Source organism: Pseudomonas sp. CFBP 8771, assembly GCF_014841695.1.
GTDB lineage: Bacteria > Pseudomonadota > Gammaproteobacteria > Pseudomonadales > Pseudomonadaceae > Aquipseudomonas > Aquipseudomonas baltica.
The window spans coordinates 1-57671 of the sequence record NZ_JACYUJ010000010.1; the positions used below are offsets into that span (position 1 = coordinate 1).

Annotated in this window: 47 protein-coding genes, 1 tRNA gene and 2 pseudogenes (1 of these 50 running past the window's edge); 13 read left to right on the top strand and 37 right to left on the bottom strand. The window is 63.3% G+C overall.

What is annotated here, in order from left to right; genetic code table 11:
- The 6 genes and pseudogenes from IFT80_RS20315 to IFT80_RS20340 all read left to right on the top strand — a co-directional run.
- A pseudogene (locus IFT80_RS20315) lies at positions 1 to 1648 on the top strand (hypothetical protein); the annotation flags it as partial.
- A 328-nt stretch (positions 1649 to 1976) separates the two neighbouring features.
- On the top strand, positions 1977 to 3734 hold the full coding sequence (locus IFT80_RS20320; protein ID WP_192138190.1) for a carbamoyltransferase family protein: 1758 nt from the start codon (positions 1977 to 1979) through the stop codon (positions 3732 to 3734).
- On the top strand, positions 3718 to 4848 hold the full coding sequence (locus IFT80_RS20325; RefSeq protein WP_192138191.1) for a glycosyltransferase: 1131 nt from the start codon (positions 3718 to 3720) through the stop codon (positions 4846 to 4848). The genes IFT80_RS20320 and IFT80_RS20325 overlap by 17 nt, the downstream gene beginning before the upstream one ends.
- Positions 4848 to 5744 (top strand): antimicrobial resistance protein Mig-14, encoded by an 897-nt coding sequence (locus IFT80_RS20330; protein WP_192138252.1) that lies wholly within the window; start codon positions 4848 to 4850, stop codon positions 5742 to 5744. Before IFT80_RS20325 ends, IFT80_RS20330 begins: the two co-directional genes overlap by 1 nt.
- Positions 5741 to 7144: a PIG-L family deacetylase gene (locus IFT80_RS20335; protein WP_192138192.1), complete on the top strand. Its 1404-nt coding sequence runs from the start codon at positions 5741 to 5743 to the stop codon at positions 7142 to 7144. Before IFT80_RS20330 ends, IFT80_RS20335 begins: the two co-directional genes overlap by 4 nt.
- An 18-nt stretch (positions 7145 to 7162) precedes the next feature.
- Entirely contained in the window at positions 7163 to 8116 is a 954-nt protein-coding gene (locus IFT80_RS20340) for a glycosyltransferase (RefSeq protein ID WP_192138254.1), read from the top strand.
- Between the two features lie 379 nt (positions 8117 to 8495).
- Here the strand turns inward: IFT80_RS20340 and IFT80_RS20345 are convergent, their stop codons facing one another.
- Entirely contained in the window at positions 8496 to 9098 is a 603-nt protein-coding gene (locus IFT80_RS20345) for a lipopolysaccharide kinase InaA family protein (protein WP_185795362.1), read from the bottom strand.
- Between the two features lie 224 nt (positions 9099 to 9322).
- Between IFT80_RS20345 and msbA the strand changes: the two genes are divergently transcribed.
- Together msbA and hldE are read left to right on the top strand one after the other, a co-directional pair.
- Positions 9323 to 11131, top strand: a complete 1809-nt coding sequence (gene msbA / locus IFT80_RS20350; protein ID WP_122477070.1) for a lipid A export permease/ATP-binding protein MsbA — start codon at positions 9323 to 9325, stop codon at positions 11129 to 11131.
- A 302-nt stretch (positions 11132 to 11433) separates the two neighbouring features.
- Positions 11434 to 12855 carry a bifunctional D-glycero-beta-D-manno-heptose-7-phosphate kinase/D-glycero-beta-D-manno-heptose 1-phosphate adenylyltransferase HldE gene (hldE, locus tag IFT80_RS20355; protein WP_122477071.1) on the top strand — a complete coding sequence of 474 codons (1422 nt, stop codon included), beginning with the start codon at positions 11434 to 11436 and terminating at the stop codon, positions 12853 to 12855.
- A 682-nt stretch (positions 12856 to 13537) separates the two neighbouring features.
- On the opposite strand, the gene IFT80_RS20360 is transcribed toward hldE, so the two are convergent.
- The 4 genes from IFT80_RS20360 to IFT80_RS20375 are packed head-to-tail and all read right to left on the bottom strand — an operon-like array spanning position 13538 to position 16904.
- Complete coding sequence (locus IFT80_RS20360) at positions 13538 to 14503, bottom strand: metal ABC transporter ATPase (protein WP_185795359.1); 966 nt, start codon at positions 14501 to 14503, stop codon at positions 13538 to 13540.
- 41 nt (positions 14504 to 14544) lie between these two features.
- Positions 14545 to 15357 carry an aldo/keto reductase gene (locus tag IFT80_RS20365; protein ID WP_122477075.1) on the bottom strand — a complete coding sequence of 271 codons (813 nt, stop codon included), beginning with the start codon at positions 15355 to 15357 and terminating at the stop codon, positions 14545 to 14547.
- Positions 15354 to 16529, bottom strand: a complete 1176-nt coding sequence (locus IFT80_RS20370; protein WP_192138193.1) for an NAD(P)/FAD-dependent oxidoreductase — start codon at positions 16527 to 16529, stop codon at positions 15354 to 15356. The genes IFT80_RS20365 and IFT80_RS20370 overlap by 4 nt, the downstream gene beginning before the upstream one ends.
- Positions 16530 to 16571: 42 nt before the next feature.
- The gene (locus IFT80_RS20375) at positions 16572 to 16904 is read right to left on the bottom strand and encodes a DMT family transporter (protein WP_122477078.1); all 333 of its coding nucleotides are present in this window, start codon (positions 16902 to 16904) and stop codon (positions 16572 to 16574) included.
- A 145-nt stretch (positions 16905 to 17049) separates the two neighbouring features.
- Between IFT80_RS20375 and waaA the strand changes: the two genes are divergently transcribed.
- Together waaA and IFT80_RS20385 are read left to right on the top strand one after the other, a co-directional pair.
- Positions 17050 to 18321 carry a lipid IV(A) 3-deoxy-D-manno-octulosonic acid transferase gene (gene waaA, locus IFT80_RS20380; RefSeq protein ID WP_192138194.1) on the top strand — a complete coding sequence of 424 codons (1272 nt, stop codon included), beginning with the start codon at positions 17050 to 17052 and terminating at the stop codon, positions 18319 to 18321.
- A 79-nt stretch (positions 18322 to 18400) separates the two neighbouring features.
- The gene (locus IFT80_RS20385) at positions 18401 to 18562 is read left to right on the top strand and encodes a YqaE/Pmp3 family membrane protein (RefSeq protein ID WP_122477081.1); all 162 of its coding nucleotides are present in this window, start codon (positions 18401 to 18403) and stop codon (positions 18560 to 18562) included.
- A 48-nt stretch (positions 18563 to 18610) separates the two neighbouring features.
- Here IFT80_RS20385 and IFT80_RS20390 read toward each other — a convergent pair whose 3' ends face one another.
- The 27 genes from IFT80_RS20390 to IFT80_RS20520 form a co-directional block, all read right to left on the bottom strand.
- Positions 18611 to 20440 carry a S9 family peptidase gene (locus tag IFT80_RS20390; protein ID WP_192138195.1) on the bottom strand — a complete coding sequence of 610 codons (1830 nt, stop codon included), beginning with the start codon at positions 20438 to 20440 and terminating at the stop codon, positions 18611 to 18613.
- Positions 20406 to 21566 (bottom strand): pyrroloquinoline quinone biosynthesis protein PqqE, encoded by a 1161-nt coding sequence (gene pqqE, locus IFT80_RS20395; RefSeq protein ID WP_192056484.1) that lies wholly within the window; start codon positions 21564 to 21566, stop codon positions 20406 to 20408. The genes IFT80_RS20390 and pqqE overlap by 35 nt, the downstream gene beginning before the upstream one ends.
- Positions 21520 to 21813 (bottom strand): pyrroloquinoline quinone biosynthesis peptide chaperone PqqD, encoded by a 294-nt coding sequence (gene pqqD / locus IFT80_RS20400; protein WP_122477086.1) that lies wholly within the window; start codon positions 21811 to 21813, stop codon positions 21520 to 21522. Before pqqD ends, pqqE begins: the two co-directional genes overlap by 47 nt.
- Positions 21810 to 22562, bottom strand: a complete 753-nt coding sequence (pqqC, locus tag IFT80_RS20405; protein ID WP_192138196.1) for a pyrroloquinoline-quinone synthase PqqC — start codon at positions 22560 to 22562, stop codon at positions 21810 to 21812. Before pqqC ends, pqqD begins: the two co-directional genes overlap by 4 nt.
- A gap of 28 nt (positions 22563 to 22590) precedes the next feature.
- A complete protein-coding gene (gene pqqB, locus IFT80_RS20410) occupies positions 22591 to 23502 on the bottom strand; it encodes a pyrroloquinoline quinone biosynthesis protein PqqB (protein ID WP_122477090.1) in 912 nt (303 codons plus the stop codon).
- 79 nt (positions 23503 to 23581) lie between these two features.
- Positions 23582 to 23653: a pyrroloquinoline quinone precursor peptide PqqA gene (gene pqqA / locus IFT80_RS20415; protein WP_008365141.1), complete on the bottom strand. Its 72-nt coding sequence runs from the start codon at positions 23651 to 23653 to the stop codon at positions 23582 to 23584.
- A gap of 130 nt (positions 23654 to 23783) precedes the next feature.
- Complete coding sequence (gene pqqF / locus IFT80_RS20420) at positions 23784 to 26237, bottom strand: pyrroloquinoline quinone biosynthesis protein PqqF (RefSeq protein WP_185795353.1); 2454 nt, start codon at positions 26235 to 26237, stop codon at positions 23784 to 23786.
- 207 nt (positions 26238 to 26444) lie between these two features.
- Positions 26445 to 26609: a hypothetical protein gene (locus tag IFT80_RS20425; RefSeq protein WP_122477093.1), complete on the bottom strand. Its 165-nt coding sequence runs from the start codon at positions 26607 to 26609 to the stop codon at positions 26445 to 26447.
- A gap of 124 nt (positions 26610 to 26733) precedes the next feature.
- Positions 26734 to 27816 carry a polysaccharide biosynthesis/export family protein gene (locus IFT80_RS20430; RefSeq protein ID WP_192138197.1) on the bottom strand — a complete coding sequence of 361 codons (1083 nt, stop codon included), beginning with the start codon at positions 27814 to 27816 and terminating at the stop codon, positions 26734 to 26736.
- 89 nt (positions 27817 to 27905) lie between these two features.
- The gene (locus IFT80_RS20435) at positions 27906 to 29105 is read right to left on the bottom strand and encodes a glycosyltransferase family 4 protein (protein WP_122477096.1); all 1200 of its coding nucleotides are present in this window, start codon (positions 29103 to 29105) and stop codon (positions 27906 to 27908) included.
- A complete protein-coding gene (locus IFT80_RS20440) occupies positions 29083 to 30156 on the bottom strand; it encodes an acyltransferase family protein (protein WP_122477098.1) in 1074 nt (357 codons plus the stop codon). The genes IFT80_RS20435 and IFT80_RS20440 overlap by 23 nt, the downstream gene beginning before the upstream one ends.
- Complete coding sequence (locus IFT80_RS20445) at positions 30153 to 31265, bottom strand: glycosyltransferase family 4 protein (RefSeq protein WP_192138198.1); 1113 nt, start codon at positions 31263 to 31265, stop codon at positions 30153 to 30155. Before IFT80_RS20445 ends, IFT80_RS20440 begins: the two co-directional genes overlap by 4 nt.
- 115 nt (positions 31266 to 31380) lie before the next feature.
- Positions 31381 to 32682 (bottom strand): hypothetical protein, encoded by a 1302-nt coding sequence (locus IFT80_RS20450; RefSeq protein WP_192138199.1) that lies wholly within the window; start codon positions 32680 to 32682, stop codon positions 31381 to 31383.
- A gap of 8 nt (positions 32683 to 32690) precedes the next feature.
- A complete protein-coding gene (locus IFT80_RS20455) occupies positions 32691 to 34016 on the bottom strand; it encodes a hypothetical protein (protein WP_192138200.1) in 1326 nt (441 codons plus the stop codon).
- Entirely contained in the window at positions 33985 to 35223 is a 1239-nt protein-coding gene (locus IFT80_RS20460; RefSeq protein ID WP_192138201.1) for a glycosyltransferase family 4 protein, read from the bottom strand. Before IFT80_RS20460 ends, IFT80_RS20455 begins: the two co-directional genes overlap by 32 nt.
- Entirely contained in the window at positions 35220 to 36224 is a 1005-nt protein-coding gene (locus tag IFT80_RS20465) for a glycosyltransferase (protein WP_192138202.1), read from the bottom strand. Before IFT80_RS20465 ends, IFT80_RS20460 begins: the two co-directional genes overlap by 4 nt.
- Before the next feature lie 39 nt (positions 36225 to 36263).
- Positions 36264 to 36776, bottom strand: a complete 513-nt coding sequence (gene rfaH, locus IFT80_RS20470) for a transcription/translation regulatory transformer protein RfaH (RefSeq protein ID WP_122714912.1) — start codon at positions 36774 to 36776, stop codon at positions 36264 to 36266.
- Positions 36773 to 37558, bottom strand: a complete 786-nt coding sequence (locus IFT80_RS20475; protein ID WP_192138203.1) for a WbqC family protein — start codon at positions 37556 to 37558, stop codon at positions 36773 to 36775. Before IFT80_RS20475 ends, rfaH begins: the two co-directional genes overlap by 4 nt.
- Positions 37559 to 37584: 26 nt before the next feature.
- Positions 37585 to 39801, bottom strand: a complete 2217-nt coding sequence (locus tag IFT80_RS20480) for a polysaccharide biosynthesis tyrosine autokinase (RefSeq protein WP_122477111.1) — start codon at positions 39799 to 39801, stop codon at positions 37585 to 37587.
- A complete protein-coding gene (locus IFT80_RS20485) occupies positions 39798 to 40247 on the bottom strand; it encodes a low molecular weight protein-tyrosine-phosphatase (RefSeq protein ID WP_185795345.1) in 450 nt (149 codons plus the stop codon). The genes IFT80_RS20480 and IFT80_RS20485 overlap by 4 nt, the downstream gene beginning before the upstream one ends.
- A 7-nt stretch (positions 40248 to 40254) precedes the next feature.
- Complete coding sequence (locus IFT80_RS20490; protein ID WP_192138204.1) at positions 40255 to 41181, bottom strand: glycosyltransferase family 2 protein; 927 nt, start codon at positions 41179 to 41181, stop codon at positions 40255 to 40257.
- Complete coding sequence (locus tag IFT80_RS20495) at positions 41178 to 42710, bottom strand: lipopolysaccharide biosynthesis protein (protein ID WP_192060074.1); 1533 nt, start codon at positions 42708 to 42710, stop codon at positions 41178 to 41180. The genes IFT80_RS20490 and IFT80_RS20495 overlap by 4 nt, the downstream gene beginning before the upstream one ends.
- Before the next feature lie 46 nt (positions 42711 to 42756).
- Entirely contained in the window at positions 42757 to 43872 is a 1116-nt protein-coding gene (locus tag IFT80_RS20500; RefSeq protein ID WP_192138205.1) for a DegT/DnrJ/EryC1/StrS family aminotransferase, read from the bottom strand.
- 56 nt (positions 43873 to 43928) lie between these two features.
- Positions 43929 to 44699, bottom strand: coding sequence for a hypothetical protein (locus IFT80_RS20505; RefSeq protein ID WP_122477118.1), 771 nt, complete (start codon positions 44697 to 44699; stop codon positions 43929 to 43931).
- Positions 44700 to 45457: 758 nt separating this feature from the next.
- Complete coding sequence (locus IFT80_RS20510; protein ID WP_192138206.1) at positions 45458 to 46240, bottom strand: carbon-nitrogen hydrolase family protein; 783 nt, start codon at positions 46238 to 46240, stop codon at positions 45458 to 45460.
- Positions 46241 to 46295: 55 nt separating this feature from the next.
- A complete protein-coding gene (locus tag IFT80_RS20515) occupies positions 46296 to 47978 on the bottom strand; it encodes a flavin monoamine oxidase family protein (protein WP_122800782.1) in 1683 nt (560 codons plus the stop codon).
- Between the two features lie 145 nt (positions 47979 to 48123).
- Positions 48124 to 48591: an Lrp/AsnC family transcriptional regulator gene (locus IFT80_RS20520; protein ID WP_185795339.1), complete on the bottom strand. Its 468-nt coding sequence runs from the start codon at positions 48589 to 48591 to the stop codon at positions 48124 to 48126.
- Between the two features lie 346 nt (positions 48592 to 48937).
- Here IFT80_RS20520 and IFT80_RS20525 point away from each other — a divergent pair, with 346 nt between their 5' ends.
- From IFT80_RS20525 to IFT80_RS20535, 3 genes are all read left to right on the top strand, one after another.
- Entirely contained in the window at positions 48938 to 50374 is a 1437-nt protein-coding gene (locus IFT80_RS20525) for a DUF2723 domain-containing protein (protein ID WP_192138207.1), read from the top strand.
- Between the two features lie 109 nt (positions 50375 to 50483).
- Positions 50484 to 50735: a helix-turn-helix transcriptional regulator gene (locus IFT80_RS20530; RefSeq protein WP_192104480.1), complete on the top strand. Its 252-nt coding sequence runs from the start codon at positions 50484 to 50486 to the stop codon at positions 50733 to 50735.
- Positions 50735 to 51931: a type II toxin-antitoxin system HipA family toxin gene (locus IFT80_RS20535; protein ID WP_192138208.1), complete on the top strand. Its 1197-nt coding sequence runs from the start codon at positions 50735 to 50737 to the stop codon at positions 51929 to 51931. Before IFT80_RS20530 ends, IFT80_RS20535 begins: the two co-directional genes overlap by 1 nt.
- Before the next feature lie 37 nt (positions 51932 to 51968).
- Here the strand turns inward: IFT80_RS20535 and IFT80_RS20540 are convergent, their stop codons facing one another.
- From IFT80_RS20540 to rpoD, 5 genes and pseudogenes are all read right to left on the bottom strand, one after another.
- Positions 51969 to 52739, bottom strand: coding sequence for a nuclease-related domain-containing protein (locus IFT80_RS20540; RefSeq protein WP_192138209.1), 771 nt, complete (start codon positions 52737 to 52739; stop codon positions 51969 to 51971).
- A gap of 41 nt (positions 52740 to 52780) precedes the next feature.
- The gene (locus tag IFT80_RS20545; RefSeq protein ID WP_342214351.1) at positions 52781 to 53074 is read right to left on the bottom strand and encodes a formate/nitrite transporter family protein; all 294 of its coding nucleotides are present in this window, start codon (positions 53072 to 53074) and stop codon (positions 52781 to 52783) included.
- A tRNA-Ile gene (locus IFT80_RS20550) sits at positions 53063 to 53139 on the bottom strand. Before IFT80_RS20550 ends, IFT80_RS20545 begins: the two co-directional genes overlap by 12 nt.
- A gap of 14 nt (positions 53140 to 53153) precedes the next feature.
- Positions 53154 to 56102, bottom strand: a pseudogene (locus IFT80_RS20555) (sensor domain-containing protein); the annotation flags it as partial.
- Positions 56103 to 56476: 374 nt separating this feature from the next.
- Positions 56477 to 57671, bottom strand: the 3' portion of a protein-coding gene (gene rpoD / locus IFT80_RS20560; RefSeq protein WP_122477129.1) for an RNA polymerase sigma factor RpoD. The gene runs 650 nt beyond the window's last position; only the last 1195 of its 1845 coding nucleotides appear in the window; its start codon lies off the right edge, out of view — the gene reads right to left on this strand; it ends in the stop codon at positions 56477 to 56479.

Here is a 57671-nt window from a genome sequence, read left to right on the forward strand (position 1 = left end):
CTGGGTGGACAAGACCCGCTACGTGAACCCCAACCTCAATGGCTCGGTCAACGTGTGGTACGAGCTGATTCCCAGCGCGGGAGCCACGGGGGTTTCCGACAGCGTGCTGATCTCGGTGCAGGATGCCGCGAGCCAGACCTGGCCGGCGCCGCAGATCCACGATCATACCGGTGGGCCGGTCACGTCCTGGAGCCCTGTCAAACCGGGCACCACACAAGCCAACACCGCGAACTTCGTGCTGCGCGATACGCGCCTGCGCATAGGCGATAGCGTCATGCCGTTCTGGCGTGTGGCGGGGAATGCCGACCAGGCGATCCCGCCCATCACCGTCAGCGTTGCGGGTGAAGCACAGGGGGCCATTCCTGCGCCGATTCTGGCGGCTTCGCTGGGCAAGACGGCGGAGGTGTTCTACGCGGTCAATCAAAGCGGGGCGGTGAGGCCGGTGTCGGAGGTGTTGAGTTTGCAGGTGCTGGCGTTCACTTCAGAACAACTGGTAGCGCCAAGCGTTGCCCAGGCCAGCGGTTCACCGGCAGTGCTGGATCTCAACACATTCGCGGGAGATGCCACGGTAGTGGCGGTGCCGTGGCCGTTGATGACCACAGGCCAAACTTACTGGCTGCGCGCGCGAGGGACCCTGGATGACGGCACGACGCGCAGCGAAGAGCTGGCGATGGGAGCCGCAGTGACGGCTGCGCAAGTGAACTCAGGGCTGCAAGTCAACCTGCCTCGCAGTTTCCTGTTGCGACTGGAGAATACCTTGCCACTGACCCTGGAACTGAAAGTGGGTATGGGCAAGAGCGTGAGTGAAAGTGAAGCGGTTATATTTCCTGAAGGAGTGCTGAACATGACTCAGTTGACTTTGGTGCTGCCTGCACCAACTGTGGAAAACGAAACCAACGGGCATTTGGACCCTGCGGCCATTCCCAATACGGGTGTGAAGATCACGACACCGGTGTATGGGGGGGTCGAAGCGGGCCAATGGGTAGGGTTGGAATGGACGGCGGTGGATGACGCAGGGTCCATCACCTTGCCTGCGCGCGAGGTGCTGGCGCAGGACTCACTGGAATTCGTGGTTCCAAAAGCGACAGCTTTGTTGAGTGCGGGTAAAGCGGTCAGTGTTGCGTACACCGCGAGGCGAGTGAGCGGCGGCCTTGTTCAAACCTCTACACCAAGGGCTTTCGAGGTGTCTGCTGGTGACCCAGGCACAGGGCCTATTTCGGAAGGTTTCGAGGGGTTTGCTCATGGGCCAATTTCACTTCCGATCCCGCTAGCTTCATCTTGCGTGATACATGCCTCTAACAACAACTATCGCGCGGTTATTGGCAGTGATCCCGATGGGGCTCCCTATGTGACGGGGAAGTATTTAGAAGTTTCTAGCTTAGCAAATAACGCGTTCTACATTCATTTTGACCCCCCGGTCAACTACTTTAAATTTGGGCTGTATCAGAAGGGTTCCGGAGCCCGAGATGGAAGATTTTCTGTATATGAGGGGAAGGCTCTGGTGACACAGTCAAAATTAATAGATGAGTATTACTGGCTGACTTATCAGGCAGGCTCCGGCCTGAATAAAATAACTCAAGCATTCCTCGAGATTCCGATTGGTAATAACCCCGTGCGCCTTGATAATCTCACTATCAAGCGCGTGTAGTGTTGATGCTTTCTATCCCATATACGATCCAGTGCAGACTTTCAGCAACAATCGTAGGTGGCTAAAAAGCTCGATGTGGCCCTGCCGGTGCAGAGTCATCGGCGGTGCTCACTCCGAAAGGCGACAAGCGACCCATGCATCACCTTCTGTCGTCGGAGTTGCATTTCCTGAGGCCAGCCTGCTTGCTAGCGACTCTGCCTCCCACAATCTTGCGTGATGTGGGGGGTGTGTCTGGCGGGCCGCTTATTACGCTATAATCCCCGCCTTTCGCCGCCCGCCGTGCCCGATCACCGCGCGCGCACCCATTCCGCTCAAAGAGGCTAGACCCTTGGCATTGACGATTCTTGGCCTGTCCGGCGCCCTTAGCCATGACCCTTCCGCGGCGCTGTACATCGACGGCAAGCTGGTTGCCGCCGCAGAAGAAGAGCGCTTCGTGCGCGACAAACATGCAAAGAACCGCATGCCCTACGAATCGGCCAAGTTCTGCCTGGAACAAGCCGGCATCAAGCCGTCGGACGTTGACGTGGTGGCGATTCCGTTCGCCCCCATCAGCCTGTTCGGCAAAGCCCGTTGGCACTACGCCAAGCGCTACTGGTACGCCCCGGACCGCGCCCTCGACGCATTGCTGATGGGCAACCGCCGCTACAAGCGCTACCGCAACAAGATCGTTTTCTGCCTCGAGCAACTGGGCTTCGATGCGAAGAAAATCAAGATCGAGCCGGTCGAGCACCATCTGGCGCACGCCTCCAGTGCCTACCACTGCTCGGGCTTCCAGGAAAAAACCGCGATCCTCGGCATCGACGGCAAGGGTGAGTACGCCACTACGTTTTTCGGCTACGGCGATAACGGCAAGATCCACAAGATCAAGGAGTTCTTCGACCCGGATTCGCTGGGCGGCCTGTATGGCGCGATCACCGAATTCCTCGGCTTCGAGATGCTCGACGGCGAGTTCAAGGTCATGGGCATGGCGCCCTATGGCGACGCCAGCAAGTACGATTTTTCGCGCCTGGCTTCGTTCGAGAACGGCGAGCTGGTGATCAACACCGACTACGCCAACGTCATCGGCCTGCGCCGCTATAAAGAGAAGGGCAAGGGTTACTACTTCTCGCCCAAGCTGATCGAATGGTTGGGCCCCAAGCGCGAAGGCGACATCGCCGACGAGCCGTACATCCACTACGCGGCCAGCATGCAGGCGTTGTTCGAAAAACTCGCCCTGCAGATGATCGACCACTACCTGGGCGACGTGCTCAAGCAGACCGGCAAGCTGGCCTTCGCCGGTGGCTGCGCGCTGAACGTCAAGCTGAACCAGAAGATCATCGCCCGCCCGGACGTGAAGGAGCTGTTCGTGCAGCCGGCTTCCGGCGACGCCGGTACGGCGGTGGGGGCGGCGGCCTACGTGTCCCATGCCCGCGGCGTGCCGGTGGAGAAGATGGAGCACGTGTACCTGGGCCCGTCCTACACCAACGAAGACGTGATCGCTGCCTGCGCGCGTCATCCGAACAAGCCCAAGGGGCGCATGCTGGGTAACATGCCCAAGCAGATCGCGCAGATCATGGTCGACGGCAACCCGGTGGCCTGGTTCCAGGGGCGCATGGAGTTCGGCCCGCGGGCGCTGGGTGGTCGTTCGATCATCGGTTGCCCGAGCGTGCCGGGCGTGGCCGACCGCATCAACCACCAGATCAAGTTCCGCGAGCGCTGGAGGCCTTTCTGCCCATCGATGCTCGACACCGTCGCGCCGCAGATGATCAAAATCGACCATCCGGCGCCGTTCATGACGTTCACCTTCGAGGTGGCCGAGGAATGGAAAACCCGCGTGCCGGAAGTGGTCCACGAAGACGGCACCTCGCGCGCCCAGGTGCTCAAGCGCGAGTACAACCCGCGCTACTACGACATGATGAAGGCCCTCGAAGAGCTGACCGGCAATGGCGTGTCGCTGAACACCTCGCTCAACCGCCGTGGCGAGCCGATGATCTGCTCGCCCACCGATGCGTTGAACATGTTCTACGGCTCGGACCTCGAGTACCTGGTCATGGAAGACATTCTGGTGGTCAAAGAGGGTGCTCAAGCCTATGACGCGCTCGACTGAGCGTCATGTGCTGCAGTTCTGCCACGGCTATGACGGGCCGTTCCTCGACTGTGCCCGTCAGTACGCCAGCCTGTTCGTGGGCCGTGGCTACCGGGTGACCACCGTGTTCCTGACCGGCGCGGCCGATGCCCAGGTGGCCGCTGGCTGCGAGAGCGACGAAGTGCTGTTCATGGAGTTCAGTTCCAAGGACATCCGTGGCTTGAAGCTGGGTGCCATTCGCGAGCTGCGCAAGATCACTGCTGCGCGCACATTCGCCTTCTGCATCGCGCACCGGTTCAAGCCTATCTATGTTGCCCTGCTCGGCACTTCGCTGCCGGTGATCGGCGTGCACCATGCGTTCGGCGACTATCAGCGTCGTTCGCGCCGTGTGTTTGCGCAGTTGTTCCGCAAACGCTTGAGCCTGCTGGGCGTGTCCGATGCGGTGCGCGACGACATGCGCCGCTGCCTGCCCGGTTGGGCGCCCGAGCGCATCGCCACGCTGTACAACCGTTTGAACACCTTTACCTTGCAGCAACAATTGCTGCCTGCGGCCGAAGCCCGCCAGGCGCTGGGCCTGGCGCCCGATGCCTGGATCGTCGGCAACGTCGGTCGCCTGCACCCGGATAAGGACCAGGCGACCTTGCTGCGCGGCTTTGCTTTGGCCTGGGCAAAACTGCCTCAGGAAGCGCTGCTGGTGATCATCGGTTCTGGGCGCCTGGAACAGAATCTCAAGGACCTGGCCGTGGAGCTGGGCATTGCCGAGCGCGTGCGGTTTCTTGGCCAGGTGGCCCAGGCGCGGCTGTATTTCAAGGCGTTCGACGTGTTCGCCCTGAGCTCCGACCACGAGCCGTTCGGCATGGTCCTGCTTGAAGCGATGGCGGCCAATGTGCGGCTGCTGGCCACGGCCTGCGGTGGCGCACCGGAGATCGTCGAGGGCGTCGGTATCCTGTTTCCGCTGGGTGACGCCGAGCGCCTGGCACAGGGCCTGGAACACATGGCCGGGATGGATCGCTACCAGCGCGCGCAGTGCGAAGCGCACATGGCCGAACGCCTCGAGACGCGCTTCTGCGACCGCGCGGTGCGCAAGGCTTTCTGGCAACTGCCGATGGTCACCGCACTGACGGCGGCCACATGATGCTCAACCGATTGCAGAGCGTGCGCGAACGGGGCTGGCAAACTGTGGACGCGGCCACCTATGCCCAGGCCTGGACGCAGTTCGGCGGCAGTGTGGCGACGCACCCGCTGGTGGTCGAGCGGTTGGCTGCGCTGGCCGGCATTCCGGTGCGCTACCTGGGGTGGGAGCAGGCGGGCGAACTGGTCGCAGCGATACCCACCTGGGGGCGCTACCTGGCGCTGTCCAAGGACGTGCTCAAGCAGGCCGGCAAGAAGGGCCTGTACGATCTGGGCAACGCCGAGTTGATTTTGCCGGCGGCTGCCGATGCCCAGGCACCGCTGCGCCACCATGGGCGTTATCTGTCGGAGCTGAACCAGGGGCGTTTCAGCGGCTTGAAGGCGCAGGCCGAGAGCCTGGCCATGGCCCGCACGCCCGAAGACCTGTCGAAGAAATTTCGCTACAACCAGCGCCGCGAACTGCGTCTGCTGGAAGAAGCCGGCGGCGTGGCCAAGCCCGTCAGTGAATTCACCAGCGCCGAGCTGGCAGCGATCTACTGTGACCTGTTCCAGCGCCGCTGGGGCTTTGCCGCGACCGGCGCCGAGCGGATGGCCGAGGTCATCGACCTGCTGCGCGAGCTGATGATCGGCTCGGTGCTGCTGCTGGGCGATGCGCCTGTTGCCATTCAACTGGTGTACCGCGTCGAGGCCCCAGACTGGGTCAGCGTTGAGTACGTCAATGGCGGGGTGGATCCGGAGAACCGCGCGTTCAGCCCTGGCAGCGTGCTCAGTTTCCTCAATACCCAGAGCGCCTGGGAGCAGGCCCGCGCGGTGAACAAGCCACTGCGTTTCTCGTTCGGCCGGGCCGACCGAGAGTACAAGGACCGCTGGTGCAACCCCGTTCCGGTGTTTCAGGCATGAGCCGCAAACAGGCGTTGCTCGCCCGGCACCGGCGCAACAAGCGTCGCGTGCTGCTGGCCGGGCTGGTGGTGATGCTGCTGGCCGGCGTGCTGGTTGCCTGGTGGCTGCCGCTGCCCCTGTTGTTGCTGGCCTGGGTGGCCCATGAGGCGTGGTTTGCCGACCATTTGTTCTATTCGCCGGGCGACGATTACGCCTACAGCTTCGACAGCGAGGCGGAGCTGGCCAAAGTCAGCCTGAACGGCGAGGTGCTGCAGGTTGCAGAGCACGTCGAGGCGGCGGATACCTTGATCCTGGCGCTGGATGTGAAGGCGTCCTGGCTGGGGCGTCTGTTCGATCCGTATGTGCAGTTGCTCGGGAGTGAGCTGAACGACCGGCAGACGTTCGAGCGCGGCGTCGATGGCCTGCGCTACCTGAATCTGAGCGGCTTTGCCGATGAGCTCAATCACGGGCGCCTGCGCTTGCGCGGGCGGTTCTGCCGCATCGTTGGCGAGCCGCGTTTGTGGCGCTTTCAGCATCCGGATTTCACCCGGCACACGGTCATGGTCATTGCGCCCCATGCCGACGATGCCGAGCTGGCGGCCTATGGTTTGTACAGCCGCGCGGCGAGCAGTTGGATCGTGACCTTGACGGCAGGCGAGATCGAAGCCGAGCACTATCAGGCGATGGGCCTGGCGCCGGCCGACGCCGCTCGCTTGAAGGGGCGCCTGCGCGCCTGGGACAGCCTGGCCGTGCCGCGCTGGGCCGGGGTGCCGGCCGAGCAGTGCGTGCAGTTGGGGTATTTCTGCCTGCAACTGCCAGCGATGCAGGCGGCACCCGAGCAGCCGTGTGGCTCGCGCGAGGCGGACATGACTGACATCCGTCCGTTCCGCCAGCTCAATCCGTTCGCCCTGCCGGCCGATGCCGATGGCGCGCCGACCTGGAACAATCTGCTGGCCGACCTGCGTGAGCTGCTGCAACGGGCGCAGCCGGATGTGCTGGTGATGCCCCACGCGAGCATCGACCCGCATCCGGACCACATCTGCGCGCAGGCAGCGGTGCTGCAGGCGTTGCAAGGGGTGGCGCACCAGCCACGCTACCTGCTGGGCTATGCCAACCATTTGCATGACAACGACCGTTGGCCCATGGGCCGTGCTGGCGAAGGCGTGGCCCTGCCACCGTTTTTCGATGCCCGTGAACGGCTGCTGCCGTACAGCCTGCCGGTGGGTGCGGCGGTGCAGATGGACAAGGCCATGGCGCTGGGCATGATGCACGACCTGCAACCGCCGGCGCCGTTCAAGCGTCGCGTGCGGCGTTGGCTGCAATGGTTGCTGGCCGGTCGACGTTGGCCGGCGACGGGTGAAAACGAATTTTTCCGCAAGGCGGTGCGCCGCCACGAACTGTTCTGGCGCAAAGACTTATAAGGTGCCGTTAGCACAATGATGAAAGTACTGTTCCTGGTGCAGAAAGAGCAGCGCGCCATTCTCGATCGTCTCTATGAAGGCATTGCCGCGCATTGCGAGTGCGATCTGCGCTGGTTGGACGGCGCGCAGCAGCGCGATCTGAAAGGGTATTTCAAGCGCGAAGTGGACGTTGCCCGGTACGACCGCATTCTGTTTTTCCTGCGCTTCAAGCAGGAGATTCGCCAGGTGGCGTTCATTCGTTCGGTGCCCAATCTGGTCATCCTGGAGCATGACGCCTACCAGAACTACATCGCGTGCAAGTACACCGGCAAGTTCAGCGCGCACTACCAGCAGCTGCCGTGGGTGCGGGTGATCAGTTCGGGGTTCATGGTCAGCGAACGCTTGCGCGCCGAGGGCTTCGATGCGCATTTCGTGCCCAAGGGCTATGACCAGGCCCTGCTGACGCCGCAGACCCGCGAGCGCGATATCGAGCTGGCTTTCGTGGGCAGCACCAAGAGCGTGGCCTACAGTGGCCGCAAGCAGATGCTCGATGCGATCGGCCAGGTGGAGCCGTTGCTGGTGACGCGGACCAACAGCGGCCAGGAGTATGGCGATACGCTGAACCGCATCCGTTTTTTCGTCAGTGCCGATGTGGGCATGGGCGAGTACATGATCAAGAATTTCGAAGCCATGGCGTGCGGGTGTGTGCTGTTCACCTTCGATCAGGGCGAGGCGGAAAACCGCGCGCTGGGGTTCGTGGACATGCACACGGTGGTGCTTTACGACAGCGTGGCGAGCTTGCAGGCCAAGCTGGCGCAGCTGCGCCGCGAGCCGGCACTGGCCGAGCGCATCGCCGCGGCGGGGCAGGCGCTGGTGCTGGGGGAATACGGTTTCGACCGGATCGGTGAGCGTATCGTGCAGGCCATGCAGCCGCCGCTGCGCCCGCATCCGCCATTGACGGTGTGGCAACGCCTGCGGTTGGCCTTGTCCTAGCAACGGCGGTGCGGCTTTCGCGGCCACTGGCCGCTCCTACAGGGGATTGCGCTGTACTTGTGGGAGCGGGCTCTGCCCGCGAAACAGGCGCTGCGGTGTGTCAGGCCGAACCGCGGTGCGGCTTTCGCGGCCACTGGCCGCTCCTACAGGGGATTGCGGTGTACCCGTAGGAGCGGTCATCGGCCGCGAAACAGGCGCTGCGGTGTGTCAGGCCGAACCGCGGTGCACCCTTCGCGGCCACTGGCCGCTCCTACGGGGGATTGTGGTGTACCCGTAGGAGCGGTCATCGGCCGCGAAACAGGCGCTGCGGTGTGTCAGGCCGAACCGCGGTGCGGCTTTCGCGGCCACTGGCCGCTCCTACGGGGGACGGGCCATGGTGCTACTTGAGCAGGGCTTTGTTGAGCTCGGCCAAGGGGAAGCAGGCGGTCAACTGTTCACGCTCCAGATACCGGGAGAAATGCTCGAGGTTGCGCTTGATCAGGCGCTTCGACAAAGGCCCGCGGGTGAAGCTCATGTCGGCCATGTCGATCAGGCCCAGCTCTCCTTCGGGCGTGACGATCACATTGCCCAGGTGCAGCGAGCGGAAATACACCCCTGAGCGATGCAACCGGCGAATCATGGCGATCAGCGGCTCCAGGCTGTGTTGCCAGGTGAAGTCGGCGGTGTCCATCAACTGACGCAGGTTCCTGCCTGGCAGGGGCTCGTACAGTACGGCGGTCATGCCAGGCTTGTCCAGACGATAGTGCTGCAGCACCTTCAAGGTCGGCACGCCCAGTTGCTGCAGGCGTTGGGCGTTGGCGATGAAACGCGCCGAATACGGGCGCAGCAGGGCTGAGGAAAACAGCCGTTTGCGGCGGAAAAGTTTCAGGATCTTGCCGTCTGCGAGCAGGTACACTTTCGCGCCATGGCTGTCGGCTTCCAACACCTTGGCGCCGGTGATCAGCGTGTCAAAAGCGGCCAGAGGAAGGCGGGTGCATTGCATCGTGATAAGGCCTTGATTGAAGAGGGCGGGTGGCATGATGCCCAAAAGCGCCAGCATGTTCTACCGCCAGGCCGAACTGCGGCGCGGCTTTCGCGGCCACGGACCGCTCCTACGGGGGATTGCTTTTCCCGCGAAGGGCGCGACTCGGTCTGGCTGCAGCACCGCGATCCCCGATCGGCCCCCTGTGATAAAATTCCCGTTCTACGCCAACAGTGAGTTAGACGATGAGTGATTCACCGCGCCCAGCGGAACAGGATTCAAGTCTGAAAATCTATTTGCGACTGCTCAGCTACGTTCGCCCCTACGTGGGCATGTTCCTGATCAGTATCATAGGTTTCGTGATCTTCGCCTCGACCCAGCCCATGCTGGCCGGCATCCTCAAGTATTTCGTCGACGGCCTGAGCAATCCCGAAGCGGTACTGTTCCCCAATGTGCCCTACCTGCGCGACCTGCAACTGCTGCAGGCGGTACCCATACTGATCGTGCTGATCGCCGCCTGGCAGGGCCTGGGCTCCTACTTGGGCAACTACTTCCTGGCCAAGGTATCGCTGGGCCTGGTCCACGACCTGCGCGTGGAGCTGTTCAACAAGCTGCTGGTACTGCCCAACCGCTACTTCGACACGCACAACTCCGGCCACCTGATTTCGCGCATCACCTTCAACGTGACCATGGTGACCGGCGCTGCGACCGATGCCATCAAGGTGGTGATCCGCGAAGGCCTGACGGTGGTGTTCCTGTTCATCTACCTGATCTGGATGAACTGGCAACTGACCCTGGTCATGCTGGCCATTCTGCCGCTGATCGCCGTCATGGTCGGCAGCACCAGCAAGAAATTCCGCAAGCAGAGCAAGAAGATTCAGGTCGCCATGGGCGATGTGACCCACGTGGCATCCGAGACCATCCAGGGCTATCGGGTGGTGCGCAGCTTCGGCGGTGAAGGCTACGAGCAGAACCGCTTTGCCAAAGCCAGCCAGGGCAACACCGACAAGCAACTGCGCATGACCAAGACCGGCGCGATCTACACGCCGATGTTGCAGCTGGTGATCTACACCGCCATGGCTGTGCTGATGTTCCTGGTGCTGTACATGCGTGGCGATGCCACGGCCGGTGATCTGGTGGCCTACATCACCGCAGCCGGTTTGCTGCCCAAGCCGATCCGCCAGCTGTCGGAAGTCAGCTCCACGGTGCAGAAGGGCGTGGCCGGTGCCGAAAGCATCTTCGAGCAGCTGGACGTCCCCCCCGAGCTGGACACCGGCACAGTGGAGCGCGAGCGCGTTGGCGGTTCGCTGGAAGTGCGCAACCTGAACTTCACTTACCCCGGCACCGATCGCCAAGTGCTCAGTGACATCAACTTCACCGCCAAGCCGGGGCAGATGATTGCGCTGGTGGGGCGTTCGGGCAGTGGCAAGTCGACCCTGGCCGGGTTGATCCCGCGCTTCTATCACCACAATCAAGGTGAAGTGTTGCTCGATGGCGTGGAGATTGCCGACTACCAGCTGCGCAACCTGCGCCGGCATATCGCGCTGGTGACCCAGAGCGTGACACTGTTCAACGACAGCGTGGCCAACAACATTGCCTACGGTGACCTGGCCGGTGCGCCGCGCGAAGACGTGGTGGCGGCGGCGGCCGATGCCTATGCCAAGGAATTCATCGACCGTCTGCCCGAGGGTTTCGACACGCAGGTGGGCGAGAACGGCGTGCTGTTGTCCGGTGGCCAGCGCCAGCGCCTGGCGATCGCCCGGGCGTTGCTCAAGAATGCCCCGGTGCTGATTCTGGATGAAGCGACCTCGGCGCTGGATACCGAATCGGAGCGACATATCCAGGCTGCGCTGGACCATGTGATGAAAGGGCGGACCACCTTGGTGATCGCCCACCGACTGTCGACCATCGAAAAGGCCGACCAGATTCTGGTGATGGACCAGGGCCGCATCGTCGAGCGCGGCACGCACGCGCAGTTGCTGGCGCAGAACGGCTATTACGCCAGGTTACACGCCATGGGCCTGGACGAACCTGCGAAAACCGACATCACCTGAGCCCTACAGGACTGCGATTTCCCTATGGCATTACGCTATTGCGCGTGATTGCGGTCCCCTTGCAGGAGCGGTCATCGGCCGCGAATCGGACGGCTCGGTGTGTCAGGTGATACGCGGCGTTCCCTTCGCGGCCACTGGCCGCTCCTACGGGGATCACTGCTCGCACATGGTAATCCGCGGCGCACCCTTCGCGGCCACTGGCCGCTCCTACGGGGATCACTGCTCCCGAGGTGGGGTGGGGGGCCTATCGGGTGCTTGCGTGTTAATATCGCCGCCCTGTTCATTTTGTATGTGGGTTGCCCATGAAGTTATCCATGCCGCGATTCGAGTCGGCCCCTGTATTGGTGGTCGGCGATGTCATGCTCGACCGTTACTGGCATGGCGGTACTTCGCGCATCTCCCCGGAAGCACCGGTGCCGGTGGTCAAGGTCGAACAGATCGAGGATCGGCCTGGTGGTGCCGCCAACGTTGCGTTGAACATCGCCGCACTGGGTGCGCCGGCTTCCCTGGTGGGTGTGACCGGTACCGACGAGGCCGCCGACAGCCTGGGCAACAGCTTGAAGGCTGCCGGCGTCACAGCGGTGTTCCAGCGCATTGCCCACCAGCCGACCATCGTCAAGTTGCGGGTCATGAGCCGCCATCAACAACTGTTGCGCATCGACTTCGAAGAAGCGTTTGCCACTGACCCGGTAGCGCTGGGCAACGAAGTCGAAGCGTTGCTCGAGGGCGTCAAGGTGCTGGTGCTGTCGGACTATGGCAAGGGCGCGCTGAAAAACCATCAGGCGCTGATTCAGGCGGCGCGCGCGCGCAACATTCCCGTGCTGGCCGACCCCAAGGGCAAGGATTTCTCGATCTATCGAGGCGCCAGCCTGATCACGCCCAACCTCAGCGAATTCGAAACCATCGTCGGCGGTTGCGCCGATGAGGCAGAACTGGTGGCCAAAGGCGCCGCGCTGATGAGCGAGCTGGATCTGGGCGCACTGCTGGTGACCCGTGGCGAGCACGGCATGACCCTGTTGCGCCCTGATCATCCGGCCCTGCACTTACCCGCGCGGGCCCGTGAAGTGTTCGACGTGACTGGTGCCGGCGATACCGTAATCTCCACCCTGGCAGCGGCCATCGCCGCAGGCGAAGAGTTGCCCCATGCGGTGGCCCTGGCCAATCTGGCGGCGGGCATCGTGGTCGGCAAGCTGGGTACGGCGGCGATCAGCGCACCTGAACTGCGCCGTGCCATCCAGCGCGAGGAAGGTTCGGAACGCGGCGTGTTGAGCCTCGAGCAGTTGCTGCTGGCGATCGACGATGCGCGGGCGCACAACGAGCGCATCGTGTTCACCAATGGCTGCTTCGATATCCTCCATGCGGGCCACGTGACGTATCTGGAGCAGGCCCGCGCTCAGGGTGACCGGCTGATCGTGGCGGTCAACGATGACGCGTCGGTGAGCCGTCTGAAAGGGCCGGGTCGGCCGATCAACAGCGTCGACCGGCGCATGGCGGTGTTGGCCGGGCTCGGGGCGGTGGACTGGGTGATCAGTTTTGCCGAAGGTACACCGGAAAACCTGCTGACCCATGTACGCCCGGATGTGCTGGTGAAGGGAGGGGATTATTCGATGGAGCAAGTGGTAGGTGCCGATATCGTGGCCGCCTATGGCGGCACGGTAAAGGTACTGGGGCTGGTGGAAAACAGCTCGACCACCGCCATCGTCGAGAAAATCCGCAGCCGTTGAAGCGTCAGGTTTTACCACGTTCCCGCAAATGCACCGTGTCCACCGCCGACGCGGCTCGCGCCGCTGCTACAGGGACCGCGTCCACCGCCGACGCGGCTTGCGCCGCTGCTACAGGGACCGCGTCCACCGCCGACGCGGCTCGCGCCGCTGCTACAGGGACCGCGTCTACCGCCGACGCGGCTTGCGCCGCTGCTACAGGGACCGCGTCTACCGCCGACGCGGCTCGCGCCGCTGCTACAGGGACCGCCTCCACCGGCGACGCGGCTTGCGCCGCTGCTACAGAGACCGTGTCCATCGCCGACGCGGCTCGCGCCGCTGCTACAGGGACCGCGTCCACCGGCGACGCGGCTTGCGCCGCTGCTACAGGGACCGCGTCCACCGGCGACGCGGCTTGCGCCGCTGCTACAGGGACCGCGTCCACCGCTGACGCGGCTTGCGCCGCTGCTACAGGGACCGCGTCCACCGCTGACGCGGCTTGCGCCGCTGCTACAGGGACCGTGTCCACCGCCGACGCGGCTTGCGCCGCTGCTACAGGGACCGTGTCCACCGCCGACGCGGCTTGCGCCGCTGCTACAGGGACTGCGTCCACCGCCCCCCCCTGTAGCAGCGGCGCAAGCCGCGTCCGGCCGCACCGCGGTGTTCCAGGCACACCGCATGACGGTATTCGGTAGGGGCAATGGGATTACTTGTGCAGACCGCTGCGCACCTTGCGAACCAGCACCCGCGCCTTGACCTTGAATTTTTGCAGGCTGGTACGCGGCTTCTTCGGGATGGCCAGGCCTTTTTCCGCCACCCAGTCGCGCCAGCGCACGCGTTCGTCGCGGACCAACCAACCTTCTTGTGCAGCGAAACTCTCGGCCAGGTAAACGCCCCGTGTGCCTGCGGCGTGCAGCTTGTCCTTCTTCAGGGTGTACAGCTCGGCGACCGGCTGACCGTCCTTCAGCGGGATCAGGTACAGGTCGGGCCTGCTCCGGCTCAGGCGGGTGATCAGCTCTCCTTTTTCCAGGCGCTCCTCCACATGGAACAGGCTGAGCCCCTTGGCCTGGGGCGGCACCTCCAGGCGCAGGTCGTAGACCAATTGCAACGAAGCCGTCGGCACGTGCACGTAGGCCCGGGGCCGCTCGATCAGGTTCAGGCTGCCACAACGCACCGGGCGTGCCGCGCCGGAACGGGTGCTCAAGCGAAAGGGCAGGGGCTCGTGATAGCGCAGCACCTGGTCATACGGCGTCGGCAGCCAGGTGTCGTTGAAACGCCCGCCCAGCCAGCCTTCCGAAGTCTCCAGCAGACACTCCTCGGCGATTTCCTGAATGGCCGTGTGCAGCGGCAGATTCACCTCATGGGCCGGCACATAGCCGGAGATCAGCTTGAGCACCACATCGCCGCGGTCTTCGCGGCGTTGACGCACCAGCACCCAGTAGTCGCGGCCACGCCAGTTCAAGGTCAGCCGGACCGACACGCCGAGGTTGGCCAGCTCCACGCGAAAGCGTTCGCTGTCACTCACCTCGACCGGTTTGCGCCGTTCCAGAGTCTGAGCGAAATTCAACGGCATGCCCACGGCTTCGTAACTCAGGGCTTCGGGCGTGGCTTCGACGGCAAGGGGCAGGGTCTTGAAATTGCCAGGGTTCTTTCGTGTCAGGGTACGCGGCATTACGGCTCCTTCTTGCGTCGGGGTCGGCCGCGTCGGCGGCGTCAATTCCTGAGTAGCACGGCAGCGGCTGTCGCTACGTTGTGGGACAGGTGCAGCGGATTTATCGTTCCGACAATAGCACTGGCGACCCCAGGGTGGGCGAACAGCAGCTCGAAGCTGGCACGCACCGGATCGACCCCCGGTGCCAGGCAGGCATGGCCGCTGGCCAAGGCCTTTTTCACCAGGATGGCCTTGCCGTGGGCAGCTGCGTAGTCGAGCACCGGGCGCTCGGACTGCTCGCTCAGGTTGTAGGTGACCATGGCGCAGTCCCCGGTTTCCAAGGCTTTCAGCCCGCCCTGAACGGTCTTGCCGGAAAAGCCGAAGCCACGAATCTTGCCTTCGGCTTTCAGTGCCGCCAACGTCTGGTACACCTCACTGCCCTCGAGAATCTCCAGATCGTTGCCGTCCGAATGCACCAGCAACAGATCGATGAAGTCTGTTTCCAGGCGTTTCAGGCTGCGCTCCACCGAGAACCGCGTGTGCTCGGCACTGAAATCGAAGCGTGACTGGCCGGCCTCGAACTCTTCTCCCACCTTGCTGACGATGACCCACTCCTGACGCTGGCCACGCAGCAACGGGCCCAATCGCTCTTCGCTGATGCCGTAGGCCGGCGCGGTGTCGATCAGGTTGATGCCCAGCTGACGCGCCTGGTCGAGCAACATGCGCGCTGCGCTATCGTCGGGGATGGTGAAGCCGCTGGGGTATTTCACCCCTTGGTCGCGGCCCAACTTCACCGTGCCCAGCCCCAGGGGAGACACCCGCAGGCCGGTGTCGCCCAGCGGGCGGTGCAGATCGTGCAGGGTCGGCAGGCTCATGGCAGCAGTTCATCCCAGACAGGTGTGGCCAGGGCCGGCTTGGGCAGTTCGGGCAGAGGCGCATGCGCGAGGGGCGAAATGCCGTCGCGCTGCAAAGCGCCGATGACCCGGTCGGCGAAGTCGGGCGCCAGCGCCAGCTTGGTCGGCCAGCCCACCAGCAAACCGGGCTGATCGGCCAGAAAGGCGTTGTCCGGGCGCACCAGCCCCGACTGCGCGGGTTCGGCGCGATTGACCCGCAAGGTGGCCCAGCGCATCTGGCTTTGATCGACCCACGGCAACAGGTGCGCGATTTCCTTCTGCGCGGCGGCGATCTGCTGCGCCGGTTCGCGGGCCACGCCGTCGGCCTCGGCGATCTCGCCACCCAGGTACCAGACCCATTGGCCGTCTGCCCCCGGATGGGTGGTGACGGTGATGCGCGGCTTCGGTCCACCGCCCAGGCAATGGGCATACAACGGTTTCAGGTTGGCGCCCTTGGCCAGGACCATGTGCAGTGGCCGACGCTGCATTGCCGGTTGTTCTATACCCAGCGCGGTCAACAGGGCCTGGGTGCCTTCGCCGGCACTGAGCACCACGCGCTGGGCACGAATCATCCGGCCATCGACGATTAGCCCAGCCAGCCGGCCCTGGTCATACAAAGGCTCGATGCGCTCGCCGGCCAGCAGCCCATCACCGGCCAGCTCGGCCAGCCGCGCGACCAGGCTGGGCACGTCGACCACCAGCTCGGCCAGACGGTAGACCTTGCCCTTGAAGGCGCGGTCCTGCAACGCCGGTGGCAACTGCTCGCCCTTGACCTGATCGACCCGACCACGCACGGCCTTGCTGGCGAAGAAGCTGGTGAGGTTGCCCGCCAGGGTGCCCGGCGACCACAGGTAGTGCGCCTCGGACAGCAGCCGCACACCCGAAAGATCGAGTTCGCCCTCACCGGCCAGCGCTTCACGCCAGCGCCGCGGCATGTCGGCAATCGCTTCGGACGCCCCGGTGAGCGCGCCGTGCAGGGCGTATTTGGCGCCGCCGTGAATGATCCCCTGGGCCTTGAACGTCTGCCCGCCGCCCAGGCGCGCGTTCTCCACCAGCACCGTCGAATAGCCCAGGGCGCGCAGCCGCGCGTTGAGCCAGAGCCCGGCGACACCGGCGCCGACGATGACGATATCAGTGGACAGTTCAGACGGCATTGCAGACCTCGCAGGCTTGGACAGGCGGGGGAGTATACAGCCTCAGTGCCCGGTGGTTTTCGAGAACAGCTGGATCACCACCACGCCCAGCACGATCAACGCCATGCCGAGCATGGCCGGCAGGTCGAGCTTCTGCCCGTAGATGAACAGCGCGGCGACGCTGACCAGCACGATGCCCATGCCGGCCCAGATGGCGTAGGCGATACCCACCGGCACGGTGCGCACTACCAGGGTCAGCATCCAGAAGGCGATGCCATAGCCGACCACCACCAGGATCAGCGGCAGTGGCGTGCTCAGGCCCTTGACTGCCTTCATGGACACGGTGGCGATCACTTCGGCGCAGATGGCGATGGCAAGAAAAACATAGGCGTTCATGGTGGAGCTCCTTTTCGATGCAGGCATTCTAGGCGATGCGCGGCCACTGGGGGCTGGTCCCTTTCGAACCGTCAGCGGTCAATCGGTTCGTGCGGTGTCTGCCGGTGCTTGGTCAAGCACGGCGACCTGAGTAAACTTCGCCGCCATGAACAGAACTCTCTACACCTTGCTGTTTCACCTGGGGCTGCCGTTGCTGGCCGTGCGTCTATGGCTGCGCGCGCGCAAGGCACCGGCCTACGGGCAGCGCCTCGGCGAGCGTTTCGCCTACCGGCTGCCGGCGATGCAGCCGGGCGGCATCTGGGTGCACGCCGTGTCGGTGGGCGAGAGCATTGCCGCAGCGCCGATGATCCGCCAGTTGCTGCTGCGCCACCCCGAGCTGCCGATCACCGTGACCTGCATGACCCCGACCGGGTCGGAGCGCATCCAGGCACTGTTCGCCGGCGAGCCACGTATCCAGCACTGCTACCTGCCGTACGATCTGCCCTGGGCGTCCGGCCGCTTTCTCGACCACGTGCGGCCGCGCCTGGCAGTGATCATGGAAACCGAACTGTGGCCCAATCATATTCACCAGTGCGCCCGCCGCGGCATCCCGGTGGCGTTGGCCAATGGTCGGCTTTCCGCGCGTTCGGCCAAAGGCTATGCCCGCTTCAAAGGCCTGACCGCGCCGATGCTGGCCGAGATGAGCTTGCTGGCGGTGCAGACTGCAACCGAGGCGCAACGCTTCCTGGACTTGGGCGCACGTCCGGAATGCGTGCAGGTGACGGGCTCGATCAAGTTCGACCTCAGCGTCGACCCGGCCGTGCCCGTGCGCGCAGCCCGGTTGCGCGAGCAGTGGCAGGCACAAGACCGTCCGGTGTGGATCGCTGCCAGCACCCACGAAGGTGAGGATGCGGTGATATTGGCCGCCCACCGGCAACTGCTGGCCAGCCATGCCGATGCCTTGCTGATTCTGGTTCCGCGGCACCAGGAGCGTTTCGCTTCGGTCCACGGGCTGTGCCAGGCGCAAGGGTTCAGTACGGTGCAGCGTTCGCTCGAGCAAGCGGTTACGGCGACTACCCAGGTGTTGTTGGGCGATACCATGGGCGAGCTGCTGTTCCTCTATGCACTGGCAGACGTTGCCTTCGTTGGCGGCAGCTTGGTGGAGAACGGTGGGCATAATCCGCTGGAACCGGCAGCCCTGGCCAAGCCGGTGTTGAGCGGGCCGCACATGTTCAACTTTCTCGAAATAGGCGCGATGCTGCGCGAGGCCGGGGCGCTGGTCGAAGTCGACGACGCGCAAGGCTTGGCAACGGCGCTGCGGCGGTGGCTGGAGCTGCCTCGCGAAGCGGTGCGCAGCGGGCAGGCTGGGCTGGACGTGATGCGAGCCAACCAGGGTGCATTGAAGCGGCTGCTCGATGGTCTCGACGCCCAGCTCTAGGGCTTGGGTGATACAGCCGCGTGCGGAACGCCGAGGATTGCCCGAGGTCTGTTATGCATCGACCTCAAGGAGCTGCATCATGGACATCATTCGCATCATTTTCGCCATTCTTCTGCCGCCAGTCGGCGTGTTCATGCAAGTCGGATTCGCCGGCGCGTTCTGGCTGAACATCCTGCTGACCCTGCTGGGCTACATTCCTGGCATCATCCACGCGGTGTACATCATCGCCAGCAGAAGGTAATGCCGCTCCCGGTGCGCTCGTCTGCCTGACGACCGCACCGGTACCCGTTCAAAGCAGATCGGATAGCCCGCGGTCGTCCTCCTGCATGACCTTCAGGTAGAAGCGCCATTCATGCTCCAAAGCATGGGCCAGGTTGGCTGCATTGCGAAAGCCGTGCCGTTCCTCGTCATAGTAGTGCGCTTCCACCGGCACACCTCCCGCCTGCAACGCGGCGACCATGTCACGAGTCTGCTGCGGCACCACCACTACATCCAACTCTCCCTGAAAGAAAATCACCGGGGCTGTGATTCGATCGGCGTGCAGCAGCGGAGTGCGCTCTTCGTAGCGCTGTCGGTCGCTGTCCGGGTCGCCGATCAGCCAGTCCAGGTAGTCGTTTTCGAACTTGTGGGTGACGCGCCCCAACGCGGCCGGATCGCTCACGCCGTACAGGCTGGCGCCGGCCCGGAACACCTTGGCGAACGCCAGTGCACACAGCACGGTATAGCCGCCCGCGCTGCCACCGCGTACGAACGCGCGTTGCGCATCGATGCGGCCTTGCATGGCCAGATAGTCGACCACGGCGCAGGCGTCCTGCACGTCGGTTTCGCCCCAGCGCAAGTGCAGGGCATGGCGGTAGGCACGGCCATGGTTGCTGCTGCCGCGATAATTGAGGTCGGCCACGGCGAAACCGCGCTGGGTCCAGTATTGGATGCGCGGGTCGAAGACCGGGTAGCACGCCGAGGTCGGACCGCCGTGGATGAACACCACCAATGGCGGATGGCGCTCGTCGCCCTGCGCGGCATAGAAGAAGCCGTGAGCCTGCTCACCGCCGCTGGGGTAGCTCAGCGGCTGCGGTAGGCTGACCTGCGCGGCCGGCAGCGGCGAATACCCGCCCGCCAGGATGCGCAGGCTGTGGTCGTGCCGGTCGATGGCAATCACGGCCGAAGGCTGCAAGGGTGAACCGGCGATGGCGTAGAGCTGGTCGGCATCCATGGCCAACGCGCGAAACCGCGTGAACTCCCCACTGTAATCCAGGCAATGGCCCTGTACATCGCACAGGCCCAGGCGGCCGAAACCGTCGTCGAACCAACTCGCCAGATAGCCCTGATCGGCAGCCGGGAGCCAGGTGCAGGCACCCAGTTGCCAAGGCGCCGCGGCATGATCGGCAAGCGCCGCGGGCAGTGGCGCCCAGTTGTCGTCGACCTCTGCCCACGGCTGCCAGAAGCCGTTCGCATCGGACAGGCAATACAGCCGACCCTGTTCATCGAAGCGCGGCTGCTGCAGGCTGAAACCGCTGGCCACGCATTCCGCCACGGCCGCCAGTTCGCTGCACATCAGCCGCGTCTGGGTCCAGGGTTGATGCGGGCGGTCCCACTCGATCCAGGCCAGACGGGTGCCGTCCGGGCTCAACACCGGCGAGGCGTAGAAGTCGGCACCTTCGGCCAGCACGCGGTGACGCTCGCTGGCCAGGTCGATGGCCACCAGGCGATGAGTGTCGCCGTCTTCCTCCACCGTCAGCACTTGGCCTGCGGCATATTCCAGCCCCCCGTAGCGCTTCTGGCCGAAGCTCAACGGTTGCGGCAGGCCGCCGGTCACCGGCTGACGGTAGAGCTGCTGGTCGGCCTCGTTGACGAACACCAGTTCGTCGTTCGCCAGGCAGAACGACCCACCGCCGTATTCGTAGACCCGGCTGCGCGCGCTGTAACCGTCGGGCGTCAGGCAAACCGCCACACCGTCCTGCTCGGTCCACAGGCGGCAGGCGCCATCCTGGGGACGGAACTCGTTCCAGAACACGCCAGCAGGGCCGACCCGAAGTTCGGCGAAATCGGTCCCGGCAGCTACGGCCTGGGAGGCGCTGAAGCGGTCATGCTTTGGCGATGAGGCGTGAGTTTCGGTCATTGCGAAAGGCCAATTGTTCGATCGTCTGGGTAGCGTGTTCCGCTTCTTCACGAGCCCGCAGGATCACGCCATGGTGGGGCGACTTGCTGCACACCGGGTCGGCGTTGGCGGCATCGCCGGTCAGCATGAAAGCCTGGCAGCGACAGCCACCGAAGTCCTTCTCTTTCTCGTCGCACGAGCGGCATGGCTCGGGCATCCAGGCATAGCCGCGGAAGCGATTGAAGCCAAAAGAGTCGTACCAGATGTGCTGCAGGCTGTGATCGCGCACGTTGGGAAACTCCACCGGCAGCTGACGCGCGCCGTGGCACGGCAGCGCGGTGCCATCGGGCGTTACGGTGAGGAAAATGCTGCCCCAGCCGTTCATGCAGCCCTTGGGGCGTTCTTCATAGTAGTCGGGCGTGACGAAAATCAGCTTGCAGGCGCTGCCGGCCGCTTCCAGCTTGGCGCGGTATTCATTGGTAACGCGTTCGGCACGCACCAGTTGTTCACGGGTGGGCAACAGGCCGGCACGGTTGAGCTCGGCCCAGCCGTAGAACTGGCACGTGGCGAGTTCGACGAAGTCGGCCTCCAGGGCCACGCACAGCTCGATGATGCGGTCGATCTTGTCGATGTTGTGCCGGTGGGTCACGAAATTCAGCACCATCGGATAGCCGTGGGCTTTCACTGCACGGGCCATTTCCAGCTTCTGCGCGAAGGCTTTTTTCGAGCCGGCCAGCAGATTGTTGACCTGCTCGTCGCTGGCCTGAAAGCTGATCTGGATATGATCCAGACCGGCGACCTTGAAGTCGGCGATCTTCTGTTCGGTCAGGCCGATGCCCGAGGTGATCAGGTTGGTGTAGAACCCCAGGCGCCGGGCTTCGCCGATCAGCTGCGCGAGGTCCTGGCGCACCAGCGGCTCGCCACCGGAGAAACCGATCTGCGCGGCGCCCATTTCGCGGGCTTCGGCCATCACCTTGAACCACTGCTCGGTGCTCAGTTCCTTGCCTTGGGCGGCGAAGTCCAGGGGGTTGGAGCAGTACGGGCATTGCAGCGGGCAGCGGTAGGTCAGTTCCGCCAGCAGCCACAGCGGCAGTCCGACTTCAGGCGTGGGTGGCAGGCTGGGCAAGTTCGATCCAGTGCTGTGCACGGGCGACCTCCATGAATTGCTCGATATCGATGGCCAACTCGGGCACACCGGGGAACTGCGCGTCGAGCTCGGCGATGATCGCGGCCACGCTGCGCTGGCCGTCGATCAGGCCGCCAATGGCACTGGCACTTTCGTTGAGCTTGATCATGCCCTCGGGGTACAGCAGCACGTGGCCTTTCTGCGCCGGCTCGTACTGGAACCGGTAGCCCTGGCGCCAGCGCGGGGTTTGTAGACGATCGAAGCTCATAGGGCGATCCCCTTGTGCCAGACACGCTGGTCGGTAACGCTGTGATAGGGCGGACGGTTCAGCTCGTAGGCCATGCTCATGGCGTCGAGCATGCTCCACAGGATGTCCAGCTTGAACTGCAGGATTTCCAGCATACGCTGCTGGCCCGCAACCGTGGTGTAGTGCTGCAGGGTGATGTGCAGACCATGTTCCACGTCGCGCCGGGCCTGGCCCAGGCGCGTGCGGAAGTATTCGTAGCCGGCCGGGTCGATCCACGGGTAGTGGGCTGGCCAGCTGTCGAGGCGCGACTGATGGATCTGCGGCGCGAACAGCTCGGTCAGCGAACTGCTCGCCGCTTCCTGCCAGTTGGCCCGGCGGGCGAAATTGACGTAGGCGTCCACGGCGAAACGTACGCCAGGCAATACCAGCTCCTGAGAGCGCAACTGGTCGGGATCCAGGCCCATGGCCTGGCCCAGGCGCAGCCAGGCTTCGATGCCGCCGTCTTCGCCGGGGGCACCGTCGTGGTCGAGCAGGCGCTGGATCCACTCGCGACGGATCTCGCGGTCCGAGCAGTTGGCCAGGATGGCTGCGTCCTTGAGCGGGATGTTGACCTGATAGTAGAAACGGTTGGCCACCCAACCCTGGATCTGCTCGCGGCTGGCGCGGCCTTCGTACATGGCCACGTGATAGGGGTGGTGGATGTGGTAATACGCACCCTTGGCACGCAAGGCCTGCTCGAATTCGGCGGGGGTCATGGGGGTGTCGGACATTGCGGTTCTCCTGGGGAATGGGGCGCCACTACAACTCGATGCTCATCCCATCGAACGCCACTTCGACACCGCGCTTGGCCAGTTCGACGCGCTGTGGCGAGTCTTCGTCCAGGATCGGGTTGGTATTGTTGATGTGGATCAGCACCTTGCGCTGGCGCGGCAGGCCTTCCAGCACTTCCAGCATGCCGCCGGGGCCGCTCTGCGCCAGGTGACCCATCTCACGTCCGGTCCGGGTGCCAACGCCACGTCGCTGCATTTCATCGTCGTCCCACAGGGTGCCGTCTACCAACAGACAATCCGCTCCGGCCATGCGTTCGAGCAACGCGTCGTCGACCTGGCCCAGGCCCGGCGCATAGAACAGCGTGCCACCGGTACGCGTGTCTTCCACGATCAAGCCCAGGTTGTCGCCCGGATGCGGGTCGAAGCGGTGGGGCGAGTAGGGCGGGGCGGCACTGCGCAGCGGCAGCGGGGTGAAACGCAGGTGCGGGCACGCCGGAATCACGAAGCTGCCTTCAAGCTCGATGCGCTGCCAGTCCAGCCCGCCATTCCAGTGGCTGAGCATGTTGAACAACGGAAAGCCGGTGCTCAGGTCCTGATGCACCATGTCGGTACACCAGACTTGATGCGGGCAGCCTTCGCGCAGGCTGAGCAGCCCGGTGGTGTGGTCGATCTGGCTGTCGAGCAGCACGATGGCCTGGATCCCGGTATCGCGCAGGGCTCGGCCTGGCTGCATCGGCGCAAAACCTTGCAGTTGTGCGCGAATGTCCGGCGAGGCATTGCACAGCACCCAGTTGACCCCATCGTCGGACAGGGCAATGGACGACTGCGTGCGCGCATGGGCGCGCAGGCTGCCATCGCGAAAGCCGCTGCAATTGGCGCAATTGCAGTTCCACTGGGGAAAGCCGCCGCCGGCGGCGGAGCCAAGAATCTGGATATACATGGAGAACTCGCAGCATCAAGCCTGGAAATGAAAACGCCCCGGTCAGTGACTGGCCGAGGCGTTGCGTTGCAACTGAAGCTTAGCGGCTTGCGAAGTACATGGTGACTTCGAAGCCGATGCGCAGATCAGTGTAAGCAGGTTTGGTCCACATAAGAGATCTCCTTCTAGGTTGATGGGCTTGTAGCATTAGTCCGCCCCGACCGTAGGACGTTCAATGCTCCTTGGGCGACTATGTTACTAAATAAGATAGGCGCCTACGGTTAATTATTCGATAAAGTCCGTTACCTGCCTGGTAACGATCGCTGCGCCGGCAGCCACGCAGGCTCCACCGCAGGGCCTGTAGCCAGGCACAGCCAGCCACCGGTGCCGCTGGCCAGTTGCTGCGCCGCCTGTTGCAGATCGCTCGGGCGCAGCTCGCGCACCGCCCGCTGCAGGGCAGCCAGATAGTCGGCGCCATGGCCGGCCTGGCAAGCCTGCCAGAGCAGATCGGCCAGGGGCAGCAGGTCCATTTGCGAGCGCTCGTGACGATTGGCCAGTTCTTCGCGCTGGGTGTCCAGCGCCGCAGGCTTGCAGGCCTCGACCAGCGTCGGCAGGGTTTCGATGAAGGTCTGCACATGGCCGAGAATATCGGCCAGCGGTGCATGAGGCGACTGAACGCCGAACACCAGACCCGTGCGCCCCGCCACCTGGCGCAGGCCGCTGAACACGGCGTAGCCCAGTTGCAGCTCGCCCCTCAGGCGCTGGTAGAACGGCGTCTGGCACAGCTGCGCGAGCAGGCGCCAGGCCGCTTCGTCGGCAATGCTCTGGCTGGGTACCGGGCAGAACAGCAGCAATGCATGTTCGCTCGATTGGCACGGCACGTGGCTCCAGCTGCGCCCCGAATGGGCCGGATGCGGTTGCGCAAGATGCGGGCTGGCCGTGCCGGGCATCTTGCGCAACGCATTGTTCAGCGCACTGCGTTCGCCGTCGTCCATGCCGACCGCCAGGCCATCCCAGCGCGCCGCGCCCCACAGCTTCTGCAGCGCCAGGGGGCGCAGGTCTTCATCGGAGGTACGGCTGTGGAAATAACCCAGGCTGTGGTCGGGCAGGCGCTTGAGCAGTTCCTTGATGGGGGTCAGGGTTGCGCTCGGCGGTTCCTGCCCGGCCTGATGCCAGACCTCCGGGGCGGGTATGGCGAGCAGCTCCAGGGCCTGTTCGAGCAGCGCCGGAATCGGCGCCTGCACACCACTGAGCTTGAGTTGCCAGTCGTCGCCCAGGCTGCTGAAGACCATTTGCACACCGGCCTGGCGGGCTTCTTCGGTGAGTTTGCGCAAGCTGTCCTGCAGGGTGCGGAACAACCCCTGGTGGCGCGAGGCATTGACCCGCCAGCGCAGGTGCAGCGCCGCTTCGTGGCTGTGTGCCGAAGCGCCGTGCCAGTACGCCAGGCCTTGTGGGTCGGCCACGGGGTGATCCGGGCGCCGGCTGGGGCGCAGGAAGCGATTGCGTGGCGGCAGCCGCCAGCGACCGGCGAGGTCGCGCTCCGGACCGGCTTCCATCGGGTGCAGCAGGTGTTCCGGGCGCAGTTGTTCGAGCACCTCGCGCAGCGCCTGCACGGCTTGTCGGCTCAACTCGCACGGGGTTTCGTCACTGTGATGGCGGGCCAGCTCCAAGGCACTGGCAACCTGCAGACGGCGCTCGTTGAGCAGGCGGAATTCTTCGCGCAGGCCCTGCCAGTCGTCGTGGGCCTGGAAGAACTCTAGCCAGTCGAAGCACAGTTGGCTGATCAGCGCCGTGGCCGTTTCGCCCGCCGGGGTGAGCTTGAATTCGATATTGATCAATGCCTGGTCGGCGAAGCTGTAGAAGGTGCTCAGCTCCAGGCTTTGCACCAGTTGCCGACGGCGCAGCTCGGCCAGCAGCCCGCCGTGCTGACTGGCGCCCAGCCAGGTGCCGAGGAACTCCAGCGCCTGGGTGGCACCACGGGGCAGGTTTTCGCAGGCGAACAGCAGGTTGAAACGGCTGCTGTCCGCACGTTCGACCGCCTCTCCCGGCGTGCCTACCAGCGGCGGCGGGGCGAGCTGTTCGGCGGTATCGCCGGGGCGCAGCGCACCGGCCACTTTTTCGGCCATGGCGCGCAGCTGTTCCAGCGGTTGCGGGCCCACCAGGCACAAGGTCATCTGCCCGGTCTGGTAGAAGCGCCGGTAGAAGCTGCGCAGGTCCTGCTGGAACGAGTCGCGCGGCACCGGCAGGCTGTAGCGGTTGCCGGCGTGGAACGCGCGCAACGGATGCTCGGCGTCCAGCGCACTGGTCAGCCATTGCTGGTGGCGTGCCTCGGGGTCGCGCGACCAGGCGACGAACTCGGCATGCAGCACTTCGCGCTCGCGCAATTGCTCGGCCTGGGTCATGCGCGGATGGCCGAGCATGTCGCACAGGCGCTCCAGGGCGCCGGCGAAGGCGCTCACCGGGACCTCGAAGAAATAGTCGGTGCAGCGCTCGCGCGTGCTGGCGTTGATCTGCCCGCCGTGGTTCTGCACGAAGGCCATCAGGCCATGGTCGCCACTGTGGCGTTCGGTGCCGAGAAAGAACAGGTGTTCGAGGAAATGTGCCAGGCCCGGCCAGGCGGCAGGTACGTCATGGCTGCCCGCAGCGACGCGCATGAAGGCGGCGGCACGCTTGAGACGCGGCTCATGATGCAGGCGCACGTGCAGGCCGTTGTCGAGCACCACGTGTTCTGCGGCCGGCAGTGAAGGATGAGGCATGTCAATTCCCTTTGAGCGGTAAGGCTGTAGGGAATCATCGTAGCGGATTTGCGGGTAGGTGGGGGAGCCGTTCGCGCGGGGATTGCCCAGGCAAAACAGGCTTTTGCGCGGATTGCGGAGAAATTCGCATCTTGGCAAGCGATCTGGCGGTCACCGACGTGGGTCAGCGCCGCCAGAGGCCATCTTCAGCTCAGGTCGGCGCCTGGCTCAGGCCTTGTCGTCCTGCTCGTCCTGCTGCTCGTCATCGTGCTTGAGCGCCGGCTTCATGCCTGGCTGTGGCGCGTGTTCGGCGTTGGGTGCGATCTCTTCGCCGTTGTTCTTCTTTTCCTGCTGGACTTTCTTGTCGTGGGCAACGTTGCGTGGGTCAGTCATGGGAATTCCTGAAGTGGGCAGATGATGCGAAAGCCCATCGGCGCGAAACGCTTACGCTGAGCGCCTGGGCAAGACTTGGAGTCAAGCGCTTGCCAAAGCGTTCAGTGGCGCTTATGTGGTCAGATCACTGGCCCAGTGCATTACCGGTAGCAACCACCGAGGCCGACGGCAGCAACTGGCTGATGAAGCGGTTCCAGCGGGTGATGTCCGAAGGACCGACGAAGACCACGTCCGAGGCCTGCAGGTCGAACTGGCGGGCGAGCAGGAAGGCGGTCGGCTTCTTGGCATTGAGGTAGAACACCGTGGCCGGTTGCTTGGAGCGGTCCTGAGCGCCACGGATCACGTAGATGGCCTCGGCGTTGGCGGTTTCCTGGGACAGGCCACCGGCATTGCCCAGCGCTTCGAGCAGGGTGAAGGTGCTGGTGCCGTAAGTCATCACCTGGGGCGAATTGACTTCGCCGAGCACGTAGACCTTGTTCGCCCGGTTGTTGCCCAGGTGCAGCTGGTCGCCGTTCTTCAGGTAGATGCCGTTGAGCTTGGAGTCCTTGCGGTTCAGGGTGTCGATGTCCAGCAGGTACTCGTGCCCGTCGCGCTTGAGGATCAGCCCGGCCAGGTTGCCGCTGCCATCGTCGCCACCGGCGCGGCTGACCGCTTCGATCAGCGACAGCGGCACGTTGTTCAGAACCTGCGGGCCGGCGTTCTTGAACGAACCGGAAAACACCACGCGCTGGCTGGCGTAGTTCTGCACGTTGACGTCCACCTGGGTGTCGGTCAGGAAGCGCGACAGGGCGCGTTGCAGGTCATTGCGCAGTTCGCTGACCGTCTTGCCCTCGGCCTGGATGGAGTTGATGAACGGGTAGTACACGGTACCGTCGTTGCGCACGATCTGCGTGCCCTGGGCGCGTGGCTCCTGGTTGGTCGGCGAATTCAGCTCTACGTGGTCCCAGACCGTGATCTGCAGACCGTCGCCGGCGCCGATGCGGTAGTCGCCCGGCGTGTAGCCATACAGCGCTGCCGGTACCGGTTCGGGCCGGTACAGGCTCTGATGCTGCGCGACCGTCTGCGCGTTGATCGGCAGGACCGTTACCGGTCCGGTTGTGCCGATGTCGTCGGCGGCATCCTCGGGCGTCATGTGTTGCCCTGGGGAAAACACACATCCTTGCAGCAGCACGGCGAACAACGCGACTACGAATACAGTTCGTTTCATTGCAATCTTCCTTGGAGAATCAGACTTCTCGCACGGTATTTGGGAGGTTCAGAACAGCGGTGTGGCGGTACAACATGTTCCTGCGCGGCCTAGAGCTTCTGGGCCGCCGCGAGCAGCAGGCCGGTGTCGGCCAGGCCCAATACCGGGTTGCAGTCGAAGGCGTCACCCAGGCGTGCTTCGTTCCAGCGCTGCTCGACGAACTGGCGCATTTCCCGTTCGAAACGCTTTTCCGCGAACTGCAGGGCATTCTCGCGGCAGGTGCGCGCATTGAAGCGCGACGCCTGGCTTTCGAACGTTTCGATGGCGGCCGTCAAGGCAGCCACTGTCTGCTGGTAATAGAACACACCGGTGGGGTTGTCGTCGTTGAGCCCGCGTACGGTTTCGAGGGTGCCGCCACGGCCGAAGGCAATCACCGGCGTACCGCAGGCCTGGGCCTCGACCGGGCTGATGCCGAAATCCTCTTCGGCGGCAAAGACGAAGCCTCGGGCGTTCTGCATGTGCTCGCGCAATACCTCGAACGACTGATAGCCCATCAGCGTGACGTTGGGGCCGCACACGGCGCGGCACTTTTCCATTTCCGGGCCGTCGCCGATGACGATCAGGCGTTTGTCGGGCATGGCGCTGAACGCTTCCACCATCATTGGCACTTTCTTGTACGGCACCATGCGCTGGGCGGTCAGATAGAAATCCTGCTTCTCGGTCTGCAGGTTGAAACCGGTGGTGTCCACCGGTGGGTAGATCACCGTCGATGGACGGCGATAGGCCTTGTCGATGCGTCGACCAATGAACTGCGAGTTGCTGATGAACTCGTCGACACCGGCGGCGGTGCGTTGGTCCCACATGCGCATGTAGTGCAGGATCATCCGCGCCACCTTGCTCTTCAGGCCGGCCAACAGATTGGCTTCGCGCAGGTACTGGTGCTGCAGGTCCCAGGCATAGCGGATGGGCGAATGCACGTAGCTGATGTGCAACTGGTTGGGCCCGGTGAGCACACCCTTGGCCACCGCGTGGCTGCTCGACAGGATCAGGTCGTAGCCGGACAGGTCCAGTTGCTCGATCGCCATGGGCATCAGCGGCAGGTATTTCTGGTAGCGCGTGCGGGCCTTGGGCAGGCGCTGGATGAAGGTCGTGGTGGCGCGCTTGCCCCCCAGGTGCTTGCGGTCTTCGTCACTGAGAAAGTCGATGACCGAGAACAGGTCCGCGTCGGGCCAGATCTTGAGCATCGAAGCCAGCACCTTTTCGGCACCGGCATAGGTGACGAGCCAATCATGGACGATTGCTATTTTCATAGGGCACCTGCAGTTCGGGAATGAGGGGCGCGCTCGGACGAGCACGGGCGTTGAGTCGTTTGCTCAACTTGATGAAAGGCAGTTCGACGAAGCGATAGCTCACGTGCGCAGCCAACAACGACAGCGCGGTGGCAAGCAATGTCACCGACAACGAACGACCGGGAACGCCCAGCAGGTAACGGCACAACAGCTCCATGCTCGGATGCAGCAGGTACAGCGAGTAACTGATGGTGCCCAGCCACAGCAATAACGGTTGATGCAGGCGGATGCGCTGGGTCAGCAACATGAAGCTGCTGATGGCCAACAGATAGGTGAAGCAGTAGCGGAACCAGTACTCGCCATTGCCGGCATCGAAGCCGTAGGCGGCGAAGAAAGTCGGCGGCAGGGCCACGGCATAGGCCAGCAGCAGGCCCTTCACGCAGCGGCGCACCTGGGCATCGGCCTGGCCGAGCAGGCAGTCGCGCCAGATCGAACCGAACAGCATCAGCGACAGCCCCAACGGCAACGCCACCGGCAGCTTGCGTTCGAGCAGCATGCGCATCAGGCCCATGCCCACTGCGGCGGCCAGCAGGGCCAGCGAGCAGGCGGCGCGAAAGCCGGTGCTGCGCAGTCGGCCGATCAGCATCAGGCCCAGGCACAGGGCGTAGAACAGCCACTCGATGAACAGCGTCCAGTACAGCCCCATCACGTCTTCGACGCCCATGGCGGCCTGCAGCATGGTCAGGTTGGCGACCACCTGCTGCCAGCTCGGCAGGGTTTCGCCGGTCAGCGCCAGCATGCTGATGTACAGCGCCAGCGACAGCCAGTAGGCCGGGTACAGGCGCAGCACCCGCGAGACGATGAAGCGCCGTGCGCCGCCCGGCCCCGGTTGCAGGCTGAACGGAATCACCACGCCGCTGAGCAGGAAGAACCAGATGACGCCCAGCTTGCCGATGTCCAGCCAGAAGTACGGCAGCGCGCCGGGGCCCAGCAATGGCTGCCACAGGTGACAGACCACCACCAGCAAGGCGGCGATACCGCGCAGGGCATCCAGATATCCCAGGCGAGTCATGAGTGCTCCTTGCCGCTGGACGGCTGGTTCAGGGTGGCACCGCGTGGACGCCGTACCTGGACACTGTCGATGCGATCGCTGATCAGCCGTGCCGAAGCATCCCAGCTGAACCGCGCCACGTTCTGCAGACCCAGGGTGCGCAAATGCTGGCGAATGGTCAGGCTGTTCAACGCCAGGGCCATGGCCCGGCTGATGTGCTCGACATCCAGCGGGTCGAAGTACAAGGCACTGGACTGCAGCACCTCGGGGATCGAGGCGGCATTGGCCGCCAGCACCGGGCAGCCACAGGCCTGCGCTTCGAGTGGCGGAATGCCGAAGCCTTCATACAGCGAAGGAAACACGAAGGCCGCTGCGCCCTGGTACTGCTCGATCAACTCGGCGTCGCTCAAGCGCCCGAGAAAGCGCACCCGAGCATCGCGCTTGGCCAAGGCTTCCAGATCGGGGTCGGAGAACACTCCACCGCCGCCACCGACGATGCGCAACTGCACCTGGTCGAAACCCTTGAGCTGCAGGAACGCCTGGATCATGCGGCTGAAATTCTTGTGCGCGCTGGGCGAAGACACCGCCAACAGATAACGCGGGCCGCCGGCTTGCAGCGGTTCGCCGGGCTGAAACTCTTCACCCACGGCATTCGGCACCACGAGAATCTTCTGCGCCGCAAAGTTGTAGAACTCGCCGATCTCGCGCTTGGAAAACTGGCTGACCGTGATCAAGGTCTTCAAGCGCTTGAGCAGCAGGGGCGTCATCAGGCGATAGGCCGTGCGGAACTGCCAGGTGTAGCTTTGTGGGTGACGCACGTAGGTGATGTCGTGGTGCGTGGCGATCTGGTTGCCATAGAACAGCGGCGCCGTGGCGCACAGCGACAGCAGCAATGGATTGCCCTGGCTGCGCAGGTAGCGCGGCAGGTCGAGTTGTTCCCACAGGTGACCGGTACGAGTGCCCACGACCTGAGCATCCAGCAGCCGAGCGGTTTCGTGCATGCGCACGCCCGGCGGGGTGACGAACACCAGGTCGTCACGTTGACGCTTGAGCGCCAGGCAGGTCTGCTCGGCGAACCGTTGCACCCCGCGTAGCTCCTGGGTCAGAAAACGTGCATTGATGACAATCATCGGAACATCCTTGGCTCACGCGCTTGCTAGAGGTAGTGCCGCGTCCAACAGGCGCGGTCGATGGCGGCGCACGATGCGCTGCGGTTGAGGCCCACTGCCGCGGGCATCGCGTTTTCTACTGCGTGAACAACCAATTGGCCTTGCCCAGGCTGATGATCTTGGGAAACTCTGAGGCGGTTATCACGGTGGTGCAGTAGTGCTCACCGCAATCCCACGGGTTCTCGCTTTCGCGCATGCCCACGCCGGCCTGGCGGGTGTCGACCAGGCGCGCACCGCCCTTGAGCAATGCACTCGACTCGATCCTGACCTGCCGCGATTGGCCCACGGCCCAGATCACCAGCACCTGCTCGTCGCCCTTGGCGAAGCGCAACTGGTACAGGGAGTCGCTGATCACGCTGTGCCTGGGGTCGTAGCTGTATTGCGACAGGTACGGTGCAATGGCCTTGAGCGTGGTGTACGCCGGCTTGGGGTTGAGATCGTTGTCCAGCAGGCCGAAGTTGTGCTCGCGCTCCTTGGGGTCGCGCCCGTCGTTGTACAGGTCGTACCACCACATGCCCTGGATGGCCGGATGGATGCGGGCCAGAAAGAACCCGCGTGCCAGGTACGCCGCCTGGGTGGTTTCACTGACGCCGCACGGTTCGTCGGCGCTGGGCCAGCTCATTTCCGTGAGGTACAGCGGCACCGGGCGCCGGGCCAGGGTGTCGAGCCGAGTGGAAATGTCGCTGAGCCATTTGATCCAGCTTTCCGGCGTGTTGCCGCCGTGGTCCTTGCGGCAGTGCACGTACGGATGCAGCGACAAACCATCCAGATCATCCATGACCCCGGCCTCCACCAGGCGGTCGGCGAAACCTTCCTGCAAGCCCTGGGTAGTGACTGCACCGGCTATCAGGCGCACGTTCGGATCGTTGCTGCGCAACAGTTCGCTGGTCTCCTTGATCAGCGCGGCATAGTCGCGGCTGAAGGCGTCGCTGCTCGGGTCTTCCAGGTCCCATTCGTTCCAGATCTCGTAGAAGTCCACCTGGCCGCGCAAACGTCGGCTGACGAAGTTCACGTAGTTGGCGAAGGCATCGCGCACGAACGGGCTGCGTGGCTTGGCGTCGCGTTCATACCATTGGTTGCCGTAGCCCAGGATCAGCATGTTGCCGATCTGGCGGTCGCGCAGGGCCTGCAGATAACGCTGCCAGCCCAGTGGAAAGTTCAAACGCTTGGGCTCCAGCTCCACCGTGGACCAGAACAGGTCATCGCGTGCCGATACGATGCCGGCTTCCTTCATGAGCAAGGTCGGCCGTGCCACCGGCCCGGTCGAGTGGAGCAGGTGGGTACCCACACCCACGATGAAATTGTCGGCGGCCTTGGCATGCCCGTGGGTGAACAGCCCCAGCAGTATCCAAACCAAACGTTGCAGCAATCTGGGCATAGAGAGGTTCATGTCAGTTGGAGGCCATCGGGGTAATCATCACGGTTGCTGCGACGTCGTTCGGTAATCAGCCAATGGCTTGGCATGGCCTTGCGGCGCATGGCATGGGCCACGGCCATGCCCAGGAAAAGTCCGCAGACCGGCACTTCGAGCACATCGGTCGTCCAGCCCACTACCACCACGCACAGGGAAATGCTCAGCAGCCCGCGGCCCATCCAGCTGTTCTTGCTGCGCAGCGTCATCAGCAGCGGCAGCAGCAGCGCATACAGCACCGGGCCCATGAGGCCGAAACAGGCCCACAGGTACATGAACAGGCTGTCGGCGACGGCCGGGTACTTGACGTTGTCCACCGGGAACATGTTCACCGCACTGCCGACCATGCCGAAGCCGCCGCCGGTCCAGTTCCAGTCGCGGCGCAGCACTTCATCGGCCAGGCGCGGCCAGGTGTTGATCATGCGGTCGTACAGCGATACCAGGCTGCCTTCGGCGCCACTGGCGGCCAGGCTCGGGTCCAGCGGTGTCCACAAACCGATCAGCGGCAGCGCGGCGCCGACACCGACCAGCACCGCGAACAACACGCGGCAGAGCAGGCGCTGGTTGTACAGCGGCATCACCAGCAGGGTCACCAGGAACGCCGCGGCGGTCGACTTGTTGGTGGTCACCAGAATGGTCGCGAAGGCCAGCGCGAGCAGGCCCAGCATCAACACCTTGGAGCGCATGAAAGCGCTCAGGTACAGGGTGAAGATCGCGGTCAGCGTTGCCGCAGTGGTCGACATCCGGGCGAAGCCCGCAGGCCGGTCGACGCCGTCCGCTGCCCAGGTCATGTTGCCGGTCAGCTCCTGGTCGCCCAGGTTGTAGCTGTAGCCCTTCCACGGCACCGAGAACATGCTGTCCACGTACACACCGGTGATGGTCGCTGCCAGGCACAGGCCGACCGCCCAGCCCAGCAACACGCGGCGCTGCTCCAGATGCTCGCCGCAGACCAGGCCGAACAGCAGCGGGATGTACACGAAGATGCTGAACAGCGGGTTGGCCAACGCTGCGCCGTGCAGCAGGCCAAGGCCGGCCGACAGCACCAGCCCCAGCAGCATTATCCAAAACAGGCGGTGCGCCTTGAAGCTGGTCAGTTCCAACGCGAACAGCACCACACACAGCACTTTGGGCAAGTACAGCAGGGCCGAGATGCCGGCCTGGTCGAAGTAATAGCGCAAGGCGCCGGAAAACGTTTCGGCCAGCAGCAGGCCGATCGCGGTCCAGACCACCAGCGTCGACTTGTTCACCGCAAGTCGCGCTGCCGGCGCCTCAAAGTGACTGAGTGACAGGGCTGATTTCATGATGGACATTTCTTCTTTGCAGAACATCGAGGAACAGCTGTTGGTAACTGTCGAGCATCCGTTCCTGGTCGAGCAGATGCTCGACGCTGTCACGTGCCTGGGCGGCCAGGCGTTCGCGCAGTTCGGGGTCGCGGTACAACTGCAGCATCGCCAGGCCCAGGGTCTGCGGCTCTTCGGGGTTGCACAGCAGGCCGTTGACGCCGTCCTGGATGATCTCCGGCAAGCCGCCGCGGGCACTGGCGATCACCGGCACCGAGTGGGCGCAGGCTTCTACCGCCACCAGACCGAACGGCTCGTTCCAGATCGACGGCACGATGGCCACGTCGATCTGCCGATAGAAGGTTTCCGGCGACTGGTAGCCGACGAAGTGGATGTTCTCGCCGCCGGCCTCTTGCTTGAGCAATTGCTCGTAGTCCAGTTGCCCGCGCCCGGCGATCTGCAAGGTGGCATTGAAGGGCAACCGCTTGAACTGATCGATCAACCAGCGCAGGCCCTTGGGTTCGGACAGCGTGCCCAGGTAGCCGAAACGCAGCGGCTCGGCCTGATCCAGGCGGGCGAAACGCGACGGCGCGTGGTCGATTTTCGGGCTGGCGTTGTAGATTACCTGTTGCGAAGCATTGCGGAAGAAGCGTGCGTCGGTGAGCTTGCCCAGCAGGTGCTGGCTGACCCCAACCACCGCGTCGACCTGGGCCGAACGTTCGGCATGGCCCTGACGGAAATGCTTGCACAGGGTGCAGGGCGTCTTGCAGGCGGCGTTCTTCTTGAACATGTTGCTGCTCGGGCACATCAGGTACATGTCGTGCAGCACCTGCACCAGCGGCACGCCGGATGCGGAGATCTCATCCCACGCCGACACCGACCAGCCACTGAGGTTGTGGCACACCACCAGGTCGACTTTTTCGGCCGCCAGCACGTCGCGCAGGTAGGTGCGCATGCCCATGTTGTACTTGTCGCGCAGATGCCAGCCCAGCCGGGCCAGCGCGCCGGGGCGCTGTTCGCTGAAGTGCCAGTAGGTGTTGAGCAGCCCGGCGCGATAGACCTTCACGCCTTTCACGTATTCATGCTTGAGGCCCGCATCGGGACCGGTGCTCAGCACGCACACTTCGTGGCCACGCTGGTGCATGCCCTCGACCGTGCGCTGCAGGACGATTTCAGCACCGCCGCCGATGTGCGGCGAGTACAGGCTGCTCAGGAACAGTATCTTCATAGTGGGTAGGATTCGTGAATGCCCAGACGACCCGATTCCCCGTCACGCATGGCTTGCTGGAGCAAGCCCAGGCGTCGGTCCGAACCGCTCCTTTTTGCGAAATAGCGCAGCAACAGCAGAAACACCGAGCGATTGAGCCGGTACAGCAGGGTCGAGCCGGCCCACACGTGCTTGTCGAACCAGGCCTGGTTGCGCGCGGTGTAGTAGGCGCGCAGGTCCGAGTTGCCGAGCAGGAAACTCTCGAAGATGTTGTTGGTACGCGCCTTGGCGTTCCACGATTCTTCCAGGTCGTCGAGCAGCGCTTCGGTCACCAGAAAGATCTGCCCACCACTGGCAGTGATGCGCCAGGTGTACTCGGTGTCGTCGGCATACAGCAGCAGGTCTTCGAGCGGCAGGCCGATCTTCTGGAACACGCTGCGGTGTGCCAGCAGGCCGCCGTAGGTGGTGAATGGCAATTGCACCAGCGGCTTGCTGGTTGTCTTGCGCCCGGCGGGCTTGCCCCAGGGCGTACGGCGCCAGAGCTTGTAGGGCAACTGCGCGACATGAAAACCGAAGCAGCTGGAGCGCAGCTGGATCGCATAGCGATGCGGCACGCCGGAGGCGATGTCGGCCTGGTGGTTGGGGCGGAAGCCGATCACGGCCGCCTTGTCCACGCCCACGAGGCGCTCGCACTCGTGCAGCCGCTGGTGCAGGGTCTCGACCGCGCCCAGGGTGGGGGCATTGTCGTCGTCCATCAGCCAGAGGTATTCGGCGCCCAGTTGCAGCGCCGCTTCGATACCGACCTTGTAGCCATTGGCCGAACCGGTGTTGCTGGGCAACTCGATCACGGTGATCTGGGTTGGCCACTGCGTACGCAGCGAGTTCAGGTCGGCGCTCGATGCGTTGCTCACCACCACCACCCGTTCGATGTGTGCAGAGGCCAGCGAACGCTCGATCAGCGCTTCCAGGTAACACAAGCGATCGCCGTACGTCAGTGTCACCAGCGTGGTCTTGGCATTCATCGAACAGCTCTCCTAAAGCATCGTATGTCTGTGCGCCGCTCAGCAGGCGTGCGCGGTAAGCCGTTGCAGGCTGCTGCGGGGCAGGCTGATACGCTGTTCGCGTTGCAGCATGTTGAGCAGGATCACGGCGCGTTCATCGCCGTCCTCGCAGAGGAAAATGGCCTGTACGTCACTGTCGCCGTTGCGCACACGCACCGCTTCGCCTTCGGTGAAACGCACCGCGTTCGCCGAACTGGCCTGCGCGCGCTGGCGGATGCTGGCGATCAGACTGTCCGGCACCGGGCACGGCATGCCGCCGAAGGCAACGATGCGGCACACCCCACGGGTCGAGCGGATCGGGTACCAGTTGTCGTTGCAGTCCAGGCGAATGAACAGGTAGCCGGGGAACAAGTCCTCGTCGGCCACACGGCGGCTGCGGGTCAGCACCGGGGCGGCGCGCAACGGGCGAAAGCAGTCGTATTGCTGACGCAGCAGATGTTCTTCGGCACGGGCTTCCTGCCGCGGCTTGGTCTGGATCAGGTACCAGTTGGCGTTGCTGTCGAAGTCGTTCATGAGCGCATCTCGATGGCGTGGGCAGAAGGGCTGGTGACCACTTTGACGGTGTCCTGCGCAGCGCTCGGCTTGAGCGTGCTGTAGCAGGGCAGCCATTGGCGGATCCGTGATACCGGGTTGAACATCAGCACGTCGATGATCGACAGGTTGGCCACGAACGGGTCCTTAAACTGCGTGTAGCAAAGCTCGTCCATGCGGTGGAAACGCAGTTCCAGATCGTGACGAGCGAAGTATTCCTCGTCGTACAGGGCCGTGCCGCCGATGGGGTTGAGGTAGCGCTGCGCATCGAAGTGCCGCGCCAGCTTGACCACACGGTCCTGTTTGTCCTCGACCTGGCGCTCGTCCACCGGCAGGGTGGAGGCGACATGGATCGGCGTCTCGATCTGCAGGTACTCGCAGACCTTGCGCAGCGAGTACTCCAGGTACAGCGCCAGGTTGCGTTCCGGGTAGGTCAGCAGCGGCTTGAGCAACGCCAGCACCTCGTCGCGGTAAGGCGCGCGGGAGTAGCTCATGGCGATGCTCTTGAGCAGCTTGTCCAGCACCTGCGGAGCGTTGTCACTGAGCTCGCGCTGATTGATCGCCAGGTCCGAATGGTCCTTCTTCAACGGCAAGGTGAACAGCGTTGCAGCGCCCGAGCTGAGCAGCCGATTGCGGTTGACCCAACCGGGGTGTACGTACTGCAGGCTGTCGCCGAGCACAAAGGCATCGGCGCCGGCGATCAGCTGGAAATAGCCGAAATAGGGAAACCAGTAAGGCTGCATCATTGCTACGGTTCTGGACATCGTGAGACTCCTGCCTTGCTAGGCGATTACTTCTTGCTCGGCGAATAGTCGTAGCCGTAGGCGGCGCAGTCGTACTCGGCGGTGGACGCCTTGCGGATCACGCCGTTGAATATCGCGCCCTTGACCAGCACGCCGTTCTGCGCGAGGCGCCGCTTGCTGACCTCGATTTCCTTGACCGAGCTTTGGCCAAAGCGGGCCACCAGCAAGGTGGTCCCGGCCTGGCGGCCGATCAGGCTGGCATCGGTCACGGCGATCACCGGCGGGGTGTCGATGATCACCAGGTCGTAATGCGGCGACAGCTCGCGCAGCAGCTTGCTGAAGTTGTCATGCATCAACAGTTCGGAAGGGTTGGGTGCAGCGAAACCGCAGGCGATCAGGTGCAGGTTGTCCACTTCGGTGGCGTTGATCACCTCGGTGTTGCCCAGGCGTGCAGCCAGGGCATCGGACAGGCCGTGCTTGGGTTGCAGGCCGAACACGCGGTGCAGGTAGCCCTTGCGCATGTCGCCGTCGATCAGCAATACGCGCTTGCCGGCTTGGGCAATGATCACCGCCAGGTTGGCGCTGACGAACGACTTGCCCACGCCCGGCATGGGGCTGGTGATCATCAGCACGTTGTTGCGCGCTTCCATCATCGCGAAGTGCAGGCTGGTGCGCAGGCTGCGCAGCGACTCGATGGCCAGCTCGCTGGGTGCGGCCACGCTGAGCAGACGCGATTCGCGATTGGTCACGCCCTTGTCGCGTTTTTTCTGCAGGCGTTCCTGCTGGCGCGACAGCGGCAGCGAGGCGTACACCGGCATGCCCAGGTTCTCGATCACTTCCGGGTTTTCCACGCCGCGGTAGAACGCCTGGCGGATGAAGATGATCGCCACGGCGACCAGGGCACCCAGCAGCATCGCCACCAGCACGATGACGGCGCGCATGGGCTTGACCGGTTCTTCGATGTTGCTGTCGGCCTTGTCGATGATCCGTACGTTACCGATGTTGCCGGCGCGGATGATGTCCTGCTCCTGGCTCTTGTTCAGTACCAGGGTGTAGGTCTGGGTGGTGACCTGCATGTCACGGGTCAGGCGCAGCAGCTCCTGCTGGGTCTCGGGCAAGCCCTTGATCTGTGCCTGCAGCGAAGTCTTCTGCGACTCGATCTGGCTGATCTGCTGGCTCAGTGCGGCCGAGGCAGGGTGCTGACGGGTATACAGGCGATCAAGGTCGGTGCGCTTGAGGCGCAGCTCGGACAGTTGCGCATCGTAGGCAACCATCTGGTCGAGCAGTGCCTTGGTCTCCAGGGTGATGTCCACCGACTTGGTGCGCATCTGGAAGGCGTGCAGGGCTTCTTCGGATTTTTCCAGTTCCTTGCGCACCACCGGCAATTGCGAGCGCAGGAAGTCCAGGCGCTGGGCCGCTTCGGCCGAACTGCGTTCCACGTTCTGGCGTACGTACAGGCGGCTCACTTCATCCAGCACGCGGTTGGCCTGTACCGGGTCGGTGTCGTTGATGCTCAGGTAGACGATGCCCGAGTCCTTGCCCGATTCGGCCACGCGCAGACGCTGCTGGTAGTCCAGCGAAGTGTTGAGCAGGCGATTCTTCACCAGGCGGAATTCGGTGCCGGGGCGGGCGGTCAGTTCAGCCAATTGCAGGGTGATGCCGTTGCCCTGGCTGATCTCGCCGACACGACCGCTGAGCAGCGGCGCACCAGCGGCGTCTACCAGTCGATAAGTCGCATTGGGCCCGGCGACCAATGTCATGCGCTCGCCCAGCAGGTTGGCCGGCACGTCCAGGTTGAACACGTCGATCTTCTCGCCGCCCCAGGCGAACGCATCCAGACCGAACAGCGGAGCGGCCAGTTTCTGGCTGCCGGTGGGGGTGAATTCACGGGCCATGTAGCGGCCGATCGCCGGGAAGTAGCGCGGCGTGGCGACCACGTCCAGCTTGAGGTCGCTGACCACCTGGCCGAGCACGGTGCGCGACTTGATCAGTTCGATCTCGGTCACCGCTTCCGATACCGAAGCCGGCTTGGTATTGAGCTGCGGGGTGGCATCCAGACCGACCTTTTTCGGCTCGATCTGGATCATGGCGTTGGCCTGGTACACCGGCGTGGCGATCACGGCGTAGAAACCGCCGAGCAGGGTGAACAGGGCCACCACCACGACAATCAGTTTCTTGTGATCGAACAAGGTCCGTAGAATCGTCGCGAGATCGATCTGGGTGTCCTTGTAATACTCCAGGTTTGTACGGTTCATCGCGGTCATCTTTGTCGATCCTCAGATCTCAGGTAGGGCAACCAGCCTTCGATACACCGAGTCAATTCGGTGTAGGTCCGTTGAAAGGCGGCAATGGGGCGGCGATAGGGATCGTCGATTTCGAAGTCGTCGCGCCACTTGCCGATCAGGAACGTCTTGCCTCGCGTGTGCGGGGCCTTGCTGGTGATGCTGCGCAACTGGCGCTGGTCCATGACCAGAATCAGATCGGCCCAGCGCACCAGCTCGTCGGTGAGCTGGGTGGCAGCGTGCGCCGGCTGTGGCACCTGGTTATCGGCCAATACCTGCGCGGTGAGACTGTCCATGTCGTTGCCCACGCATGCGGCCAATCCGGCCGACTCGACCTGCAGGTGCGGCGCGTGCTTGCGCAACAACGCCACTGCCATGGGGCTGCGGCAGATGTTGCCGATGCAGATCACCAGAACCTTGTTGATCATGTCGTCCTCAGCCCCTCGCCGCAGCGGGCGTCAGGCGTCGCAGCAGGTTGCGGCTGACGTTGCCCGACACGTGCAGTACGGCCTTGAGCTTCTGCACCGGTCTGATAGCGGCGATGCACATGCCCGACACCTGGACCAGAAAGTGCTCGTAGAGCACCCGGTCGCCCTGACGGAAGTAGTAGTTGGCCAGGCACGCATAGGTGTGCAGGGTCATCTGCAATTTGCTCTGGTTCGGGCGCTGGGAAAAGATCCCACCAGGGTGCAGGCGGTAGCGCGCCGGTGCGATGTCGGCCAGGTACTTGCCCTTGCCGTGGGCACCGAGCATCGACCACCAGCACAGGTCCAGCACGGGTGCCTGTTCCAGCTCCCGGGGCAGCTCGTGCAGCACGTTGCGAAAGCAGGTGGTGAGCGTCGAGATCGGCCGGGTCTTGAGCAGGTCCATGGCGGTGGCATCGGCCTGGTACTTGCCGGTCAGCTGGATCCCCTTGTCACCCTCGCTGTCGAAGGCCATGGCGTCGTGGTAGGTCATCACGTAGTCGCGGTTGGCTTCGAGGAAATTCACCTGCTTCTGCAGCTTGAGCGGATCGATCCAGTAGTCGTCGCCCTCGCAGTAGGCGATGTACTTGCCCTGCGCCCGGTTGAACAGGGCCGGGAAGCACCAGCGGCCCAGTTGGTACTGGTTGTGCTCGTGGAACACCGGCTTGATGATGTTCGGGTACTGCTCGGCGTAGCGGCTGATCACCTGCGTGGTGCCATCGGTGGAAGCGTCGTCGTTGATCAGAATCTCGAAGGCGAACGTGGTGCGTTGCGCCAGGAAACTGTTCAAGGTCTGCTCGATGTACTCGACCTGGTTGTAGGCCGGGCACGTGATCGACAGCAGCGGTTCCTGGCCCTCGGGCCAGGTGTGCATGATCTGTTGTTCGGTCCGGTTCATCGTTCGACGCTCGCTCTGCTCAACTTCAGGAAAACCCGCTGGGCCAGTGGTTTGTAGGTGGCTGCCACCAGGGTCAGCGTCAACACGCCGCACAAGGCCAGGGCAGCGAAGATCACCAAGCGGTTGTTGGACCCGCCGGCAATTGCCGTGAACAGCGGATGGGTCAGCAGCACGCCGAGCACGGTGCTCAGGCTGATGCGCAGGATGTCGTGCAGCCAGGGCCGGTGCAGGCCAGGGGCCAGGCGCCGATGCACCACTTGCGGCCACAGTGCGAACGACACCAGGCGCAGCAGGAACCAGGTCACGGCCGCGCCCAGGGCGCCCCAGCCGTACACCGCGATGATCATCGCCGGCACACTGATCGCGGCCGAAATCACGCTGTACCAGATGTGCAGGCGCATTTCGCCGTAGGCGTATTGCAGGTGGTACTGGAATGCGCTGACCGCCAGGATGGCGCTGCCCAGGGCGTACCAGAACAGGATCGGTGCGCCCCACTGGGCAGCCTGCGTGTCGCCGCTCCAGGCGAACAGCAAGGGTTCGGCATAGAACGCGATGATCGCCGCCAGGGGAAACAGAAAGGTGCTGACGAAGCGGCTGGCACCCAGGTACAGGGCATGCATGTCGCTTTCACGGCCTTCGGCGACCTGTACCGTCATGCGTGGCAGCAGGGTCTGCACCAGCGGGTTGATCATCATCATGATGCCGGTGGTCAGCAACGCGACCAGCGAAAAATACCCGTATTCGGCCAGCGGCAGTACCTTGGACAACAGCACCTTGTCCAGCTGGGTCAGAACGATCCACACCACCGCGGTCAGCGACACACTGGCAGCGAACGGCAGGATCGGTTTCACCAGCGCCCAGTTGAAGCCGCTCAAAGGGGTCGGTGCGGGCAGATGGCGGTAGGCCTTGGCGGCGAAGATCAACGTCTCCACCAGCGCCACGAACAGTTGGAATTCGAAGAACACCTGCGCATCCTGCGACACCCAGGTCACCAGCACCAGGCCGCCGAAGTAGCGCAGGGTGGCGATCACCACATTGGCGTTGTTCAACCAGGCGTGCATCTCCAGGCCTTGCAGGCCGCTCTTGTACAGGGTGGCGAACAGGCGCAGGCCCACCATCACGCCCATCAGGATCACGCAGTTGACGATGGTGCGCGGGTCCAGGGCCTGGGCCTGCAGCCAGTGCGTGGCCATCCAGTCGCTGGCCAGGTAGACGGCCAGCGCGCACACCACGGCCATGGGCAGGAACACCAGCTCGAAGGAGCGCATCAACCAGCCGCCGATGCGCTTAGCCGCAGCGCTGTCGCTGCTGCCCTGGTGATGCGCGATCTGGCGCACCAGCGACGGCGAGACGCCGGCGTCGAGCAGCAGCAGCCAGGCCTGCATCACCGCGTAGAAACCAATCAGGCCGTACGCCTCGGCGCCCAGATGGCTGAGGTAGAACGGCATGATCAAGATGCCGATCACCAGCGCATAGGCCTGGCCCAGGTAGCTGAGGGCGGTGTTGTGGATGACCGAAAGCTTCTTCATCGACGATTGCCCTGGTTGCACGCTTTCAGGCTTTGGTTACGACGGTTCATACGGCGGCGGCCCATGCAACGGGTTGTGGATAATGCAGCTCGTGGCCGCGCAGCAGGGTATCGATGACCTGATCCTGAGTGGCGCGTGCCAGCCCAGGGTAGATGGGCAGGCACAGCACACGGTCGCTCAAGCTGCGCGACTGGTACTGGACCGCTTGCGGTTGCAGATAGTCCAGGGTATCGAGCGAGGGGTAAAAATAACGTCGTGGGTTGATACCGTCGGCCTGCAGCGCGGTGCGCATGGCCAGCACCTGGGCTTCGTTCTGCAACGCCACCGGAAAGTAGCTGTAGTTGATCTGGCTGTCGTCGGCCTGAAGTTGCAGGTCCAGGTAGCCACCCAGGCGCTGGGTGTAGTAATGACCCATCTCGGCGCGGCGCTCGAGGATGTTGTCGATGTCGTCGAGCACGCTCAGGCCCATGGCGGCGCAGAACTCGTTGAGCTTGGCGTTGGTGCCCAGGCCTTCGATCTTGTCGACGTCGGTGATGCCGAAGTTGCACAGCTTGCGCACACGGGCAGCCACATCGTCGTCGTTGGTGACGATTGCGCCACCCTCGATGGTGTGGAACAGCTTGGTCGCATGAAAGCTCAAGGTGCTGGCATCGCCCCAGTTGAATACCGATTGGCCGGCCTGTTTCACGGCGAAAGCGTGCGCGCCGTCGTACACCACCTTGAGGCGGTACTGGCGGGCAATCGCTTCGATGCGTTCCACCGCGCAAGGGTTGCCGAACACGTGGGTGGCAACGATGGCGCTGGTGTCCGGCTGCAGGCTGGCTGGAATCTGCTCGGGGTCGATGTTCCAGGTGTGCGGGTCGATGTCGGCGAATACCGGGCGAATGCCTTCCCAGTGCAGCGAGCTGCTGGTAGCCACGAAGCTGAACGGCGTGGTCACGGCGCTGCCGGACAGGCCCAGGGCGCGGTAGGCGACTTGCAGTGCCAGAGTGCCGTTGTTGGTCAGGATCAGGTGGCGCACGCCCAGGTAATCCTTCAGGCGCTCCTCCAGCTCGCAGCACAGCGGACCGTGGTTGGTCAGCCAGTGGGACTCGTAGATACGGTCCACATAGGCCTTGAACTTGTCGATGTCGCCCAGATAGGACTTGGTTACATTGATCATTTGCTGCTCCCTGGCTGCTCGCCATTCCCCGAAGTGTCCAACACGGTGTTGTCCGCTCAGGACGCCTGACTTTTGCTGCGAGCGACTGCGCGGCGAGCGCGGTGCTGGTTGAGCCGCAGAATCATCCGCGTGGTCAGACTGCCGGCATGCGGATCGCCATAGTGGAACAGCGCGGTGGCACGACGGTGCGCCGGATCGCATGGCTGGTTGGCATGCAGCGAGCGATAGCCCCAGAAGAAATACACATTGCCAGGCTTCATGCGCAGCAATAGCGGCTTGAGCCAGCCACGCTCGATGCACCAGCCCATCAGGCGGCGGCACAGCGGGTTCTGATACACGACCTTCTCGACTGCGTTGAACAGCACGCTGCCACGCACGCGGCGCAGGTTGGGAAACAGCACCAGATCGCCGCGGTCCTTGCCTTGGTCTGGAATGAAGATCGGCACCAACATGGTCAGCAGAGTGGCATCGAAGTGAAACGCGTTGGATTCTTTCAAGCCACTGTGGCCCTGCACGCAACGCAGCACCGGGAACACCTGGTCGCTGGGGGCGGCATGGCCCTGGCCCTGCTCGTGCAGGCGCGCCAGGTGCTGGCGGAATTCGCTCGACACCGCCGTGGCAGCCAATCGGCTGCCCACGAGTGGCGCATTGCCATGATACGCGAAATATTGGTTGTTATGGCGCGCAGCCTGGTCATCCACATAGGCACGAAGTTCTTCCAGCACGTAGGGCGCCAAAGCGTTTTCCAGTACGGCATAGCCCTGTTCGTTCATATCGGCCGCCAGGCGGCGCGACGTGCTTTCATCCAGGTTGAACAAATGTGGCATGAGGAAGAACCCTCCTTGGACACGCGATTGATTGAACGCCATAACTAACGTTCTATATGTTTGGGCAAAGCTACCGCCCGGTTCGTACTCGACGATCCCTTGAACTTGCGACTTCCAACTTCGTTTGCACGCAACGACCGCGTACTGCAATGAGCCTGGCTGACTGCACACGCCAGAACACACAGCGCGGACCGGTATTCAAAGTCAGCGACTGCAAGGCAATACGGGGTAGTGGGTCGAATGTGCGTGGCGCTCTTTGGCACCACTGCAACTGCTGTGTTGGCGGCAGATGGGTGATATATCGGCTTTGGCAGGGGGACTGTCAATCGCTTTCGTCAAAAATAGTGCACTGGCTAGGATGGCCGCGTTGAAATACACTAAGCATATGATTTATATCAGAATTTATTTCTGGCGCTGGCATATTGCTGCTTAATTGTGGGTTTCTGACGTTTTCCTCCCGCCAATCCGCTGCACGGCTCGCAAACCCGCACAGCGTCTGGGCTCAGCCGTTCCGCAAGCGTGGCCGAACCTCGAAATCCCTTCAGAAGCCGACTATTTAACGTCGTCAAAAAAAAACCACCATGGAGATAGGAACACCCCTATGATGGTTTATTGACATCACTGGCCAAGCGCCATTTCTCCTACACAGACCACCAGATCTCCATAGGAGCGGCCAGTGGCCGCGAAAAAAACGCCGCGGTGTATCAGGTACGCTTCACTATGCCTTTCGCGGCCAACGACCGCTCCCCCAGGCTGCTTCAGTAAAGCTCCGGCCGCCTGTCGTTCAAATAGGTGAAGGCAGTGCGCGCCGATGCCAGCGAGGCTTTGTCCAAGGTACCCACGATCAACGCTTCGTCACGGCTGGCCTTGGCAATCTGCTGCCCATCCGCCCCGGCAATGCTGCTCAAACCGCAGTACTCGAATGCCGCCTCCTTGCCGCAGTAGTTGGCATACGCCACGTAGCACTGATTCTCGAAAGCCCGACTGCGCACGGTTACCTCGGCGATGAACCCGTAGGGCACCATGTTGGCTGTGGGCACCACAATCAGTTCGGCCCCGGCAGCAGCCAGCCGGCGAGCGTTCTCCGGGAATTCCAGGTCGTAGCAGATCAACAGGCCCAGCTTCCAGCCATTGAACTCGAACAGCGCGGGCGCCTGTTCGCCTGCGCTGAACATGGCGCGATCGGCGTCGCCGAACAGGTGCGTCTTGCGGTAGTTGCCCAGGCGCGCACCGGTGCGGTCAATCAACTGCACCGCGTTGTACACGTTGCCCTGTTCATCCCGTTCCGGGTAGCCGTACACAATGGCCAGGCCGAATTGCCGGGCGATCTGCGCGACCCGCTCGGCGTTGGCGCCGTCACTGGCCTGCGCCAGGTCGCGCGCCGCCTCGGCGCCGATGTTGTAGCCACTCAGGAACATTTCCGGCAGTACCAGCAGTTCGACTTCCCACTGAGCGGCCTCACGGGCACGCGCCTGCAAACGGGCAAGGTTGCCCTCGACGTCGAGCGGTTGGGACTGGCATTGGTACAAGGCTATGCGCATGCGGGCTCCTGTTGTGATCAAGTCTGTTGATCAAGTGTGGCGATCAGGGACACGGTCAATCCGACAGGGCAATGGGCCCCAGTTCGTCGAAAACATCCCCCGGCCCAGGGTTCTCCGGGTGAGTGTAGCCATCGAAGTGGGTCATGATGCCCCACACCGCATTCAGTGACGTCTGAACCGCGCCTTCGACCCAGGCAGGCGTCCACGACACGTCGTCACCGGCGATGAAGATACCGCGTTGTGCGTCTGGCAGCGCGCTTTGCATAAAGTGCGCATACATGCGCTGGTTGTAACGGTAGTGACCCGGCAGGGCGCCCTTGAACGCACCGAGGAAGTAAGGATCCGCTTCCCACGACACGGTGATCGGATCGCCGATGATGCGCGCGGCGATATCCACTTTCGGATAGATCTTCTTCAAGGCATCCAGGGCCAGCTTGACGCGCTTCTCCACGGGGTGGGGCAGCATCTTCAAGGCATCGCTCATCCACGCATATGACAGGCAGATCACCCCCGGCTTGTCGTCGCCATGGTCGAACAGGTAGGTGCCGCGGGTCAGCCGGTCGGTGAGGGTCATGCTCATCAGGTCGCGGCCGGTCTCCGGGTCCTTGTCCTTCCAGAAGGGCCGGTCGACCATGACGAAGGTCTTCGAAGACTGCATGTAGCGGGTACGGTCCAGCGCCATCCACATCTTCTGCGAAAACAGCGTTTCCTCGCACTCGATCTGGGTGGTCAGCAGCCAGCTCTGGCAGGTGGTCAGCACGGCGGCGTAGTGGCGGGTGTCGTCCCAGTGATCGGTCACCGCAAAGCGACCATCGGCGGCGCGGGCGATCTTCTTCACCCCGCCGCGCGGCGCGCCCCGGTGCAGTGAAGCCAAGCTGGTGCCGGCCGGCCAGTGAGCACAGCGTTCGGGCGCATGTTTCCACAAGCCCAGCGGCACCTGCTCCACGCCGCCGATCACCAGATGCTGGTGATCGTCACAGTTGGTCATCACCACACGGAAGATTTCCAGCATCGAATTGGGGAAGTCCGAATCCCAGCCGCCGGTGCCGAAACCGACCTGGCCAAACACCTCGCGGTGGTGGAATGACAACTGCGCAAAGGCCTTGGACGTGGCCACGAAGTCATAGAAGGTGCGGTCGTCCCACAGCGGCACCAGGGTGTTCCACAGTTCCTTGAGGCGCGGCACGTCACGATCGCGTATCGCCTGCTGGATATCACCGAAGCGTGCGCCTTCCTCCAGTGCATCGGCCCAGGCGTCAGCGACTTCCTGAAACAGCGCCGGCAGGTCGGCCAGGGTCTGGGCGTAGTAGGTCTCGCCTTCCAGATCGATCACCGTGCTGCCCGAAGCCGGCGTCAGCGGGTTGGGAAAGGGTTTGGTTTTCAACCCGAGCTTGTCGACGTAGTGGTAGAACGCCGTGGACGAAACCGGAAAGCGCATCCCGCCCAGCTCGGCAACGATCTCCTCGGTGCCCTCGAACTTCTGCGAGCGCAGGCGCCCGCCCATTTTCGAGGCTTCATAGACCACCGGCCGCAGGCCCAGCTTCATCAGCTCGTAGGCCGCCACCAGCCCGGCGATACCGGCGCCGACAATGGCCACCTCGGCCCCATGGTGATGCTCGGGAATCACGCCCAGCCCGGCCGGATGCTCGATCCAGTCGTCGAAAGCGAAGGGAAAGTCCGGGCCGAAAACGGTGACGGGCTTCTTGCCGTCGGCGGGGTGACGCGAAGTTGGGCTCATGGGGGGACCTTGGCTGAGGCTGAACGAAGAAAAGGCACGTTCATTCTAGGCAAGGACGATGCGGTAAATAAGACGCAAAGTGTCGTCGATATGACGTTTTATCGGTCGATTGGATGCGTCGTTGCTGCATTGTGCCTACTTGCACTCAACCCCGGCGGTCCACCTTGTTGCTGAGGATGATCGAGGTCGTGGTTTTCTCCACCCCGTCGACGCTGCCGATCTGGTCCAGCAACTCATCCAGTTGTTCCGGCGAATCGGTGCGCAGCCAGGCCACGTAATCGAATTCGCCACTGACGGCGCACAGTTGCTGCACCTGCGCCATGCCACTCAGGCGCCGTACCACGTCCTTGCCGGAACGCGGCTGCACGGTGATGCCGACGTAAGCCTGCAAGCCGCCATCCAGTGCGTGCTGGCCCAGCCTTACCCCGTAGCCGCTGATCACCCCGGAGCTTTCCAGCCGCGCCAGCCGTGCGGTGACCGTGGTACGTGCGATGCCCAGGCCGCGAGCGAGCATCGCCACGCTTTCGCGGGCATTGATCTGCAGGGCGGCGATCAGTTGGCGGTCTAGGGCATCCAGGGCAAACGAGTGGCGGTCGGACAAAACAGGCTCCATCAGCGAGTGGGCGAGCGTTGATTAGGCCATTGATCGGCGCCGTGCTCAAAGCAATGTTGCCAGTCACGCTTTTTCAAATCACGCAGAGCCTTTTGTTCAGCACCCTGCAGTTGAACGGAAAGTTTGACGCGACTTGTCGAAAGTGCAGTCGAACTTGCTGTTTCTGGCGTCAGGCGAGCGGCAGTCTGAGTGCAATGGATTGATTAAATTGAAGTGGAAAAACTATCAATCCCTCTATAGTTCGCCACGCGATAGTTCACCTACCGATGCTGTTTCCATTCAGACCTTTACTGAACAACCCGCTGCTCGCGGTCCCTACAGAGCAAGGAACAGGAGAACAAGGAACATGAGTTCAACCCGTGGCACGCACCTGCCGACCGTCGTGGCCGGCTTGATGCTGGCGTGCGCCGTGATCGCCAGCTTCCTGGCCGCCAGCGGTCCGGTGCAATGGATGGACAACGGCCTGATGCTGGCCGACGCCGCCCAGGGCCCGTTCTTCAGCTCCTCCCTGGGGCCGGTCAGCCATCCGTTCTACGCGCTCATCGCTCGTGTCATTCATGCGCTGCTGGGCATGCACCTGCTCAGCCTGCTCAACGCCATCCTCTTGCTGCCACTGGCCATGGTCGTCCACGGCCTGGCGGTCAGTGTCGGCACCCCACGTCACCTGGCGCTGCTGGCGGCAACCGCCACCGTGCTGGCCCACGCGGTGTTCTGGGCCTCCACCAAGGCCGAGCCCTACGTGCTGCATGCCCTGCTGATCATCGGCGCCTACTGGCTATGTTTCGCCGCACCGGCGCGACTCGGTGCCACCGGCCGCCTGCTGGCCATCGGCGCGCTCAGTGGCCTGGCCCTGGCGATTCACCCACTGACACTGGTGGTGCTACTGCCGTTGTATGTGCAGCTGGCCGTGCAACACAAGCTGCGCCTGCTGCTGGTGCTGCCCGGCATCGCCTTGGGTTTTGCGCCAGCCTGGCCTGCCGTGATCAACGACCTGAACACTGGCATGAGCCTGTTCGACATCACCCGCCGTTACCTGGCAGGCCCCGACCAACTGGCGATCATCGCCGGCGGCCGCAACGACACGCTCTGGCGATTCGACGACCTGTGGCACGAGAAAAACGCCGTGGTGCTGCTGGCGTTATCGCTGATCGGCCCGCAAATGCTCGGCCTCACTCTGTGGCCGAAAACCCGCGCGCTGCAGGTGCTCTGGGCAGCGCTGCTGCTCAACTTCCTGTTCGCCGTGTCCTACGGCGTATTCGACCGCTTTACCCTGTTCCTGCCGGGCATCGCCCTGGCCAGCATCCTCGGCGTGGTCCACCTGGCCAGATACCTGACTGGCGGCCGAATCGGCACTGCCGTCGTCTACCTGTCGGTATTGGCGGGGCCGGTGGCCATGCTGTCGATGTGGGGGCTGTACGCCAACGGCTGGGTCAAGCTGCCGACCCACACCGAAGCCCTGCCGTTTCGCAACGACATCCGCTACTACCTGGTGCCCTACCTGCAAGACCGCTCCGCGCACCAGTTCGCCCGCACCTACGAAACCCTGGTGCCGCCCGGCGCCCTGGTCGTCGCCGACACCACCCCACTGGGCGCCCTGCGCTCCGCCCAAGCCAACGGCGCACTGCGCGGCCGCATCCTGCAAGGCTGCGAACAGAGCACCAACATCCCGCCCTACCTGAACGGCGCCGGCGCCTTTCTGCCGCGTACCAGCTTTTGCGGGAACATTGGGGAGCAGTACCGGTTGCAGGAAAATTTGCTGGGGTTTCGTTTGCAGGCGAAGTGAGGGTTTCCAGAGAGGAGCCTAAAGGCTGCACTTTGTGTCAGCCGACGCTTTATTTTCGTTAGGGTTGGGTATACGTTACATTGACCTCACTTTGTCACGTATACAGAACATGGATTACGAGCTTATTGCCATCCGTCTGGGCGCGCAAATCCGGCAACGCCGCCTCAATCGTGGCATGACTCAAGCCCGGCTTGCCGCATTGGCTTTTGTCACACGGCAGAAGGTCATCGCGATCGAGAAGGGCGATCTCTCGGTCGGCATGACCGCCTATGCACGCGTGCTCGCTGCGCTGAATTGCGAACTCACGGTCATACCTGCCGTGCTGCCCACGCTGGATGAAATTCACGGGATATTTGACTGATGCCGACCCTACTGCAGGTTTCAACCCCGGAAGGAGAGAGCGGAAGAGTGATGCGCAGCGAAGATGACTACATCTTCCGCTATCGCGATGACGCTAGTGCCCACAGGGCGATCAGTTTGCTCATGCCCCCGCGAATGGATGAATATCGCCATCGCGAACTTCATCCCATCTTCCAGATGAATCTGCCTGAGGGTTACGTGCTGGAGCAGCTGCGTAATCGCCTGGCCAAGCTGACAAACGTCGATCCAATGCTACTCCTGGCACTTTCAGGCAGCAGTTCGCCCATCGGGCGAGTCGCAGTCAACTCGCCGGAAGTCGATGCGCTGTTGCAACGCCAACAGTTCCCCGGAGAAAGGCTGGATGAGATCCTCGCCTGGGATGGTGCCGAGGACATCTTCGCCAGCCTGGTCGATCGCTACATCCTGCGTGCCGGCATCTCAGGGGTGCAACCCAAGGTGCTGGTACCTGAGCATCAAAACCACGCGCCGCAGCGATTCACCTCGAAAACGTCCGAACTGATCATCAAGAGCGGCCGAGATGAATTCCCTGGCCTGGCGATCAACGAGTTTCTCTGCATGTCCGTGGCCAAGGCTTCTGGAATCGTTGTGCCGGAATTCTACCTGTCCGATAACACCAAACTATTCGTCATGCGCCGCTTCGATCGGGACGAGCAGCTCAACCCCATTGGCTTCGAGGACATGACAGCCCTCATGGGCCTGCCTGCCGAACAGAAGTACAGCAAGAGCTACTCGTCCATTGCCAGAGCCATCCGTATGTTCTGCGCCCCGGACCGGATAGAGCATTCACTGTCTCAGCTATTCGCCATCGTGACTCTCAGCTGCATCGTCGGCAACGGCGATGCTCATCTGAAAAACTTCGGACTGCTCTACGCCAATCCCGCCCAAGGCGATGCACGGCTTGCACCCGCCTACGACATCGTCAACACCACGGCCTATATCCCTGACGACGTACTTGCCCTGGACTTGATCGGTAGCAAATCAATGTTCGCCTCGCGACAGGGCTTGCTGGATTTCGCCCAGCTCTGTGCTGTAGAGCAGCCACAAGAAGTGATCCGCAGGCAATTGCAGGCGTTGGAGCAGGTGCTGGCGAGCTCGGGTGAGGTGACGGAGCAAGCGCAGCACGTGGTCGCCGCAATACAGAAAAGTGCCGATCCGTTCAGGCAAACATTTGGGTAGTTTGCCTTCAATCAACAGCCTGATGGAGCGCAGCACCTTAGAGACTTTGCATGACTCTACACTTGGGAAAAGCCGAACATCCCCAAAACTGCTGCCCGGCATTGGCTCCCGTTTTCCGCGTGCGAATGACCAGCGCATTGCCACACTTCGGGCAACAACGTTCAGCGCTTGGATCACTGCGACGCTTGAGTTGTTGCACGTGTTCGCGATGAGTCGCAATGCTCGGTGCCAGACGCCCGGCCTTCAGTGCTTGCAACATGTCATCGACTTCCGCCTCGCTGAACACCACCTGCCGAAACGACTTGATATAGCGGATGAACCCGATGCCCCGAGTCACATTGGCCGGCATCTCGGTCTTGAACGTACTGCCCCCAACGAACGTGATCAGCGAATGCAAGTGGCCAGGGCTCACCCCCAAAGTGGCTTCCAGCGCTTTCAGGTGTTTGTAGTTCTGCCGAAGAGGGTTCTGGAATTTGAAGCTGCGCCTGGGAAACTTCTGCGTCCACTGCGCCTGTTGTTCAGTACCGAAAATCCAGCCGCTCATGTTCTTCGTTTCCAGCACGAAAATGCCATGGACCGAGAGAAACACGTGATCGATCTGCGTCGTGCCGTCAGGCGTATTCAGGGTGACGTTGTGCAGGCGGCGATAGGTGTGTTGGTCCAGTTGCCAATGTGCAAACAGGCGTACCAGCAGCTCACCGATATGACCCTTGACCCACGGCGACTTGAACAACGTGATGAGCAACAGGAGCGGGAGCGCCCAGCTCAGCGTGCCCCAGAACTGGGCGATGAGGGGTGTGAAATCCATTTCTCAACCTTGATGACAGTACCAACGCCAGCATAGCTGGATTATTTCTGCGTTCGCGTACCACTGACCGTGGCTGACGCCTCGGAACCGGTTGCCGTCTTGAAGTACGCCACATGATAGGCCAGCCCAACGAAGACCGCGCCTCCCACGGCATTACCCAAGAATACCGGAGCAAAATTATCGCCGAACTGCGCCCAGCTCAAAGCCCCGGCAAAGATGGCCGCCGGTATGACGAACATATTGGCGACCACGTGCTGGAAGCCGATCGCGACAAAGGCCTTTCCAAAACAAAAAAAGCCGCGCAAAGCGCGGCTCTCAAATCTTGGTGGGCCCAGCAGGACTCGAACCTGCGACCAAGGGATTATGAGTCCCCTGCTCTAACCAACTGAGCTATAGGCCCCAGAAGGCCGCCGATTATAGCGATGGATTGAAGGGAGTGCTATCCGAAAAATCCGAAAGGCGCATACGAAGAAAGGTCGCGGCGAAGCGCTCGGGGGGCAGGGGCAGGCTGACCAGGTAGCCTTGGATCTGCTCGCAGCCTTCGCGGGCGAGGAATGCCTGCTGTGCGGGGGTTTCCACGCCTTCGGCGATGACGGTCAGTTGCATGCTGCGGCCCAGGGCGATGATCGCCCGTACGATGGCGGCATCGTGGGGGTCGTCGGGCAGGCCGCGGACGAACGACTGGTCGATCTTGAGGATGTCCAGCGGCAGGCGCTTGAGGTAGCTCAGCGAGGAGTAGCCAGTGCCGAAGTCGTCGATGGCCAGCTGTACGCCCAGGCGCTTGAGTTGATGCAGCACCACCAGGGCTTCTTCGGCCTGGCTCATGATGAAGTTTTCGGTGATCTCCAGTTGCAGCGATTGCGGGCGCAGGCCGCTGTCAGCCAGCAGGCCTTCGATGCGCTTGAGCAGGTTGGGTTGGCGCAGCTGGGCGCCGGCGAGGTTGACCGACAGCGGGCCGAACTCGTGGTACAGCCGTTTCCACTCGCACATCTGTCGGCAGGCCTGTTCCAGTACCCAATCGCCGAGCTGCAGGATCATCCCGTTCTCTTCGGCCAGCGAAATGAATTGCTCGGGCGGCACGTCGCCGAAGTTGGGGTGCTTCCAGCGGATCAGCGCTTCGGCGCCCACCAGGCTGTGGGTGTCGATGCTGAACTTGGGCTGATAGCTCAGGCTCAGCTCGTCGCGCTCGATCGCGCGGCGCAGCTCGTGCTCCAGCGCGATGCGGGTGGTCGCCTGGGTGGTGAGGTCGCGGGTGTAGCTCTCTACCCGGTTGCGGCCCTTGGCCTTGGAGCGGTACATGGCGGCATCGGCGTTCTTGACCAGGGTGGCGACGTCGCTGCCATCCTGTGGATACAGGCTGGTGCCGATACTGGCGCTGGTGAAGAACTCGTGGTCGCCGGCCTGGAACGGCGCAGTAAAGCAGGCCAGGACCTTGGCGGCGATATGCTCGGCATCGCTGGCGTGGGCCAGGCCCGGCAGCAGGATGATGAACTCGTCGCCGCCCAGGCGCGCCACGGTGTCGATGTCGCGCACTTGCTCCTTGAGGCGCTGGGCGATGCCCTTGAGCAGCAGGTCGCCCACCGGGTGGCCGAGGCTGTCGTTGATGTGTTTGAAACGGTCGAGATCGAGGAACAGCACCGCGCCCTGGCCGCCGGCTTCGGTCTGGCTGGCCAGGGCGGCGGCAAGCCGGCTTTCGAACAAGGTGCGGTTGGGCAGGCCGGTCAGGGGGTCGTGATGGGCCTGATAGTCCAGCCGCGCCTGGGCGTGCTTGAGGCTGGAAATGTCGGCGAACACCGCCACGAAATGGGTGATCGCTTCGTCGCCGTTGCGCACCGAGCTGATGGTCAGCCAGCTGGGGTACAGCTCGCCGTTCTTGCGCCGGTTGCAGATCTCACCCTGCCAATGCCCCTCGGCGGCCAGCCGATGCCACATGGCGATGTAGAACGCGCTGTCGTGCTGGCCCGAGGCGAGCAGGCGAGGGGTCTGCCCCAGCACCTCCTGTTCGCTGAAGCCAGTGATCTCGGTGAAGGCGCGGTTGACCATGCTGATGCGCTGCTGGGTGTCGGTGATCAGCACGCCCTCGGCGGTGCTCTCGAACACGGTCGCCGCCAGCGCCAGCTTGTGCTGCATCTGGTGGCGCTCGGTGATGTCGCGGGCAATTGTCAGCATGCAAGCGTCGCCGCCGATCGGCAGCGGGCGCACCGACACCTCACAGAGTCGCACCTGGCCATCGATGCGCCGAATACGGCAGGCGAAGTCGCGAACGAAGCCTTGCCGCTGCAGTTTCTCCAATAGCCGCTTGCGCTCGTTGGGGTCGGCCCAGATGCCCAGCTCCAGGGTCGAGCGATCCAGCGAGGTCTTGCTCTTGTGCCCGGTCATGATGCTGAAGCCTTCATTGACCTCGATCAGCAGCCCATCACTTTGCCGGGTCAGCAGCATGCCGTCGGGCGAGGCATGGAACGCCTTGGCGAATTTCTCTTCGGAAATCTGCAGGCGTTGCTGGGTCTGCTTGAGCTCGCTGATGTCGCGCACCACCACGACCAGGGCGGCGGTGGTTTCCAGTTCGAACGGCTCGGCCGAAAGCAGGCCGGTGAAGCGCTGGCCGTTGTCGCGGCGAAAGGTCATCTCCAGGTTGCGCACGCTGCCGCCCTGCAGGCGCTTGAGCAGGCGCGGTGCCACGCCGTCCACACCCCAGATATCCAGCTCGGCGGCGCGGCGTCCGACCACCTGCGGCGCCTTGAGGCCGATCTGCTCTTCGAAAGCCTCGTTGACCTCCAGCAGGCAGCCGTCGCTGAGCCGCGCGATGACCAGGATGTCGGGGCACTGGCGGAACACCGAGGCGAATTTCTGCTCGGACAGGCGCTGGGCCTCTTCGATCTTCTTGGTTTCGCTGATGTCGATCATCAGGCCGCGCATCACCGGGCGCAGGTCATGCTTGATCAGGCTGACGATGTCGCGTACCCACAGGCTGCGTCCGTCGGCGGTGATCACCCGGTATTCAAGGGCATGCCCGACGCCTGCGGCGGTCTGTTCCGAGCAGTAGGCGCGCGCTCGGCGGGCATCCTCGGGGTGCAGGATGCGCTGCCAGAAGCCCGGCTCCAGCCAGCTCTGCAGAGGGTAGCCCAGCAGGGCCTCGGCATGGGGCGAGACGTAACTGTAGGTGTAGTCGGTGGTGTCGGCTTCCCAGGCGATGGCCGAAAGGCTCTCGACCAAGCCGCGGTAATGGTATTCGCTGCTGCGCAGCTCATGCTCCAGGGCAATGCGCTGGCTGATCTCCGAGGTCAGGCGACGGTTGATGCGGATCACCACGCCCAGGGCAATCACCAACATGACCAGCCCTGGCAGACCGTAGATCAGGGTGTTGTACCAGTCGCGCGCGGGCGCGGCATCGGCCACAGTCTCCTCGTCCAGCGACGGCGCGCGGTCGCTTGCCAGCGCTGCGAACACAGGGCGCGCGTTTGCGCCGTCGGTGTGCAACGACGCACGTTCAAGTTGCCCTGGCGGGTAGCCGGCGGGAGGAGGGGTGTCGGCGATGGCTGGCCCGGCGAGCGAAGTCAGCAGCACAAGTGCCGGCAGTCGATGCATGGCAGCCTCGTTGGACCAGCGCAGAAAGGGCCAGTGTAGTCGGGCGCGGCGGCCAGCGGGAAGAGGGGGTGATAACAAACTTGAAGGCCATCGGTCCATGATGCAAAACCCCCGACAGGGCCGGGGGTTTTGGTGGTGCTCGTCGCAGAAGCTTATTCGTCGAGGAACGAGCGCAGGTGCTCGCTTCTGGTCGGGTGACGCAGCTTGCGCAGCGCCTTGGCTTCGATCTGGCGGATACGCTCGCGGGTAACATCGAACTGCTTGCCGACTTCCTCGAGGGTGTGGTCGGTGTTCATGTCGATGCCGAAACGCATGCGCAGCACCTTGGCTTCCCGTGCAGTAAGGCCGCCCAGCACTTCGCGCGTGGCTTCCTTGAGGCTCTCCACGGTGGCCACGTCGATCGGCGACTGCATGGTGGAGTCTTCGATGAAGTCACCCAGATGGGAGTCTTCGTCGTCACCAATCGGCGTCTCCATGGAGATAGGCTCCTTGGCGATCTTCAAGACCTTGCGGATCTTGTCCTCGGGCATCTCCATGCGCTCGCCCAGCTCTTCAGGCGTAGGCTCGCGACCCATCTCCTGCAGCATCTGCCGCGAAATGCGGTTGAGCTTGTTGATGGTCTCGATCATGTGCACCGGAATACGGATGGTGCGTGCCTGGTCGGCGATCGAGCGAGTGATGGCCTGACGAATCCACCAGGTGGCGTACGTCGAGAACTTGTAGCCGCGACGGTATTCGAACTTGTCCACCGCCTTCATCAAGCCGATGTTGCCTTCCTGGATCAGGTCGAGGAATTGCAGGCCACGGTTGGTGTACTTCTTGGCAATCGAGATCACCAGACGCAGGTTGGCCTCGACCATCTCTTTCTTCGCCCGACGCGCCTTGGCTTCGCCAATCGACATGCGACGGTTGATGTCCTTGATCTCGGCGATGGTCAGGCCGGTTTCCGCTTCCAACGCGCTCAGCTTCTGCTGGCAGCGCTGGATGTCGGCCTGCAGGCGACCGATGGCTTCGGCGTACTTCGCCTTGCCGTTGGCCAGGGCATCGCTCCAGGTCTGGTCGACTTCGTTGCCGGGGAACTGGCGCAGGAAGTCGGCACGCGGCATGCGTGCATCACGCACGCACAGCTGCATGATGGCGCGTTCCTGCTGACGCAGACGCTCCAGAGCACCACGAACACGCTCCACCAGGCCTTCGAACTGCTTTGGCACCAGCTTGATCGGCATGAACAGCTCGGCCAGCAGCAGCATCTCGGCAATGCCTTGCTTGCTGTGGCGGCCATGCTTCTTCAAAGCCTTCAAGGTAACGGCGAGCTGGTCGGACACGGCGCCGAAGCGCTGCTGGGCG

Bases quoted from the DNA above. Each gene is read 5' to 3' on its own strand.
- IFT80_RS20325 (WP_192138191.1), top strand. From the start codon at position 3,718: ATGACGCGCTCGACTGAGCGTCATGTGCTGCAGTTCTGCCACGGCTAT.
- IFT80_RS20330 (WP_192138252.1), top strand. From the start codon at position 4,848: ATGCTCAACCGATTGCAGAGCGTGCGCGAACGGGGCTGGCAAACTGTG.
- IFT80_RS20335 (WP_192138192.1), top strand. From the start codon at position 5,741: ATGAGCCGCAAACAGGCGTTGCTCGCCCGGCACCGGCGCAACAAGCGT.
- IFT80_RS20340 (WP_192138254.1), top strand. From the start codon at position 7,163: ATGAAAGTACTGTTCCTGGTGCAGAAAGAGCAGCGCGCCATTCTCGAT.
- IFT80_RS20345 (WP_185795362.1), bottom strand. From the start codon at position 9,098: ATGCAATGCACCCGCCTTCCTCTGGCCGCTTTTGACACGCTGATCACC.
- msbA (WP_122477070.1), top strand. From the start codon at position 9,323: ATGAGTGATTCACCGCGCCCAGCGGAACAGGATTCAAGTCTGAAAATC.
- hldE (WP_122477071.1), top strand. From the start codon at position 11,434: ATGAAGTTATCCATGCCGCGATTCGAGTCGGCCCCTGTATTGGTGGTC.
- IFT80_RS20360 (WP_185795359.1), bottom strand. From the start codon at position 14,503: ATGCCGCGTACCCTGACACGAAAGAACCCTGGCAATTTCAAGACCCTG.
- IFT80_RS20365 (WP_122477075.1), bottom strand. From the start codon at position 15,357: ATGAGCCTGCCGACCCTGCACGATCTGCACCGCCCGCTGGGCGACACC.
- IFT80_RS20370 (WP_192138193.1), bottom strand. From the start codon at position 16,529: ATGCCGTCTGAACTGTCCACTGATATCGTCATCGTCGGCGCCGGTGTC.
- IFT80_RS20375 (WP_122477078.1), bottom strand. From the start codon at position 16,904: ATGAACGCCTATGTTTTTCTTGCCATCGCCATCTGCGCCGAAGTGATC.
- waaA (WP_192138194.1), top strand. From the start codon at position 17,050: ATGAACAGAACTCTCTACACCTTGCTGTTTCACCTGGGGCTGCCGTTG.
- IFT80_RS20385 (WP_122477081.1), top strand. From the start codon at position 18,401: ATGGACATCATTCGCATCATTTTCGCCATTCTTCTGCCGCCAGTCGGC.
- IFT80_RS20390 (WP_192138195.1), bottom strand. From the start codon at position 20,440: ATGACCGAAACTCACGCCTCATCGCCAAAGCATGACCGCTTCAGCGCC.
- pqqD (WP_122477086.1), bottom strand. From the start codon at position 21,813: ATGAGCTTCGATCGTCTACAAACCCCGCGCTGGCGCCAGGGCTACCGG.
- pqqC (WP_192138196.1), bottom strand. From the start codon at position 22,562: ATGTCCGACACCCCCATGACCCCCGCCGAATTCGAGCAGGCCTTGCGT.
- pqqB (WP_122477090.1), bottom strand. From the start codon at position 23,502: ATGTATATCCAGATTCTTGGCTCCGCCGCCGGCGGCGGCTTTCCCCAG.
- pqqF (WP_185795353.1), bottom strand. From the start codon at position 26,237: ATGCCTCATCCTTCACTGCCGGCCGCAGAACACGTGGTGCTCGACAAC.
- IFT80_RS20425 (WP_122477093.1), bottom strand. From the start codon at position 26,609: ATGACTGACCCACGCAACGTTGCCCACGACAAGAAAGTCCAGCAGGAA.
- IFT80_RS20430 (WP_192138197.1), bottom strand. From the start codon at position 27,816: ATGAAACGAACTGTATTCGTAGTCGCGTTGTTCGCCGTGCTGCTGCAA.
- IFT80_RS20435 (WP_122477096.1), bottom strand. From the start codon at position 29,105: ATGAAAATAGCAATCGTCCATGATTGGCTCGTCACCTATGCCGGTGCC.
- IFT80_RS20440 (WP_122477098.1), bottom strand. From the start codon at position 30,156: ATGACTCGCCTGGGATATCTGGATGCCCTGCGCGGTATCGCCGCCTTG.
- IFT80_RS20445 (WP_192138198.1), bottom strand. From the start codon at position 31,265: ATGATTGTCATCAATGCACGTTTTCTGACCCAGGAGCTACGCGGGGTG.
- IFT80_RS20450 (WP_192138199.1), bottom strand. From the start codon at position 32,682: ATGCCCAGATTGCTGCAACGTTTGGTTTGGATACTGCTGGGGCTGTTC.
- IFT80_RS20455 (WP_192138200.1), bottom strand. From the start codon at position 34,016: ATGAAATCAGCCCTGTCACTCAGTCACTTTGAGGCGCCGGCAGCGCGA.
- IFT80_RS20460 (WP_192138201.1), bottom strand. From the start codon at position 35,223: ATGAAGATACTGTTCCTGAGCAGCCTGTACTCGCCGCACATCGGCGGC.
- IFT80_RS20465 (WP_192138202.1), bottom strand. From the start codon at position 36,224: ATGAATGCCAAGACCACGCTGGTGACACTGACGTACGGCGATCGCTTG.
- rfaH (WP_122714912.1), bottom strand. From the start codon at position 36,776: ATGAACGACTTCGACAGCAACGCCAACTGGTACCTGATCCAGACCAAG.
- IFT80_RS20475 (WP_192138203.1), bottom strand. From the start codon at position 37,558: ATGTCCAGAACCGTAGCAATGATGCAGCCTTACTGGTTTCCCTATTTC.
- IFT80_RS20480 (WP_122477111.1), bottom strand. From the start codon at position 39,801: ATGACCGCGATGAACCGTACAAACCTGGAGTATTACAAGGACACCCAG.
- IFT80_RS20485 (WP_185795345.1), bottom strand. From the start codon at position 40,247: ATGATCAACAAGGTTCTGGTGATCTGCATCGGCAACATCTGCCGCAGC.
- IFT80_RS20490 (WP_192138204.1), bottom strand. From the start codon at position 41,181: ATGAACCGGACCGAACAACAGATCATGCACACCTGGCCCGAGGGCCAG.
- IFT80_RS20495 (WP_192060074.1), bottom strand. From the start codon at position 42,710: ATGAAGAAGCTTTCGGTCATCCACAACACCGCCCTCAGCTACCTGGGC.
- IFT80_RS20500 (WP_192138205.1), bottom strand. From the start codon at position 43,872: ATGATCAATGTAACCAAGTCCTATCTGGGCGACATCGACAAGTTCAAG.
- IFT80_RS20505 (WP_122477118.1), bottom strand. From the start codon at position 44,699: ATGCCACATTTGTTCAACCTGGATGAAAGCACGTCGCGCCGCCTGGCG.
- IFT80_RS20510 (WP_192138206.1), bottom strand. From the start codon at position 46,240: ATGCGCATAGCCTTGTACCAATGCCAGTCCCAACCGCTCGACGTCGAG.
- IFT80_RS20515 (WP_122800782.1), bottom strand. From the start codon at position 47,978: ATGAGCCCAACTTCGCGTCACCCCGCCGACGGCAAGAAGCCCGTCACC.
- IFT80_RS20520 (WP_185795339.1), bottom strand. From the start codon at position 48,591: ATGGAGCCTGTTTTGTCCGACCGCCACTCGTTTGCCCTGGATGCCCTA.
- IFT80_RS20525 (WP_192138207.1), top strand. From the start codon at position 48,938: ATGAGTTCAACCCGTGGCACGCACCTGCCGACCGTCGTGGCCGGCTTG.
- IFT80_RS20530 (WP_192104480.1), top strand. From the start codon at position 50,484: ATGGATTACGAGCTTATTGCCATCCGTCTGGGCGCGCAAATCCGGCAA.
- IFT80_RS20535 (WP_192138208.1), top strand. From the start codon at position 50,735: ATGCCGACCCTACTGCAGGTTTCAACCCCGGAAGGAGAGAGCGGAAGA.
- IFT80_RS20540 (WP_192138209.1), bottom strand. From the start codon at position 52,739: ATGGATTTCACACCCCTCATCGCCCAGTTCTGGGGCACGCTGAGCTGG.